36 protein-coding genes and 1 pseudogene (2 of these 37 running past the window's edge) are annotated in these 57,671 nt (G+C 62.3%); 25 read left to right on the top strand and 12 right to left on the bottom strand.

Going from position 1 to position 57,671, the window contains the following annotated elements:
• The 3 genes from YUO_RS0108725 to YUO_RS47120 all read right to left on the bottom strand — a co-directional run.
• On the bottom strand, positions 1–2,303 hold the 5' portion of the coding sequence (locus YUO_RS0108725; protein ID WP_210163978.1) for an ATP-binding protein. Its footprint begins 112 nt before the window's first position; 2,303 of the gene's 2,415 nt are visible here — the first part of the coding sequence; its start codon is at positions 2,301–2,303; the stop codon falls past the left edge of the window.
• Positions 2,304–2,663: 360 nt separating this feature from the next.
• Positions 2,664–2,918 carry a hypothetical protein gene (locus YUO_RS40280; protein WP_063830282.1) on the bottom strand — a complete coding sequence of 85 codons (255 nt, stop codon included), beginning with the start codon at positions 2,916–2,918 and terminating at the stop codon, positions 2,664–2,666.
• A 66-nt stretch (positions 2,919–2,984) separates the two neighbouring features.
• On the bottom strand, positions 2,985–4,313 hold the full coding sequence (locus YUO_RS47120; RefSeq protein ID WP_198028013.1) for an exonuclease domain-containing protein: 1,329 nt from the start codon (positions 4,311–4,313) through the stop codon (positions 2,985–2,987).
• A gap of 327 nt (positions 4,314–4,640) precedes the next feature.
• Here YUO_RS47120 and YUO_RS47115 point away from each other — a divergent pair, with 327 nt between their 5' ends.
• Entirely contained in the window at positions 4,641–5,183 is a 543-nt protein-coding gene (locus tag YUO_RS47115; protein ID WP_198028012.1) for a hypothetical protein, read from the top strand.
• On the opposite strand, the gene YUO_RS0108710 is transcribed toward YUO_RS47115, so the two are convergent.
• Both YUO_RS0108710 and YUO_RS48465 read right to left on the bottom strand, forming a co-directional pair.
• Entirely contained in the window at positions 5,111–5,485 is a 375-nt protein-coding gene (locus YUO_RS0108710; protein WP_028346894.1) for a response regulator transcription factor, read from the bottom strand. The genes YUO_RS47115 and YUO_RS0108710 overlap by 73 nt on opposite strands.
• A 208-nt stretch (positions 5,486–5,693) precedes the next feature.
• The gene (locus YUO_RS48465) at positions 5,694–5,828 is read right to left on the bottom strand and encodes a hypothetical protein (RefSeq protein ID WP_283806404.1); all 135 of its coding nucleotides are present in this window, start codon (positions 5,826–5,828) and stop codon (positions 5,694–5,696) included.
• Between the two features lie 879 nt (positions 5,829–6,707).
• On the opposite strand from YUO_RS48465, the gene YUO_RS40270 reads away from it, so the two are divergent.
• From YUO_RS40270 to YUO_RS40250, 10 genes are all read left to right on the top strand, one after another.
• Positions 6,708–7,154: a DinB family protein gene (locus tag YUO_RS40270; RefSeq protein WP_083754549.1), complete on the top strand. Its 447-nt coding sequence runs from the start codon at positions 6,708–6,710 to the stop codon at positions 7,152–7,154.
• 149 nt (positions 7,155–7,303) lie between these two features.
• Positions 7,304–7,513: a hypothetical protein gene (locus YUO_RS48900; protein WP_028346893.1), complete on the top strand. Its 210-nt coding sequence runs from the start codon at positions 7,304–7,306 to the stop codon at positions 7,511–7,513.
• Positions 7,514–7,580: 67 nt separating this feature from the next.
• Entirely contained in the window at positions 7,581–7,802 is a 222-nt protein-coding gene (locus YUO_RS48895; protein ID WP_028346892.1) for a hypothetical protein, read from the top strand.
• Positions 7,720–8,352, top strand: coding sequence for a transposase (locus YUO_RS48890; protein WP_430649531.1), 633 nt, complete (start codon positions 7,720–7,722; stop codon positions 8,350–8,352). The genes YUO_RS48895 and YUO_RS48890 overlap by 83 nt, the downstream gene beginning before the upstream one ends.
• A 916-nt stretch (positions 8,353–9,268) precedes the next feature.
• On the top strand, positions 9,269–10,483 hold the full coding sequence (locus tag YUO_RS0108665; RefSeq protein ID WP_198028011.1) for an acetamidase/formamidase family protein: 1,215 nt from the start codon (positions 9,269–9,271) through the stop codon (positions 10,481–10,483).
• 91 nt (positions 10,484–10,574) lie between these two features.
• A complete protein-coding gene (locus tag YUO_RS0108660; RefSeq protein ID WP_028346889.1) occupies positions 10,575–11,138 on the top strand; it encodes a type 2 periplasmic-binding domain-containing protein in 564 nt (187 codons plus the stop codon).
• Between the two features lie 547 nt (positions 11,139–11,685).
• Positions 11,686–12,426, top strand: coding sequence for an alpha/beta hydrolase (locus YUO_RS44640; RefSeq protein WP_235782662.1), 741 nt, complete (start codon positions 11,686–11,688; stop codon positions 12,424–12,426).
• The gene (locus YUO_RS47670) at positions 12,423–12,617 is read left to right on the top strand and encodes a hypothetical protein (protein ID WP_051379331.1); all 195 of its coding nucleotides are present in this window, start codon (positions 12,423–12,425) and stop codon (positions 12,615–12,617) included. The genes YUO_RS44640 and YUO_RS47670 overlap by 4 nt, the downstream gene beginning before the upstream one ends.
• 388 nt (positions 12,618–13,005) lie before the next feature.
• Positions 13,006–13,254: a hypothetical protein gene (locus YUO_RS47110; RefSeq protein ID WP_198028022.1), complete on the top strand. Its 249-nt coding sequence runs from the start codon at positions 13,006–13,008 to the stop codon at positions 13,252–13,254.
• Entirely contained in the window at positions 13,142–13,945 is an 804-nt protein-coding gene (locus YUO_RS40250; RefSeq protein ID WP_083754532.1) for an MT-A70 family methyltransferase, read from the top strand. The genes YUO_RS47110 and YUO_RS40250 overlap by 113 nt, the downstream gene beginning before the upstream one ends.
• A 66-nt stretch (positions 13,946–14,011) precedes the next feature.
• Here the strand turns inward: YUO_RS40250 and YUO_RS46100 are convergent, their stop codons facing one another.
• The 4 genes from YUO_RS46100 to YUO_RS0108630 all read right to left on the bottom strand — a co-directional run bounded on the left by YUO_RS46100 (position 14,012) and on the right by YUO_RS0108630 (position 17,435).
• The gene (locus YUO_RS46100) at positions 14,012–14,185 is read right to left on the bottom strand and encodes a tRNA-binding protein (protein ID WP_035726484.1); all 174 of its coding nucleotides are present in this window, start codon (positions 14,183–14,185) and stop codon (positions 14,012–14,014) included.
• A complete protein-coding gene (locus tag YUO_RS0108640; protein ID WP_035726317.1) occupies positions 14,182–15,045 on the bottom strand; it encodes an aldo/keto reductase in 864 nt (287 codons plus the stop codon). The genes YUO_RS46100 and YUO_RS0108640 overlap by 4 nt, the downstream gene beginning before the upstream one ends.
• 390 nt (positions 15,046–15,435) lie before the next feature.
• The gene (locus tag YUO_RS0108635) at positions 15,436–16,194 is read right to left on the bottom strand and encodes a haloacid dehalogenase type II (protein WP_051379330.1); all 759 of its coding nucleotides are present in this window, start codon (positions 16,192–16,194) and stop codon (positions 15,436–15,438) included.
• A 968-nt stretch (positions 16,195–17,162) separates the two neighbouring features.
• Positions 17,163–17,435 (bottom strand): hypothetical protein, encoded by a 273-nt coding sequence (locus YUO_RS0108630; RefSeq protein ID WP_028346886.1) that lies wholly within the window; start codon positions 17,433–17,435, stop codon positions 17,163–17,165.
• A gap of 1,650 nt (positions 17,436–19,085) precedes the next feature.
• Here YUO_RS0108630 and YUO_RS47105 point away from each other — a divergent pair.
• The gene (locus YUO_RS47105) at positions 19,086–19,469 is read left to right on the top strand and encodes a hypothetical protein (protein WP_198028010.1); all 384 of its coding nucleotides are present in this window, start codon (positions 19,086–19,088) and stop codon (positions 19,467–19,469) included.
• Positions 19,470–20,130: 661 nt separating this feature from the next.
• Positions 20,131–20,448 carry a hypothetical protein gene (locus YUO_RS0108615; protein ID WP_156908551.1) on the top strand — a complete coding sequence of 106 codons (318 nt, stop codon included), beginning with the start codon at positions 20,131–20,133 and terminating at the stop codon, positions 20,446–20,448.
• 379 nt (positions 20,449–20,827) lie between these two features.
• On the opposite strand, the gene YUO_RS0108610 is transcribed toward YUO_RS0108615, so the two are convergent.
• Together YUO_RS0108610 and YUO_RS0108605 are read right to left on the bottom strand one after the other, a co-directional pair.
• A complete protein-coding gene (locus YUO_RS0108610) occupies positions 20,828–21,667 on the bottom strand; it encodes a substrate-binding periplasmic protein (RefSeq protein WP_028346882.1) in 840 nt (279 codons plus the stop codon).
• A 383-nt stretch (positions 21,668–22,050) separates the two neighbouring features.
• Positions 22,051–22,299 (bottom strand): annotated as a pseudogene (locus YUO_RS0108605) (transposase); the annotation flags it as partial.
• A gap of 92 nt (positions 22,300–22,391) precedes the next feature.
• Between YUO_RS0108605 and YUO_RS0108600 the strand changes: the two are divergent.
• The 3 genes from YUO_RS0108600 (at position 22,392) to YUO_RS0108590 (ending at position 25,141) form a co-directional block, all read left to right on the top strand.
• A complete protein-coding gene (locus tag YUO_RS0108600) occupies positions 22,392–22,742 on the top strand; it encodes a hypothetical protein (protein WP_028346880.1) in 351 nt (116 codons plus the stop codon).
• Positions 22,743–22,958: 216 nt separating this feature from the next.
• Positions 22,959–23,504, top strand: a complete 546-nt coding sequence (gene msrA / locus YUO_RS0108595; RefSeq protein WP_028346879.1) for a peptide-methionine (S)-S-oxide reductase MsrA — start codon at positions 22,959–22,961, stop codon at positions 23,502–23,504.
• On the top strand, positions 23,501–25,141 hold the full coding sequence (locus YUO_RS0108590) for an acetolactate synthase large subunit (RefSeq protein ID WP_028346878.1): 1,641 nt from the start codon (positions 23,501–23,503) through the stop codon (positions 25,139–25,141). The genes msrA and YUO_RS0108590 overlap by 4 nt, the downstream gene beginning before the upstream one ends.
• 17 nt (positions 25,142–25,158) lie before the next feature.
• Here YUO_RS0108590 and YUO_RS46085 read toward each other — a convergent pair whose 3' ends face one another.
• Positions 25,159–25,389, bottom strand: a complete 231-nt coding sequence (locus YUO_RS46085) for a hypothetical protein (RefSeq protein ID WP_156908549.1) — start codon at positions 25,387–25,389, stop codon at positions 25,159–25,161.
• A 50-nt stretch (positions 25,390–25,439) separates the two neighbouring features.
• On the opposite strand from YUO_RS46085, the gene YUO_RS0108580 reads away from it, so the two are divergent.
• From YUO_RS0108580 to YUO_RS0108540, 9 genes are all read left to right on the top strand, one after another.
• Positions 25,440–25,751 carry a hypothetical protein gene (locus YUO_RS0108580; protein ID WP_156908548.1) on the top strand — a complete coding sequence of 104 codons (312 nt, stop codon included), beginning with the start codon at positions 25,440–25,442 and terminating at the stop codon, positions 25,749–25,751.
• 26 nt (positions 25,752–25,777) lie between these two features.
• Entirely contained in the window at positions 25,778–26,137 is a 360-nt protein-coding gene (locus YUO_RS0108575; RefSeq protein ID WP_156908579.1) for a M20/M25/M40 family metallo-hydrolase, read from the top strand.
• Positions 26,138–26,442: 305 nt separating this feature from the next.
• Positions 26,443–28,800, top strand: coding sequence for a TonB-dependent receptor (locus tag YUO_RS0108570; protein WP_235782660.1), 2,358 nt, complete (start codon positions 26,443–26,445; stop codon positions 28,798–28,800).
• A 394-nt stretch (positions 28,801–29,194) separates the two neighbouring features.
• Positions 29,195–29,422, top strand: a complete 228-nt coding sequence (locus tag YUO_RS0108565; RefSeq protein ID WP_028346874.1) for an MbtH family protein — start codon at positions 29,195–29,197, stop codon at positions 29,420–29,422.
• A gap of 20 nt (positions 29,423–29,442) precedes the next feature.
• Positions 29,443–30,198 carry a thioesterase II family protein gene (locus tag YUO_RS40240; RefSeq protein ID WP_083754529.1) on the top strand — a complete coding sequence of 252 codons (756 nt, stop codon included), beginning with the start codon at positions 29,443–29,445 and terminating at the stop codon, positions 30,196–30,198.
• Positions 30,167–31,135: a TauD/TfdA family dioxygenase gene (locus tag YUO_RS0108555; RefSeq protein ID WP_028346873.1), complete on the top strand. Its 969-nt coding sequence runs from the start codon at positions 30,167–30,169 to the stop codon at positions 31,133–31,135. Before YUO_RS40240 ends, YUO_RS0108555 begins: the two co-directional genes overlap by 32 nt.
• 52 nt (positions 31,136–31,187) lie before the next feature.
• On the top strand, positions 31,188–40,928 hold the full coding sequence (locus tag YUO_RS0108550) for a non-ribosomal peptide synthetase (protein WP_028346872.1): 9,741 nt from the start codon (positions 31,188–31,190) through the stop codon (positions 40,926–40,928).
• Positions 40,929–40,930: 2 nt separating this feature from the next.
• Complete coding sequence (locus YUO_RS0108545; RefSeq protein ID WP_028346871.1) at positions 40,931–47,512, top strand: non-ribosomal peptide synthetase; 6,582 nt, start codon at positions 40,931–40,933, stop codon at positions 47,510–47,512.
• On the top strand, positions 47,505–57,671 hold the 5' portion of the coding sequence (locus tag YUO_RS0108540) for a non-ribosomal peptide synthase/polyketide synthase (protein WP_028346870.1). 6,267 nt of this gene lie beyond the right edge of the window; 10,167 of the gene's 16,434 nt are visible here — the first part of the coding sequence; its start codon is at positions 47,505–47,507; the stop codon falls past the right edge of the window. The genes YUO_RS0108545 and YUO_RS0108540 overlap by 8 nt, the downstream gene beginning before the upstream one ends.

Here is a 57,671-nt window from a genome sequence, read left to right as displayed (position 1 = left end):
GTGCCCCCGAAGCGCTCAAGGATATGCAAGCTGATCGGCAGCCCGAGACCGGTGCCCTGCGGCTTGCCGATCAATGTGTCGCCCGCCTGGCGGAAGCGCTCGAAAATCTTCTTGTGATCCTCCTTGGCGATGCCGACACCATTGTCACGCACGCTGACCAGGACGGACCCCGCTTCTGCTCGCCCCACAATGGTTATCAAACCATTGTCCTTGTCGCAGAACTTGACCGCGTTGGAAATCAAATTGACCAGCACTTGCGTGATCCGGTCGGCGTCAACGAGAACCCTCGGAAGATCCTCGGCCACGCGACACTCAAGCTTGATTCGAGGGTTCTTGGCAAAGAGGCCGGCCGTTGCGGCGAGCGCGTTGTCGATCACCTTCCTTGGCTCGATCCTGGCCAGTTGCCAATCCGTCTGGCCGGCTTCCATCTTGGCGAGGTCGAGGATGTCGTTGACAAGCCTGGTCAGGCGCTCGGTTTCCTGAACGATAGTACCAAGGAACATCTTGCGCTGCTCGACGGGAATGTCCGGATTGTCGTGCACGATCTCGCTGAAGGAGCGGATCGAGGTGAGCGGTGTCCTGAACTCATGGCTGATCGTCGAGACAAAGTCGTCCTTCATCTTGTCGAGCTCCTTGAGCCGCTCGTTGGCCGCCCTGAGCTCCGCCGTCGCAGCCTCGAGCTGCTGCGACTTCTCCTCCAGCTGACGGCTATAGACAACGAGTTGAGAAGCCTCGTCGAGAATCTGCATGACCTCGTCGATGTCGTGCATCTCCTCCCGCAATACTGACGCAATCATGATCCGCGCAGAGGCCGCGCCAATGGCACCAGCGAGTTGCCGCTCGGCGTAATGCACGACGTCTGCGTCCGCCGCATGCGCATCGTCGAGCCGGCGCCCTCGGTCGCGCTCGAAGCGCTGGAAGGCCTGGTCCGTCAGGGTCTCACCGATGAAGCGGTTCGAGAGGCGACGGAGGTCGCCAATAGTGGCCCTGCCACGCCAAATGCGCGCGCCCTCGGATGGCTGCTTGAAGATGTCTACGAACTGTACCGCTTGGCTGCGTTCTATCATGGTCTGCGTCGTCATGAGCGATACAGCAATATACAAGCCGATATTGATCACCAAAGTCCAGAACAGGGCGTGCGCGATGGGATCGAGGCCGGAAAGCCCGAGCAACGCGTACGGCCTCAACAGCGCAAGTTCCCACGGGCCGTCCTGCAGGAAGCTCTCTGAGATCCACCCGGATCGTGCGAACGAAGGCAGTAGCAGGGTGTAGATCCACACCAGGAACCCGGTGCTCAACCCAGCCAGTGCGCCGAGTCGGGTCGCTCCCTTCCACAGGATGCCGCCGAGGATGGCAGGTGCGAATTGTGCAGCGGCGACGAATGACATCAGCCCGATGGAGACGAGCGCGTAGGATTCGCCGATCAGCCGGACATACGCGTAGCCGAGCAGGATCACGAAGATGATGGCGCTGCGGCGGATGGCAAGCATTAGGCCAGACAGATCCTTTCGCTCCGAGAGATGCAGGCGGCCGAAGCGCAACAGGAGGGGCATGACGAGATCGTTCGACACCATGGTGGCCAGGGCAATGGTTTCGACAATGATCATGCCCGTTGCCGCGGAGAGGCCGCCGATGAATGCGAACAGCGCGATGGTCCAAAAATGCTCAGCCATCGGCACAGTCAACACGAAGGTGTCGGTATCGACGGTATTTCCGGGAAAGTGGAGGAGCCCACCAAAAGCGATCGGCAAGACGAAAATGTTGATGAGCAGCAGGTAGAGCGGGAACAGCCAGATCGCCTTCTTGATGTGGCGCTCATCCACATTCTCGACCACCAGCACCTGAAACTGGCGCGGCAGCAAGACAATGGCTGCCATCGAGACCAGCGTCAGCGAAATCCAGCTCGTGTACCCGCCGGCTGCCTCGAGCGTAAAGAGACGCGCGAGGGCTGGATCGGTGGCCGCGCGCGAGAACACTTCGCCGAAGCCGCCATAGATGCCGAAGGTGACGAACAGCCCAACCGCCAGGAAAGCGAACAGCTTGACTACCGACTCGAAGGCAATCGCCGCCACCATGCCCTCATGACGCTCGCTGGCATCGATGTGCCGCGTGCCAAACAAGATGGCAAATGCGGCCATGATCACCGCGACGTAGAGCGCCGTGTCCTGCAGAACCGGTGTCGAGCCAAGCTTGGCCGGCATCACGATGTCCGGGTAGTGCCGGAGCACGGCGAAGCTCGTCGAGATCGCCTTCAGCTGCAGTGAGATGTACGGCATGATGCCGACGACCGCGATGATGGTCACCAACCCGCCCAGGAAGGAACTCTTGCCATAGCGCGAGGCAACGAAGTCGGCAATCGAGGTAATGCGATTGACCTTGCTGATGCGGATGATCTTGCGGATCAGAAACCAGCCAAGGATGAACGTCAGCGTCGGGCCGAGATAAATGGGCATGAAACTGACGCCCGAAGACGCGGCTCGTCCGACGCTACCGTAGAAGGTCCAGGCTGTAGCGTACACGGCGATGGACAGCGCAAAGATGTAGGGGCTCGCGATAATGCTCCGACCCTGATCCGCGCGGCGGTCACCATAGTAGGCGATGGCGAACAGGATCGAGAGATAGAGGAAGGATACCGTAACTATGACGTACCCGCCCGGCATGGCTCAGACTCGCGGTGCGCGGTTGGTGCCATGGTCGGGATCGGCGCCAGGCTCGCTTTCGGCAATCTCCTCGTCGGGGTCCGGCCGCTCGACGATCAACGCCGTGAGGGCGATCAGCAACACCCAGGAGAAAAATAAATAGAGGTAAAGCGGCGGTACCCCGCCCACTAAGGTGGCCTTGTCGAAGGTGCCGATCAGCGGCGGTGTGAGCAGAAGCAAACCGAACAGGAACAAGCCGATCAAGCGCTCGCCGATCAATCCTCGCCTTGGCATGGTATCACCTCGATGTGTGCTTCGCTGCGTCCCTGCCGCGACAGCGCGAGATCACATAAGTTGTGCCTGCTGACGACGCTGCTCCATCATCCGCCTTGAGATCCTGGCGGCTTGACCGAGCGTCTCGATTCCGCGGGCTTTCAACAGATCCAGGAGCTTCACGAAGATCGCAGCCGTGGTCATGGCGTCGCCGATTGCGGTGTGCCTGCGAATGACCTCGACACCCAGTCGTTCTGCTGTGGCGGTCAGCGAAAAATCGGACACATCCGGCTGCAGATACACGGACAGAAGCAGGGCATCGAGCACCGGGTTGTCGAATTTAACGCCTGCCGGCTCGGCTCCGTTCTCAAGGAATTTCATGTCGAACGCGGCATTATAGGCGACGAGCACGGAGTCACCGATGAAGGACCTGAACTGTGGCAAGATGACATGGGCAGGGGGCTTGTCGCGCACCATTTCGGTGGTGATGCCGTGAATTCGCGTGGAGCTGGCCGGGATAACGCGGCCCGGATTAATCAGCCGCTCGAACGTCTCGCCCGTCAGAATGCGGCCATTAACCACACGAACCGCTCCGATCGAGATGAGCTCATCGCCCTCGTTGGGCCTGAAGCCGGTGGTCTCGGTGTCGAATACGACCAGGTCGAGCTTGCGCAACGGCGTGTCCCTGATTGCCTCAGTCGGAAGAGCAAACAGGTCGAAGTCGTATAGCTCCGGCATCGGCACAACGCGGTCCGGGCGTTCCCGGGCGGGCGGCTCTTCGGTCTTCCTCAGCGGCAATCTGAGGCACGTGCGCCCCTCTGACAGCGCCTGGCTCCATAGCTCGCTGCCATGCTGCTCCACGATCTGGCGGACTGTGCGGTTGCCGATCGTTCCCTTCAGCGGCTCGGACAGCCAGGCTTCGATGATCGCCGAGACGAGCGGCGCGCCGTCCCAAACCACCTCGACGTAGACGTATTTGTCTTGCACCACGGCACCGATATCGAAGGCGGCTTTCGCCGTGTGCCTGGCAACGGCGCGGATGAGATGCTCGAGCGCCAGCACCAGCGAGTGGCTGTCGGCATGAATCCAGACCGGCACGCCCACGGGCGTGACCTGGATGCCATCGGCGTCTGCCAAATGCCTGCTGACGGCGCGGAACAGATCCAGCGAGTAAATGTCGGCCAACGGCCACTGACCCGTCGCAAGGCGTTCGTAACGCTGCGCAACGTCGGTAAAGCTCCGATTGAGCGCTTCGACCTCCTTGCCAACGACGTCTTGAAAGACGCGGCGCTCGCTCGCTTCGAGCTCCCCCGCCAGCATCTCGGTCGCGGCGCGCAAGCTTGCAAGTGGCCGTCGCCATTCCATGGCGACTTCACGCAAAACCGCATCGCGCTGGGCCACGTTTTCGAGTTCGGCGCCGACATCGGCAAAGGTCAACACGTAACCTGAGGCGCGGCCCGAAGGTTCGCGCACCAGGCTGAGCCTCGCCTGCAGCAAAGTCGCAAGGTCGACCGACGCACAGACGAAGCGGCGCGTCGTGGAATCGAGCGTCGATTCTCCGGTGGACTGGGCTTCATCGCCGGCTGCGTCCTCTGACCGTTGCAGGAGCAGATCAAGCATCAATAGCACGGGCTCTCGCGTGAGCACGCCAAACAATGAGCGGGCAAGCCCAAGCGTATCGCGCGCGTTGAGTATCCGGGCGGCGGCTTGGTTGTAGAGGAGTATGCGGTGCTCGAGATTGCAGACGATCACACCTTCGGAGAGATCGAGCAGGATGGCCTCGAGCCGGCTCTTCTGTTCCTCCGCACGCCGCGTGGCAGCATCCACGGCCTCCTGTGTCCCGCCACGCGCGGCTCGGAGCGCGCCGAGTATTTTGTCGACCGCCGTTGGGAGCCCATTGAGCAAGTGGCCGCGATCGACCGCGAGCGGTCGATCGACGCGTATCTGCGACTGCATCAGCAGCTCCTGCTTCAGGGCGGCCAGGGGCTTGAGAAGCTTGACGTGCAGCAGAGCCCACGCCAGCCCAACCAAAGCGGCGACGACGGCAAACGCGATGGACATGTAAACGCCGACCGCTCCACCACTTTGCACCGCCAGCCACAGCGCAACGCCGGCGACAGCGAAGGCGGCGAACGCCAATGCTGCGAGGAGGATTGGTATCGCAACGGCAGCCTGCATCGCACGCCCTTGTTGCCCGGTTACTTGGCCGGCCCGATCCAAGCGGTGACCCGTTCAACGACCTCGCGCGTCGAGAACGGTTTGGTGATGTAGTCGTCGGCGCCCAGCGCCAAGCCCTTTTCGCGTTCGATGTCGCGGCCCTTGGCTGTTAGCAGGATGACACGCACCGCCCGCCACTCAGGATTGGCCCGGATGGCCTCGCACACGTCGAAACCGTTGCGCTTCGGCATCATGACATCGAGGAGCACGAGATCCGGTCGCGCCTTGCCCATCTCCGCGAGCGCCTCCTCGCCATCGCGGGCGAGGCGAACTTCGTAGCCAGCCTTCTTCATCAGGAATTCGAGAGACAGCAGGATGTTGGCCTCGTCATCGACCACGAGCACGCTTTGCGGCATTGCATCCTCCAGGGGTCGCCTTGCCCGACCGCGCGAGAGCGCGGCAAGCGAAAAGCGCGCTCCGCCTAACTTCGCGCCACGTAGCTAGAGCATGATCCGGAAGAGTTTGCCCTCGACGTGATCGGGGACGGGTACCAGTTTTCCGAAAAGATCATGCTCCATCAAAAACCTGGAGCGCGATCGCGAGTCGATCTAATCCCGTCGCGCTCTAGCGCAGCAGGTACATGGCGACGACAGCCACGGCTGCCCCGATCGCAGCCCATGTGAACTTGGCACCGAGACCTTCGATGGGGTTCCACTCGAAGTAGCGCTCTTTGTTTTCTTGCCAGATATCCTTTTTCATCGGTTCCTCCGTTTTCGCTCTCGCCCTCCCAAACCTCAGCCGAGCCCGCCCGATGACACAGCGACCCGCCGATTCGCGCAGCAAGTCAAACTGCTGGCATCCAGGGTCGCGCGGACTGACCTTACATCCTCTGCCCCTGTTTGTCCCTTGCCCACCTTTTCCGTACCTGGGTGTCCGGTAGGAATGCTGCGGTGCCGTGCGTGCGAGGCAGCATAGGTTCGACCTTCGTGGGGTCGGACAAGTCGCAGGTTGCAGGAACGCTGGTTTTCCGCCGGTTGCTGCACCGCGAGAACGCCTGCGCCTTTGAAAGCGCCGGCCAGCTGCGGTTCAGCTTTGGCAGCGAGCGGCTTCGACACCAGTCGCCCGATGGTTAGGGCCGGCGGCCTACGAACACCGTCATGGAGCGAGGAGAAAAATGGCGCGCCCGGAGAGATTTGAACTCCTGACCCTCGTTTCGCAGTCTAATGGTGAAAGGGGCGTAGCTGGCGTAGCAATCTGGTTGAGCAGCTGCGGTCGTTGGTTAGTACCAGCTCTCCGGAAAGCCGTGGCAGAGCAAAACAAGAGGGCCCTGGCCCTGCTCGACGATATTCAGGCTGATGCTGTTGGTCTTGACGATCCGCTCGATCGGTTTGCTCATGATCCTCGTCCCACCAAGGCGTGACCGCAGCTCGCTTGCCTATTCACCGAGACTACATGGGCGAACAGGGAGCTGCGCGTGAGCTGCAGGGTATGTACGTCAGCGGGTATTAGCAACTGTCGCATCCTTGCGTATTAGGCGCATTTGAATAGAGGCAGTGTCATCCTTGCCCCTGAAAGCGGACCAACGCACATTTATGAGTGCACGCCCTAATGCTAATTGTGAGCATCGAGGCTTCACCCATGACTTCAGAGCAGTTTCGGCAACTTGCAAAGTATAACCGCTGGGCCAATGCTCGACTGTATGCGGCTGCTCTCGATCTATCGGAGATCTCATATCGACGCCACATTGGAGTCTTCTTTGGCAATCTGCACGGAACTCTGAACCATCTGCTACTCACCGACCGCCTTTGGCTGAAGCGGCTGACTGGGGAAGGGGACCATCCAACGCAGCTTAATGCTATTTTGTATGAGGATCGTGCTGAACTTACTCGAGCCCGAACTGCAGAAGATGAACGCCTGATCGAGGTGGTCGAAAAACTTGATGATACTACCTTAAAGGGCCTTCACAGTTATCGGACCACATCCGGAATGCCGAAATCCCAAGTTCTCTCCGATATTCTAATGCACATCTTCAATCACCAGACTCACCGCCGGGGACAGGCACGCTCTACGTATCCCCCACGATGAGGGTCACTGCTAATATAGTTTTATTTGGCCGTGTACTCATAAATTGATCTTGTCCGCTTAGCCCCGAAAAGCGGCGCAAAAGCAGACATGCCAATATCGACGCGATGTGCCGATGCTGTCGAAAAAGGGCTTGAGGAGCCGAGCGAACAATGATTCCTGCTCAGGAGGCGGCAGGAGAGTCGGCGATGATGGGGCGGCAGGACCGAGATCAGCGGCAGCTCTTTTATGAGTTTAGCCTCGACGAGATGATCCCGACTGATCACCTGTTGCGACGGATCTATGTGTTTGCGACGACGGCTCTGGCCGATTTGCACCACCAGCTAAAGGCGTTTTACAGCGACATCGGCCGGCCTCGGTAGATCCCGAGCTGATAATCCGGATGCTCCTGGTCGGTTACTGCTATGGCATTCGTCATAGCCGCCGAAGGTGATCTCGCCTTCCGATCCGTCGTCGGCCTGGACGGCGAAGGCCAACAAACGCGTGCAGTTCGGATACGGACTCAACTATCTCATCGACGTCGAGCACGCAGTCATCGTCGACGTAGAACCAATGCCCGCGCGCACCTATGACGAGGTCGAGTCCACAAAGGCGATGCTCGATCGAACCGAACGTCGCTTTAGGTTTGAAGCCGAAGCGGCTTGCTGCTGACACCGCTTATGGAACCGGCCGTTTCCTCGGCTGGCTGGTTGGCCGCGGGATTGCCCCACATATTCCAGTTCGCGATGCAAGCGAGCGTGATGACGGCACCTTTTCGCGCAGTGAGGTCCGCTGGGACAAACGGCGCGGCGTCACATTGTCCAAACAACAAAGTACTGCACACCACCGGCACCGTGCACGATGGCAACATGCTCCGCTACCGCGCCTCCAAATTCGACTGCGATGTGTGTGCGCTGAAGAGCTATGCTGTCCCAATATGGCTGCCCGACAGGTACCCCGTGATGTTCACGAAGATGCCCGCGACATGGCGCGACGGCTCATGGGGACAAAGCGCTTCCTCAAATCGCGGGATGAGCGCAAGCGCGTCGAGATGCGCTTTGCCCATCTCAAGACCCACCACGGTTTCGAACGCATGCGGCTCCGAGGTCTCTCCGGCGCCCGCGACGAGTTTCACCTTGCCGCCATCGTGCAGAACCTCAAGACGATGGCGCTCCGTCTGCTCGGCCCGCCAACAGGTCAGGTGTGCGCGTCGATTGCGTAAGTGGAACGGCAATCCGGGGCAAGGCGTTCGCCGACCAGGCCGTGATGCCCCGCCAGGAGTAAGTGAAAACGCCCCCACAGCAAGCGATCTGCGGCGGGGCGTTTCAACAGCATCGACCAGAAGCGGACGTCGCTATGAGTTGGCGCCGGTGGCTTCATGCGTTCACACTCGACCAGAGGCGCCGGGCGCCCCCGCCCTCGAACTGCTGAGCCGCGGTCTTCTGGCGGCCATCGGCGCATGGCTGCTCTTTCGCGCAATCCGCGGTGAGGCGCACCGTCACGATGCTTGTCCGTGGGACTTGTGGCGGGTCTCGTACCGTGCCCGCCTCACGTTGTTCGCGATGGTCTACGCCCTGGCAAACGGTGTCCCACCGGCCGGCGTTGCCTCGCCGCCGCGATGCTGCTGGGCGTCGCCCTGACGCCCTGCGTCGTTGCGTCGTTGCGTTGCTGACAATCTTCGCACGCGAATGGCGCGTGCGCAGCTGGACCCGGCATGGCGCAACCCTAGCCCATCTGTCCCGTCTCCTTGAAGGTGCCACGGGCGTCGCCCTGTTGCTGATCGGTCTCGCGCCGTTCGTTTCGGTGATCTGACCGCGAAGGATATGTCCGTCGTATCAGCGCCGACACTGAAAACGCTGCACTTTGAGGACAAGGAAATGCTGGACCGACAAGAACGCCATGGCCGTGAAGAGGCCGTTGTTTTTCGCCCTTTCGACCCATGGTGGTTGGCACTTACCCCAAAGGGGAGTAGCTTCGCCGGACGGTCGTCAGGACGAGATCTTGATCTCCTCATCGTGCCGCCGGGCGCCCAGGGCGTTGCCGATCGTCGTCCCGACCAGAATAGGGTCACGATTCTGCTGAGGGAGGAGCAAATGATGCAATCCGGGCAATCCTGGATCATCACTGCGGCCGCGACATTGCTGCTCACCGCAACCGCAGCGCATGCGGATACGACGTCCGTTAAGGCGTGGCAGGTTGTGCGCGTTGCGAAGACCGGCGCGCACTGCGTCGACGACAAGAACTGCATGAACCGCATGCACCCGGCCATCAAGCCGGTGAGTCGCGCCAACCCCGGTCAGCATATCGTCTTTGAGACGCGCGACGCCTTCGACTCCGACTTCAACCTCGGCTCCAAGCCCGAGGATGTGTCGGCGGCCGATCTCAATCTCGTCCATCCGCTGACCGGCCCGGTCTTCATCGAGGGTGCCCAGCGCGGCGACGTACTGGCGGTCACACTCCTCGACGTACAGCCGGACGACTACGGTTACACCGTGATCGTCCCGGGCTTCGGTTTCCTGCGCGATCGCTTCACCAACCCGTTCATCGCCAATTGGAAACTCAACCGCAAGGAGGCGGTCTCCGACCAGATCCCGGGCGTCGTCATCCCCTTTAACGGATTTATGGGCACGGTCGGGGTGCTGCCGGGCCAGCCCGAGGTGGCCACGATCCTCACGCGCGAGGCGGCGCTGCAGAGCGCGGGCGGCGTCGTGCTGACTCCGCAGCCGCTCGGTGCGCTGCCGAGCGATGTCTGCGGCCAGAACGGAAGCAGCAAGAATGAGTGTCTGCGCACCATTCCGCCGCGCGAGAACGGTGGCAACATGGACATCAAGCAGATGGTGGTGGGCACGACGCTGCTGCTGCCCTGCTTCGTGGACGGGTGCGGGCTGTTCGTCGGCGACGTCCATTTCGCGCAAGGCGATGGCGAGGTCTCCGGCACGGCGATCGAGATGGGGGCGACGGTCACGCTGGTCACCGAGATCCGCAAGGCGCAAGCCGCGAAAGTCAAAGTCCCGCACTTCGAAGGCGGCGATCAGCTCATCCGGTTGGCTCCGACCGAGTTCTACGCCACCACCGGCTTCCCACTGAAAGCCAAGGGCCAGATCCCGCCTTACCATACCTACCTCGACAGCCAGAAAATCGGCCCGCTCGAGAACCTCTCGGAGGATCTGATGCTGGCGGCGCGCAACGCCCTGATCGAGCTGATCGACTGGATGGTTGGCGAGAAGGGCCTTACGCCGGAGCAGGCATATGTCGTGGCGAGCGTGGCCGCCGACCTGCGTATCGGCAATGTCGTCGACGTGCCGAACTACGCAGTCTCCGCCATCCTGCCGACCACCATATTCCGCAAGTAGTGGCGTGTGGCATAAGACCGAAGGTCCTGAGGTTGGCGGGAGGCCGAGCCGCCGGGAATTCCTCCGAACGGCGGGGGCCGGCGCCGCAACCATGTTCCTTTGTGGCCACGCACCCTATGGCCAGTGGGGCGTCTACCGCCGGCGTCACCTGCTGATCCTGACTTCGCGCGCCGATCCTCCCTCGTTCGAGCTCGGCAAGCGGGTAGCTGAGGTCCTCGCGGATCGCTTGCCGAGCAGCAAGGCTCAGGTGAGCAGGGCGCCGCACAAGGAGCGCATCGCCAGTCTGATCAGCTCGCAGCAGTTGGACGTCGCGCTGATGCGGCGCGACGATGCGGCAGCCCTTCGACAAGGGAGGCCCCCCTTCGCCGAGCACGGACCAGTCAAGCTGTTCACCGTCGTCGGCATCGGAGAGTATTTGTTCGTCTGCCGCGACGACTTTGCAGCACGCCATGCCTGGTTGATCGCCGAAGCGTTGGACAAGAGCCGCAGCGCCCTTCCCGAATTGCTGCTGCCGAGCGGTTCGTCCTCCGAGCCACCCGACTCGCGCATCCCGCTGCATCCTGGCGCTCTAGGTTATTTCACGGGCGCGCCCATGCCGGGCCTCGAGCCACATGCCCATGAAGATCACACCCACGAGGTTGATGTCCCGCAATGAGCCGCGGCCCCCAAGCTGGAGGCCGCCCAGACCTCTGCTTCTTCATCAATTGCGAGCCTCGTCGCGCCCTCGCAGCACTTCGGAAAGGGTCAAACTGAGAAGGACTGAGTGCGAGCAACTGTTTTCCGCTTTGCCCTCGAACTCGGACATTGCCCGATGAAGTCGGCACTTCGCATTAGGGCCAAGAGCCGACCTAGCGCTGTTTGCTGCCGGTCGATGAAATGCCATCGCGAGAATTGGGGCAGACATACTGCCTTGTAACGGACCCAAACCTGACGGAGGGTTAATCGGTTCCCGATATGACTCGACGGTCTGCGCGTGATCGCGCGGCAGAGTGAAAGTAAATCGCCTGCACCTGCTGCCATATGGGCCGCGACTTCGCGAACGGACATCGATCGCCAAACTTCACCGTTGTCGGAGGTTCAGAACGATGTCTTACAGAGCACAATTTGTCACGTTGCTGACGGCCGCGGCTTTGGCGACGTTCGCAGTGTTCTCATCCGGCAGAGCGGCCGACCAGACTCCCAAACTCTTGACCGAGCACTTCATGATCGACGCTGTCGATCCTGGGACGAAGCTGTACATCAGAAACAAGCGCCCGGAGGACATGACGCAGTTTGCGGCACAGAAAACGCTGCTGTTTGTCCATGGTGCGACCTTGCCAGGCGAGGTGACATTCGATTTTCCGCTCGAAGGACTATCCTGGATGGACTACATCGCCCAGCGCGGCTGGGATGTGTATCTGGTGGATGTGCGCGGCTACGGTCGATCGACGCGGCCGCCGGAAATGGATCAGCCAGCAGCCAGTAACCCTCCCATCGCCACGACCGATGTCGCGGTGAGGGATGTCGGCTCCGCTATCGATTTCATCCTTCAGCGGCGAGGCGTCTCCAAGCTCAGTCTCCTGGGCTGGTCATGGGGCGCGGTCATCACCGGCGCCTACACCGGCGACCACAACGAGAAGGTCGATAACCTGGTGTTCTTTGCGCCCGGCTGGCTGCGAACCCCGCCGCCCTCGCAAACTGCGCCCCCTCCGTTGGGCGCCTACGTTGCAGCCCCGCCCACGCGGGAGCGCCTGCAGGTCGGCGCACCCGATGATCGAAAGCGCGACTTGATGCCGGGGTTCGAGGCGTGGGCCGCGGCCGCCATCGCCTCCGATCCCGTTGGCTCGAAACAGGAGCCCCCGGTGCTGCGCAGCCCGGCGGGGTATTTCAGGACAACAGGAATTTCTGGCAGGCAGGCAAGCCATATTATGATCCAGCGCAGATCAAGGTCCCCACGCTGGTGATCGTCGCGGAGTGGGATGGGCTCGCCCCTCCCGAGGGCGCGCAGGCGATTTTCCGCAAGCTGCCGAGCGGCCCCAACAAGCGGCTTGTCATGCTTGGCGAGGGGACCCATTTCCTCATGCTGGAGAAGAATCGGATCCAGCTTTTCCACGAGGTGCAACTCTTCCTCGATAGGGCGCGCCTGACAAACTGACAGCTCTTCGCCCTTCTTCGCGGAGCAGTGTCGCCATTTCGATCACGACGGTTGCGTGCGTCGTTGGGGTGCCGGCTACTTGGCAATGCGCCTCTAAGAAGCTGCGCTGACAAACGCCGAGAGTCCGGTTTGGGTCAAAAGGCGAAATTCCCACTATGCGGCGATAACTTCCGGCCTACCCCGATAAGCAGACAATCAGAGAGCCAGTTGGCACTTCGCAAACGTGCCACAAGCGGTCATTCGATCACCTCGTCGGCGATGGCGAGGAGTGCCCGCGGCATTTCAATCCCGAGCGCCTTGGCCGTCTTCAGATTGACGACGAACTCGAATTGGTGCCGATGCGCGGCAACATGGTGTCGCCGCCGTCTGGACCCAAGAGATCGCGGCCGTGTTCAAGGAACGCGATGTCATTTACCTTGCGGACAACGACAAGCCGGGCGCGACAAAGCTGCCAGGGTGGGACAGGCGCTCACAGGCGTTGCCAGGAGCATTCGCATTGCGAGCTGCCGGTCTCCGGCCGAGCGATGTGGCCAGCGTGGATATTTCGTTGGGGCAGGATCGTGAGGTGTACCGTGTCGATCATTCCTTGGTTTTTCGAGCCGTTGTTGCCGCGTTCATTCCGGCTCGTGCTGATTGATCCGCCGTGGGAATTTCAAACCTACTCGCGTGCCGGACAAGGCAAGTCGGCTCAGGCACATTACACCGTGATGCCGCTCGACGCGATCAAGGCGCTTCCTGTCCGCGATCTCTGCCAGGATGACGCCATCGTGATGTGTTGGGCCACCATACCTATGCTGCCGGACGCGCTCGCCTGCCTTGAAGCGTGGCGTGTCAGGTATAAAAGTAACATCGTCTGGCGCAAGGTCACGAGGCGCGGGAAGCTGCGTATGGGTTGCGGATTTTGGACGCGATCAATGCACGAGCAGGTCTTGATCGGCACCATCGGAAAGCCGCCACTGATCACGTTTCCATCGATCTTTGACGGCATCGCGCGCCAGCACAGCCGCAAGCCGGATGAGCTTTACCAGATGATCGCGGATCGCACGGCGGGTTGGCGGCGCGCCGACATCTTCTCGCGTGAGACGCGCCACGGCTGGCACGCGTGGGGCAGCGAGGCTGGCAAATACGATGATGAGGTGCGCGGCGCCCCAATCCGTCAGGCCGGCATCAAGCAGCGCCAGGCGCAAAAGGAAACGATAGGCGAAAGCGATGCCCCAAAGCTGGATTGTGTTCCGGCTCCGAACATTGACGCCTTTCGGCGTCCAACCTTGACCCCGGTCGCGGCAATCTTTTTCGGGCGCGGCCGCAGTCAGTTAATCGATCCATAGTGGGGTCAATATTGGACGCCAAAAGGGGGCAAACCAGACGCCGATCTACACCTTTGGGTATGGCCGCTACTTTTTCATGCCGACGAGAATCGAGCGCGCGTGGTCGCCGAAATCGACACGCAGCCGTACGAGCCTCTCCGAATGTGCCACGTCCTCGACAGCGAGAATGGTCCCGACGCGGACGTCGATCTTGTCGAGGTCAGAGATGGAGATGAGGGGTTTGATGTGCGCCGGATTCATGTTCCACTCGTTGCTGAGGCTCGGTCGATCGCGTCGAATTCGGTCTCACTCAAGCGCCAACCGAGTGCATCGAGATTGGTCCTGGCGTGATGAGGCTTGGTCGCGCCGGGGATGGGAATCACGTGACTGTCGCGCGCCAACAGCCAGTTCAGGGCGACCTGGCCGATGCTGGCGTCGTGCGCGCGGGCAATATCGGCGAGACACGTCAGCAGCGCTTTCGTGCCCATGCTGTCCGACGGCTGCGTGAGGCGGCCGGACGCAAGGGGAAAATACGCTACCAGTGCCACATCGAACTCACGGCAGGCTTCGAGCACGCCATTCGTTTCCGCTGCTCGTCGGAGCAGGCTGTAGTTGACCTGATTGGCGGCGAGCGGAACGCCTGCCCTTGCGAGGTGATCGGCGATGCGGCGCATCTGGTCCGCATTGAAATTTGCCACGCCGACCGCGCGTGCCTTGCCGGACTTCACCGCTTCGACGAGGCCTTCGGCGAACACTCCCACGTCGATGAAGGGCAGCGGATAATGGACATAGTAGAGATCGATTGTCTTGAGGCCCAAGCGCGCGAGCGAACCGTCAAGCGCGCTCATCAGGCGTCGCGGAGAGGTTCGGCCCGGAAAGGGAAGGAACTTTGATGCTATCACCGCGCGGGTGGGACCGGCGCGCAAGCAGTCACCCACGACGCGCTCCGAGAAATAGATCTCAGCCGTGTCGATCATGCACGGGCCGGCATCATGAATGGTCCTGTAGGTTTCCAACACGGCCCCACGATCGGCACGCCGCCACTTGTTCGTGCCGATGCCCAAGGGCAGCACATCGATGCCGGTTCGACCCAGAGGGCGCGTATCATGATCTGCGGGCATCGCTGGACCTCTCACAAGGCGAAAGCGCCGTTGGCTGGTCGGTGTGATGACGCTGGCGTTTCAATGTTACGCCATAGCGACTACGGCCGCATCATCTTCTGCGGTTACGTCCGTATCAGGACGACGCCAAGGATCAGGAAGGTTGCACCGGCAAGTCGGATCGGGCTCGCGGGGTGAACGGGAATGCCGAGCAGACCGAGGCGGTCAGATGAGGCAGAATTGATGTCCGCTTGTCCCCCCAATAGCGGAGCGGAGCAAAAACGGACATGCCCGTGGGTCCGGGTTGGGCCAAACCCGGGCATTCGGCACTCTCCGTTAGCACGGCCGATCTCTAGAACCGCTCGTTGAGTACAGGCCCTATAGTCCTCTTGAGCGATGGCCTACCGGTGCTCAACCGCGCAGCAGCGGCGCGAGATCGGTGATCGCCTTGACGATTGTATCAACCTGGAATCCCAATTCCTCGGGAACCTCGACGGTACTGCGCTGAATCCAAATTGGCCGCAGTCCGGCCGACGCGGCGGCGACAGCGTCCCAGTTATTCGCCGAGACGAAGCCGAGCTCGGGGTTGCTTACCTTCATGCGCTCGGGCGCGAGGTTGTAGACGCGCGGGCTGACCTTGAAGATCTTCACCTCCTCGACGCTGATGATTTCGTCGAGCAGATCGCGGATGCCTGCGCTTTTCGCGGCCGCCTCGAGCATTCTGGGCTCACCGTTGGACAGGATCGCAAGCTTGATCCCCTGTTTCTTCAGTGCATCGAGGCCCGGCTTCACGTCCGGGAAGGCCGCGAGGCTCAAATAAGCATCCATCAGCTGTTTCTTCTTGTCGGCCGTCAGGTCGAGCTGGAGATTCTTGCTCGCCCAGACCAACCCGTCCTCGGTCAGGCCCCAGAAGTCGCGATGGCGGCCCATGAGGCTGCGCATCAGGCTGTATTGCAACTGCTTGAACCGCCAGATTTGCGCCAGCTGGTTGCCCTTGCCAGGGAACAACTGCTCGCACAACGCCGTAACTGAGAAGACGTCGAACAGTGTGCCGTAGGCGTCAAATGCCAACGCCTTGATAGACTTGAACTGCCCGCTCATCTGGGCGGCGGCCGGTGTCGCAGCCCATGCCGTGCCCACCACTGCCGCCGTGGCACCGGCGAGTTTCATGAACTCTCTACGATCTCTCGACATTTTCGCCTCCTTGTGGATTGCCGTTACTCATTCTCTCAGAGGAAGGTCGATAGTCGTTGGCGGTGACGTAGCCAATCTTCCGAGTGAGCCGAACGCCGAGCGTGAGAGTCTGCCTGCTTGGCTCTCGGCGCAAGGCCGATCGGCAGCGATCCATTCGGTGGCGCGCTCAACCCAGCTAAATGTTTGATCCGAGTCAACGAGTCCTTTTGGCCACGAGACTTCCGTTGTGGGTCAAAAGCGGCGTCTTGCCTTTCGGCAACAGATTGGTGTTTGTCTCAAACAGCCCAAGAGCGGACCGGATTCTACATCCTCGAAACTCGCAAGATGGCAATCCTCAGCAATATGAGGAGAGTAGCCGAAAGACTTTGCAACATCTGCGCCGAATGCTACGGGACGTGCCCCCTGGAATAAAGGCAAGCTGATCGGAGCCAAGCCTCCACTACGGCCCAAGCACGTTTGGTCGATCCGAACCAAGCTCCAGGTTGGCGGCCGGATCGGTGACCCTGCCCTGATGGACGCCGCACGACCTAGTTAGTCCTCCTTTTGTCGCCGCGCCTTCCCTTCGGCTTTGGCGTACTGCTCGGCAAGTTCGATCACTTCGTTCGGGCGGCTGCGCTTTTGATTTTCATGAATGCCATTAGGAGCCGGAGCGATTGATCAATTTCGTCCGTATCGCTGTTTGTTTCGGTCCCGCTGGCGGTGATTGCGGTCCATCCCTTGAATGGCTTTGCACGCGTCCGCTACGCGCGGACTGACGCTCGGACGCGCGCTGTTTCTGTCCTGTCACGCCAATGCTTCACGTTATCAAGGAGGTTCGTCTTATCCATAGCGTTCCCCGTTCTGCAAACTGTCGAGTGAGAGCCTGTTGGCTTGGCGGCCGCAGCCCGGGATGCCTTTACAGTTCAATCGGGTTCGCCAACACGTCATCGTGGTCGGGTCTCCTTTCAATGGGATTGCGGTTGGTCAGGACTGTGCACGCTTCCATGCATTGCCTCGAACTCTCCAGCGTGGTCTCCGGTGAAGGTTATCAAGACGACCGCACCATGCCGGCAACCGCTCTTGCGATGGGCGAAGCGGATCGCCTCGCTGCGATTGGGGAAGGTGGCTTCGACAACGCCGCCGATCGCGCGGACGACCCAACTGCCGTCACGGCTGCGACCGATGTTGAAATTGCGGCGCATGTTGGCAACGTGCGAGGGGCTGAATTCACGGGCCATGATTGTCTCCCCGGGCTAAGAATCACACCATCATCGAGCGGCCCCAACCGGTGGCCGTCTTTCGCTTGGGCAAATGCTTCCCCCTGACGCGCAGGCGCCTCAGCTCGCCATGGGTGAGCGCGCCTTGCCAGGCACAGCAGGAAATCTGGAGGAAGGCTGGTGTTGGAAACAGCCTTCGATATTGTGTCGGGCGCACGTTCTCCACGCCCTTGTGGCTCTCACATCACTCTTGAACTTGAAGAGCCGTGATGCGCCGCGTCCGTGTCAGGAAGCTTGATGTGATAGTTCTTGCTTGACCATGCCGAAGACCTCCCGTTCGCACATTCTGGCTGCGTGCACAGCATCTTTGCGCTGAATCGTTATTGTTGTTTGGTTTTGCGAGAGAAACTTATCCACCGATGCAAGGCGGATACAAGCGGAAATTCATACTAACTGCTCTATTGACCAACGACATATAGCCCGCATGAAGCGTGGCGCGAATGTGCCATTTCAGCGTTGGAAGCATGACTGACCGGCACGATCGTCGGGCATCCCGGGTGTCATGAGAAGCTGTTCGCACCAAGTTTCCTACAGGGCAATGCGCTCCAAAGCGGCGTTCGGGCGCGGTGTCGATGAGCGTGTGGCGACCACCGCGGTCAGCCCTTGTCGCCCAACCTTCGCAGTCGCCTGACGTGAAGCTCACCACCGATGGAGAACGCTTCGGCCCTGCCTTCTGCAGTTTCGGCTCGAGCAGGAGCATGAATTCAAGCTGGAAACGCATTGCGCCAGGCTGCTTAGCCTTCGGACTGCGGAGCGCCGAGCACACGGAAGACCCGCCGCTCGGATAACTACATCACTGATCGCTCGTGATCGATACGTCACGGCGGCGCGCGGGGCTGTTTCCCCTGGCTGCCCTCGCAAAGGGCATCTCGTCGAGCGTCAGGTCGACCTCGCATGGCCGTTCTTGCCGACGGTGATGTGATCGTGCACGGCAACGTGGCGATGTTGACGATCGCCTTAGTCATCCGCACGTCCGCGGCGTCGGGGTCGTCGGAAGGGCGGTTGTGCACCCAGACTACTTGTCGCACAATATTAACTGGTGCGCCTGACGACGTCGCCACGGACTCCGGGGGCCGGCGTACGAAAAGCTCCAAGGGAGGAAACCGCGATTGGGCGGACTGCGGCGGGGCCGCAGGCGCTATGGGGATTTGACTGGGCCCGCAAGGCCGGTTGCGCGCAGCGCGACCGACGGCGACGATTGCGGAGGTTGGCGGGCACAGGTGATTGCTGTTTGTGGGGCCCAGCTGGGTAAATGGTCGAAGATCGTTGATCACGAACTGATTTGCACGAACTGACATGGAAACGATGTCGTGGCGAGAACTATCGCGGCCGGTCGAGAACCGGCCAAGAAAGCGAGCGGCTTTCCGGCGAGGTGGCTCGGGCGTTGCGGTCATGAGGTTCGATACTGACCGCGGCCGAGGGCGCCTTCGGATGATAGCGCGTACCCCTCAGGAAAGCTCATGGCGTGAGGACAACCGCGGGGTTCCAATGGCGATTAGATGAGCCGGATTGCAGAACTGGTGTTGAAGCACGGGAAATCAGTAGACTTCGCCGGCTATTGGCAGCGGCACGTACCGCAGTAGGGTTGCAACCCTAATGAGGGCCAAGGCTATGAAATTAACCTATACGGATTCGCGTGATGGAATGGTGCTTATCGGGTTCACCGACGAGCGCGGAGAACATGAAATCGCCCTAAGCACAATAGAGACGGCCGACCTTATCGGCGCGTTGAGAACCTCGCTAGAAGAGGCGATTGGAAGTCCGGCCGCAAACAGCATGAGCCTTCCTCGCATGGAGCGAGTGCAGATCGTTGAGACCACTGAAGAAGTATTTTTCCGCGTTTATATGAATGATCGCATTTCCCATGATTATCCGGTTCCGAAAGGAACTGTTCTTGCGGATGAGCTTCGGGTGATGGCCGACCGGATGGAGGCGCGCAATTCGGCAAAGGCCACACGTCCGTCACCCGATATCCAGAAGGGCAAGCTGAATTAGCTGACACATGATGTCTCCGGAGCTGACGCATATCCCGACGTGGACGAGGACATTCCCGCCGCGGCTGGAAAGACCCTGTTCGTCGCCGATGAGCGGTTAGAGGAGCCTCGCGCCTATGAGATCACCAAGCCGATCCTCGAACACACCCCGAGCTCACCGCCGCGAAAGAGATCACCCCGACGAATGCCGTTCTTGGATCTTCTATCCCATTCCATCCGGGCGCGCTGCGCTACTACAAAAGGGCATAGCGGTGCCCCAACTTGCATTGAGGCCGGACAGCGCGGCGGGAAGGTCCGCTCAGGGTCATTCGCGTCATTCTGAACGCCGGCGGATCACTTCCGGTCTGCCGTGGTAAACAGACATTCTGGTCGTCCATCGGCATGTCTCAAAGGTGCCAATAGGCGACATTTGAAGGCTTGGCTTGGAGATCGCTAAGGGGCCCTCAATCTTAATGCCCTGTGGTGTGGTCCCGCTGTCCCCAGCTTCGCCTCAGTTTACCGGACCCGCTAGTTACTAGTTCACGCAGAACTCGCAGCTTAAGCAATCGAGCGTGCATTAAGCCATCGCAAGGAAGTACCTTTTGAAGATATCAAACGGAACGAGGAAACGTTCGGAAGTTCGCGCGTTACTGGGCCGGACCAACGCGCAATGGAGGAGACGTATGCGAACCGCAACTCTCGCGATGATTGTCGTTGCCGGAAGCGCGATTGCCTTCCCAGCAACGGCGCAGCAGCAACCGGCCGCGCCTAGTGAGCAAACCAAGGAAGAGATGCACCGTGATGTAGACAAAGGGTCCAAGACTAGCGAGCCCAACGAGCAGATGCAGCGTGATGCAGACAAAGGGGCCAAGACCCGCCAGTCCGGTGAGTCAGGTTATGTCGGCATGCAGGAAAAGCCGGGCGCGTCCGCCCATCCTCCGGGCCAACCGGGAGGTGAGCAGACCACGGGTTCGGGTAGCCAGACCGGCGCTCCGAAATAGAGCCTTTAGCGGATCGCTTAGATCGGCGCAGAGCTACGTTAGGGGCAGCCTGACCAGTGCGGCGCCCAAAGGGGCCGCCCCGATACTTCGCGTTTGGGCCTTGCTTGGCCAAGCAAACTAGCCGCCGACCAAATGTCCGTTGGGGGTCATTCGCGTCACTTTGACCGTGCACCGGTCCCTCCAGGTCTTCCGCAACAAGCGGACAACACAGGAGCCGGTCGGCATGTCTCAGAGGGGCCATAAGCGGAAGAACTGTTCAGTAGCACAGTGCGACTTCCTGTCCGTGAGCAGACGCCTTAACATTCATGCATCTAGCCTTGCTTGCACCGTGAGGATAGAGCAGTGAGCGTAGTGGCAGTCGCACCAGGCTTTGCATCCCTTACTGGAGACCTGCGCCGGAAGGGGGTAGATAAGTAATGCCATACTTCGCGTAGATCTGCGGTGGTATCCGCTGCTCGACAACTCGTGACACCGCAGCATCCACGGCTCCAAGCAGCGCATCGTCCGCTCGGCGAAGCCCGACTGAAACACTCCAGCGCAGTGCCGGTTCTGGCTCGTATCCGTCGGGTATCCTTACTGCCGTGCTGGGGTGTTCGTGCCGATACCAGCCGACAATCACGGGGTTGGTGGCGCCGACTTCGATTTCGCCTGTCTCGATCGCGGCAATTATGTCTTCTTGAGAGGCGAAGACCGAAACGCGGAAGCCGTTTTTGGCCAGCCACTCGTGCTCGATGGTGCCAACCATGACGCCAATCTTCTGACCGTGCAAATCCTCAAGCCGACGAACCGAAGATCGAGATGAAATGACGAGGACAACACCGCTGTCTGCGTAAGGTCTCGAAAAGCGAAGAGGTAGATGCGTTGTCAGCGGCCCGGTAAGTCCCTCCCGATCGTAGCTTGCTGCGGAGGCGACGACGCCCATCAAGACATCGCAATCCGAGTTCTTAATATCACCGGCATTTCGAACCCAGGTCACACCGAGCTCAAATCCCATCTCGTGCGCCAACACTTCCGCGAGTTCGACTTTGAACCCGGCAAGACCGCCTCTATCGGTGAGGTTCGAATAAGGGAGTGCGGATGGGTTGGCGCAAAGGCGTAGGATACCATTCTGCCGCACCTCTGCTAGTGATGCAGCGTCCGCACGGTGTGTTGTGCCTTGGGCGATGAGCGTCGCGAGTATGGCGATAGCAGCACTGCCAGGGATCAGACCATGATACATCAACGAGGCTCCAAAGCCGCGCGCCGAGGCAAGTATTCACCCACCTTAAATAGTAGCGGTGTCGTCAGGCGACAACCCGAGTACTGCCGCCTGCCGGGAGCGCGCTGCCTAGGTCGCCTTAGGGTCAATTTGCGTCATTCTGACCGACGGCGGATCACTTCCGGTCTACCCCGATAAACAGACATTCTGGTCGTTCGTCGGCATGTCTCAAAGGTGCCATTTTCGGAAGTCGACGCCCGCATCGACGAGGGCTGCTTTGCCCCTATAAACAGACTTCGTCAGTCCGGCCTGTCAGGTCCGAAAAGTGCCGATTCCGTTGAAAAAGGTCGTAAGTAATCGGATGTATTGGCGCAACCATTGAAGCGGCAGAACGCTGTCGTCCGCTATGCGGGCTTGGGGATTTGCATCGGGATTAGCTTGGCCATCTTGCGAAGGTTCTGGGCGGTGGCTGCGAGAATGAACTCGTCGTGCGCGCCGTTTGGGCCTCGTAAACGTAAACGGTCGAGCTTGAGGATGCGCTTGAGGTGCGCGAACAGCATCTCGATCTTCTTGCGGAGCCGGCGCGAGGTGCGTCCTTCCGACGATCTTGCGATCTGGCGGGCCATGTCGCGAGCACCCTCATAGATCGAGCGCAACGGCAGAGGCCAATGCACTAGCCGGCTCGGACAATAAGTTCTCCTCGAAAATCCTGGTCGACGGTGAAAGCGATAAACCTGCCATCCAGATGCTGATGAACACCGAGCAGTTGGCGGAAAATTACCGGCACGTTTCCGCTTATACGCTGATCAACGCATTGGCCTTCCCGATCGAAAATGTCAAAGGCGGTTTCATCATCGTCAAACCGTTTCGTGCGATCGCGCGACCAATCGCAGGCTGGCTGCTCAACATTATTTTCGACCAGGGCGAAAAGCTGCACCGGCGTTTCCTCGGCAATCGCGGCGAAGATCAACCAACCACCTTCGCCACTTGCGGACGAGGAACAAACCGACGCGCCGCGTGCCTCAAGGACGTCGGAAGGCGGGGACGTCCAAGCTCGGGGCTCCGATCGAACCATCGGCAACCAGCCGCGGAATGATGCGCGAATTGATCGAATACAGTCGAGAGCAGCGCATCATTGATCACCGCCAGCGCCAAACCGAATTCGGTTAGACGCCGCTGAGGAGAGGCGCTTCCGCAATGGGTCAAAGCAGACGTTCTGGATCATTGCGCTTCTTCATCGTTCGGCCTCATTATGCGTCCTTGATAGAGTTCGGGAGCGACGCCCGCAGCGTATCATCCAGGGAGGACGGACATGACAGTTTCGACGGAACGCGCCGTCCTGGCTGGCGGCTGCTTCTGGGGGGTGCAGGATCTGCTACGCCGCTATCCCGGCGTGATTTCAACCAGGGTCGGCTATACCGGCGGCGAGGTGCCAAACGCGACCTATCGCAAGCACGGCAATCACGCCGAAGCGATTGAGATCACCTTCGATCCGCAGACCATCAGCTATCGCAAGCTGCTGGAGTTCTTTTTTCAGATCCATGATCCGTCGACGCTGAACCGCCAGGGTAATGACCGGGGCGCGAGCTACCGGTCGGCCATCTTCTATACCAGCGACGCGCAGAAGCGGATCGCGGAAGACACCATCGCCGATGTCGATGCTTCCGGCCTTTGGCCGGGCAAGGTTGTCACCGAGGTGGCTCCTGCCGGACCTTTCTGGGAGGCCGAGCCTGAGCATCAGGATTATTTGGAAAAATATCCTGACGGCTACACCTGTCACTTCGTTCGGTTGGAATGGACACTGCCGCGTCGGGCGGAGAAAGCTGCAACAGGAGCGAGCGGAGTTTCGGCCGCGTGACAAAAGCCTCCGATCTGCTGGTGGCCGCCCTTGAGAGCGAGGGCGTCGGCTACATCTTCGCCATTCCCGGCGAGGAGAATCTCGACGTGCTGGAGTCGCTGCGGCGCTCGAAGATCAAGCTGGTATTGACACGGCACGAACAGGCTGCCGGTTTCATGGCGGCCACCTACGGGCGCCTCACCGGGCGCGCGGGCGTCTGCCTGACGACGCTGGGTCCCGGTGCGCTCAATTTGACGACGGCTGCGGCCTACGCGCATTTGGGCGCGATGCCGATGGTCATGATTACAGGACAGAAGGCGATCCGAAGCAGCCGCCAGGCGCGCTTCCAAATCGTCGACATCGTTGCGACCATGCGGCCGCTCACCAAGATGGCGACGCAGATCGTCTCCGCGCAGAGTATTCCGACCCTGGTTCGCGACGCCTTCCGGGTCGCGCAGCAGGAGCGGCCGGGCCCCGTGCATCTCGAACTACCCGAGGATATCGCGGCCGACGAAGCCGCGGCCGACATCATTCCCCCGCATGTCGTCGAGCTTCCGGTCGCGCCTACAGCGGCCATCGAGCGCGCCGCAGCCATGATCATGGGCGCCAGCAGGCCGCTCGTCATGCTGGGCGCCGCGGCGAGCCGCCCGCATCTCGCCGAGCCGCTGTCGGCGTTCGTGCGACGATGCAGGATTCCATTCTTCAACACCCAGATGGGGAAGGGCGCGGTCAATGCCGGCTCCAATCTCTATATTGGCACGGCTGCGCTGTCGGAGCGGGATTGGGTTCACGAGGCCATCGACCAGGCCGATCTGATTATTTCGATTGGCCACGACACCGTCGAGAAGCCGCCTTTCCTGATGGGTCATGATGGACCGCAGGTTATCCATGTCGGCGCCACGCCGGCGACGGTGGAACAGGTATACTTCCCGCAGGCGGAGGTCGTCGGCGACGTCGGCGCGAGCCTAGCAAGCCTGGCCGATCGCCTCGAAGGCAAGCTCCCCAATGGTCAGGCATTGCTGGGTTTGCGGGAGGGGATCCTTGCCCACCTCGCCGAGCGGTCGACGGAGGATCGGTTTCCTCTGACGCCGCAGCGCATCGTGCACGACGTCCGTCAAATCATCCCGCCGGACGGCATCGTTGCCCTCGACAACGGCATGTACAAGATCTGGTTCGCCCGCAACTATCGCACCAGCGTCGCCAACACGCTGCTGCTCGACAACGCGCTCGCGACCATGGGGGCGGGTCTTCCTTCGGCGATCGCAGCGTCGCTGATCTATCCGGACAGGCGCGTGCTCGCCGTCTGCGGTGATGGCGGCTTCATGATGAATTCGCAGGAGCTTGAGACGGCCGTGCGGCTCAAATTGAATCTCGTCGTGCTCGTGCTCGAGGATCGTGCCTACGGTATGATCCGATGGAAGCAGGAAGTCGACGGATTTTCCGACTTCAGTCTCGACTTCGGTAATCCTGATTTTGTGGCTTATGCGAAGTCATATGGCGCCAAGGGCTCCCGCGTCGGCAAAGTCTCGGAACTCGCGACGACGCTGGGAGCGGCTTTCGCGGAAGGCGGCGTCCATCTCGTCGTAGTGCCCGTGGACTACAGCGAGAACATGCGCGTGCTCGTCAATGAGCTGCACTCGATAGCCCAGACCGGGTGACATTTTAAATCACCGCGTCAGGGCAAAATGCCACAGGCTATCCTCGGTGCTGCCATTTCCGGCACAGGGAAAGCAATGAGCAATGACGTCATCGCCAATGGCTCCTTATCAGAAGACCTGAAGGCAATATTCGTGAAGACGATTTCCGCTTTGTAGAGAGAGCCCGATACCGACACCCGATCAGGGGTGGATTTTTGACAAAGCGCATTATCCGCATTGCCAATGCTCGCTTCGCCGCCAAACCTCACTTCGTATCTTTGGAGATTGATGGAAGTTGAACTCCCCGGAGGCGACCAAGATGAGAACAACTGAATCGCAGAATGCTGCCAGGCATCTGAGGTCTTGGGCTCCGACCTTGTTCGTCGCCGTTCTTCTGTTCGGTTTTGCGTTCATCGCACTGAAAGTGACCGAAGGAGAGCCTATCGCGTTCGACCGTTGGTTGATGGTCGTCTTTCGCCACGCGTCCGACTTGTCGCGGCCAATCGGACCGCCATGGTTGCTTGACGTTGTGCGAGACATCACCGCACTGGGCAGTACCGCGGTACTTGCACTGCTGGTCACGGTTGTGACCACGTTGGTATCTCGCCGGGTCATGCCGAGCTTTGGTTGACGCTGAGAACGCTGACGGATGCCAAGATGGAAAGCATCCGCATGCAAGCTGAGAATCTGGTTCGGCGCGTTGCGGAAGACGAGCGGCTGAAAGTGGAGATCGCCTATCGCGACGTCTTCGCTCACTGCATGAACGCGCCGGAGGCCGTCATTCATCTGAAGAACGCGCTTGACGCCGAAGGCATCGCGCACTCCGCGCGGGGGCTGCCGCTGCGCGGCTCTGAGGATTTCGGCCTGTTCAACCGAAAAGCGAAGTCCGCGATGTTTTTCCTGGGTGCAGGCGTGGATCATGCCGGCCTGCATGCGCCGGACTATGATTTTCCGGACGAGTTGATCGAAGTCGGCTCGCGCGTCTTCATCCGCGCGTTGCGCAATCTGCTGGGCTGATGTGGCGCGAATCAATTTGCAGATTTCGCTGCACAACAAAGCGTCACGACTCGGTCGATCGCTTCATTCGACTTCGCGTTCAGCTCACAAAAATTAGAACGCTTAAAAATTCCATGCGGCTTAGAACGCTTCGAAATGTGTGAGGTGTTGCCTCATCGCCACTAACGCGATCCGTTATGTGCACGCTTCGTTACCTTAGATGGCTTCTACTCGCCGTTTCCACCTCAGAAGTTAGAACGAGCCGGAACCTGCTTTTGGGCTTTTGGGGTGGAAGTATGACGCATCGTGTCGCTGCCAGAAATGTTATGCGCGCTGTTTCGCTGGGAGCGGTGAGCTATCTTGCGCTCTCTCTGGATTTTGCCGGCGGCTCGAGCGCCTTCGCGCAGAACTTGCCGCCCGTCACCGTCGATGCTCCGAGCCAGCAACGCGCGCGGCCCGCCCCCGCACGGAGAACGCAAACGTCGACGTCGCGCGTGCAACGGCGCGTCGCTGCGCCGGCGCCGCGTCGGGTGGAGCCGGTCCCGTATGCGACGCCTTCGACTGGAACTATCGGCGCACTGCCCGCGCCCTATGCTGGTGGACAGGTGGCGACGGGCGGGGGCCTGGGCCTTCTAGGCAATCGCGGTGTAATGGATACGCCGTTCAACCAGACGAGCTACACGGCGGAGCTGATTGCAAACCAGCAGGCTCGCACGATACGTGACGTGCTCGCGAATGATCCCTCGGTTCGCGTGGTTCAGGCAGCCGGTGGCGGCGCCGACACTCTGTTCATTCGCGGCTTCTATCTCGATAGCGGCGACTATCTCCTGAACGGCCTTGCAGGGATCGCGCCGTACTATTCCACGGGCGCAAACTTCATCGAGCGGGTTGAAGTTCTCAAAGGTCCTAGTGCTCTGCTCAATGGCATGACGGTAGGCGGTCAGGGCGTCACCAGCGGCGGCGCAGTCGGCGGCACCGTGAATCTCATCACCAAGCACGCGCCCGATGTGGATATCACCCGCATCACCGGAACCTATGTGTCGAAGTCGCAGTTCGGCGAGCATATCGACGTCAGCCGACGTTATGGCGAGCACAAGGAGTGGGGTGTCAGACTCAACAGCACCTATTCAAACGGCAATACGCCATGGAATCGTCAGACCGACGAATTCGGCAACGTCCACTTGGGACTAGACTATCGCGGCGAGAACGCGCGCATGGAGGTTGATGTCGGTTATCAGGCCGACAACCTCAATCCGCCGTTGCGGTTCTTTACCGTCCCTGCCACCACAACTATCATTCCTCCGCCGCCGAAAGCCGGGCATAATTTCCAGGTTCCTTGGGCCTATTATGCGCCAACGGACTTCTTCTCGACTGTAAGAGGCGAAGTTGATGTCACCGACTGGATGACTGCCTACGCGGCCTTTGGTTATCACGACAGCAATATCAACTATGCCTATCCTTCGCCCAACATCTCCAATGCTGTGCCGGGTCTCCTGGCGCCTAATCCAGCGATACCAGCGACATTCCAGTTGGGAGGCCTGTGGTCGCGACCGCTTACCGGCAAGGAGACGTTCGAGACGCTCGCAGGTGTGGCGGGCCTTCGTGCAACGGTAGACACGGGCCCCGTCAATCACGCGCTGAACGTCAACTACGCCATCAACGACCGAACCTATAATCAGCAGGTCCGGACGCGTTCGAATAACCCTCTCGCCGACGTGATATTCTGGAATCTCTATAACGAGCCGACCAATATTCCCAAGCCCAACTTCACGACGTTGTCTGCCAGTCAGACGACCAATGTCCAACTGAAGAGCGTCGGCGTTTCCGACACCATGTCAATCCTGAACAACCGCGTCCAGTTGACGGTCGGTGTTCGCCGCCAGACGGCCGGAAGCGAGTTGACGAACTTTCTCCCGACGCCGGCGAATCCGAGCCGGCCTTACGAGGAAACATCCTTGTGGACCCCGGCTTACGCCCTTTTGGTCAAGCCGGTCGAGAATATCTCGCTTTACGCAAACTATATTGAAGGACTTCAGACGCCGGTGGTGGTGACGGGCACCTTCCAAAACGCCGGCACGGTGTTTCCGCCCAGCAAGACCACTCAGGTTGAAACCGGAGTGAAGATCGACACGGGTCGCTTTACCACGACCCTGAGCTGGTTCGACATCACGCAGCCGAGCGTTATCACGGTGCCAGGCTTCCCTCTGCCTTCCCGCGAACTCAACGGCAGGCAACGCAACCGCGGTGCGGAAATAAATGTGTTCGGCGAGATTACGCCCGACATCCGGTTGCTCGGTGGCGCTGCTTTGATCGATGGTGTGCAGGAAAAGACCGAAAACGGGACCAACGATGGTAAAAAGGCGATCGGCGTTCCGGCGGTCACCGCCAACATCGGCGCGGAGTGGGATACCCCGTTCGTCAGCGGGCTTACTCTTACGGGAAGGGTCATCTATACCGCCCCGCAGTATGTCAACGTAACAAACACTCTCTCGATACCGGAGTGGACCCGCGTCGATCTCGGCGCCAGGTATACGTTCACGTCGCCATGGAACGGCAAGCCGATCGTGATACGCGCCGGCGTCGAGAACGTCTTCAACAAGGCGTATTGGGCTTCGGCCTACAGCGGCGTGATCACGCTTGCTGCCCCGCGCACTTATCTGGTGTCGACGGAGTTCAACTTCTGAACGCTACGCCGTTCGCATCACCTGCAATTCGTGCCGCCGCGGATCTCATCCGCGGCGGCATTTCTTTGATCGGATGGTGTCGCAAAACTGACTCATCGAAATTGATGACAATGCGATGAAAATCGTCAGACGTTGGATGCGCGATTTCGGGTGCGCGATTTCGAAAATCAAAAAGGTTCCCGCCTGGCGAGTTAGAATTGCAAGAAACTGCGTATCGTTTTGCCAATCAGTCACTTTTCATGCGCGCCAGCTCGCAAGCGCGGAGGTTGCATCGTGTCACGCTATCGCCAACTTGGAGCTATTAAAAACTTCGGCGACGATATTGCTTTGACCATCATTTGCTTCTGACCTAGTCAACACGCCATTGCTTTCGTTTCTTAGAAGGGACCGAACCATGATGGTGTTCGACAGAGACGACGTCACCTTCACCGTCGTCATCAATCACGAAGAGCTATTCTCCATCTGGCCGACGTTCAAGGCAATTCCGAACGGCTGGAAAGCGGTGGGCAAGACGGGCAGCAAGAAGGAATGCCTTGAACACATCGAGCAGGTGTGGACCGACATGCGCCCGCTAACGCTCCGAAAATTCATGGACGAGACGGCACCGCAGAAGTCGGCCTAACAACGGAGCCTTGTCTTCCGATGCGGCTTCTTTGTCTGCCTTATTCCGGCGGCAGCGCCATGCTCTATGCACGGTGGCGCAGGCTGTTGCCGTCATGGATCGATGTCCGGCCGGTGGAGTGGCCCGGGCGCGGCGCACGCATGGACGAACCGCTGGCGACCGACCCGCACGCGCTGGCGTGGCAGCTCGCTGCAGAACTTCACGCGCAGCTTGATGCGCCATATGCGCTGTTTGGACATAGCCTCGGCGCATTGATTGCATTCGAGCTCGCGCATTTCCTGCGTGATCGCGGCGCGCCCGCGCCGGCGATTCTCTTTGCCTCCGGCGCCGAGGCGCCGGCCGTTCGAGACGGCAGCAAGTGGCGCCTGCCATTGAGCGACGAGGCGTTGCTGCGGGAGCTGCGCGATCTGCAGGGCACGCCGGATGAGGCGTTGTCGAATGCCGAGCTGATGCGGTCGGCATTGCCGGTGCTCCGCGCCGATTTTTTGATGTGCGGCGCCTATGTCTATCGGCGGCGGCATCCGTTGTCGTGTCCCATGCACGTCTTCGGCGGCGCCGACGACGAGACCAGCCGTGAATCGCTACAGGCCTGGCGGCAGGAAACGTCGGCGGAATTCACGCTCGACATGCTGCCGGGCCATCACTTCTTCATTCACACGCAGCAAGCCGAACTGCTCGACCTGATCGCATCGGCCCTGGCCCGACGGTCGGGGCGATCGATTGGTTCGCATCGGAGCGAGGATCATGAGCGTATTCTCCGTCCAGCCACTCATTGAAGGCAAAACTCTTCCATTGCTGCTGAAGGCCGACAAGGCCGGGCAGCCGCTCGGCGCAGCGCTTCCTATGCTGCGCGACACCATCGACCGGCATTTGACGGATTGCGGCGGCATCGTGTTTCGCGATTTCTCGCTCGACGGCCCTGACGCGTTCCGGGCGTTCGCGGCCGATTTCGGTCACCCGCTGCTCACTTACGAGTTCGGATCGACGCCGCGCTCGCAGGTTACCTCCGGCGTCTACACCTCCACGGAATACCCGCCGCACCAGCACATCCCGCTGCACAACGAGCAGGCCTATACGCGCGATTGGCCGATGAAGATCTGGTTCTATTGCATGCAGCCGGCGCAGGAGGGCGGCGAGACGCCGATCGCTGACAGCCGCGCGATCTATCGCGACATGCCACAGGCCGTTCGGGAGCGTTTCGCCGAGAAGGGCGTGATGTATGTGCGAAACTACGGCAATGGGCTCGACGTCGACTGGCAGCAGGTGTTCGGCACCGAGTCCAGGTCGGAGGTCGAGGCCTACTGCGCCGGGCACGACATCGAATGCGAATGGAAGGATGACGGCGAGCTTCGCACGCGCCAGATATGTCAGGGGACGGCACAGCATCCGGTGACGGGAGAGTGGGTCTGGTTCAATCAGGCCCATTTGTTTCACGTCTCCAACCTCGAGCCGGAGGTGCGCGAGAGCTTGCTCGACGTGGTCGGCGACGAGACTGAATTGCCGCGCAACGTCTTCTACGGCGACGGTTCGCCGATCGACGACGAGACGCTCGCCACCGTGCGCAACGTTCTCGAAACCCACAAGATCAGCTTTCCCTGGCAGGCCGGCGATGTGGTGATGCTTGACAACATGCTCACCGCGCATGCGCGCGCGCCGTTCAAGGGGCCGCGCAAGGTGATCGTTGCGATGGCGGAAGCGCATCGGCAGGGCTGATCGGCATTTTCGGGCGGTGGGAATAGGTCGAGCGCGGACTGGATTCGAAAAGATGTACAAAGACAACCTCGTCGAACGACTACGGTGCCACGCCGCGTTACGTCCGGACGCGATCGCGTTGCGCTTCCTGGAGGGAGACGGCGTCGCCGACGAGTTGACCTTTGCCGGTCTCGACGCCCGGATTCGATCCGTCGCAGCCCGGTTGCAGCAGTTGGGCGACGCGGGTGAGCGCGCGGTGATCCTGCTGCCCAGCGGTCTCGACTATGCCGTGGCATTCTATGCGTGCCTGTATTCGGGTGTGATCGCCGTCCCGGCCTATCCGCCGGAGGGCGGCACTGAGCGCTATGCAGGACGCCTCAACGGCATTCTGCGTGATGCTGCGCCTCGCTTCATACTGACCGAAACCGCGCTGGTTGGTGCGGTGGAAACGGCACTTCCCGAGCTGGCGAACCTAGAGATCGTTGCGGTGGATGCGATACCGGCGGCATTCGCGGCAGAGTGGCGCGAGACGAGGCCGGAGGCAGATGCGATTGCGTTCCTGCAGTACACGTCCGGATCGACCTCGCACCCGAAAGGCGTCTGCGTCTCGCACGCGAACCTGACGGCCAATGAGAAGGCCATCGAGGCCGTGGCCGCGGGAACACTCGACGACGTCTTCGTGAGTTGGCTGCCGCTCTATCACGACATGGGATTGATCGGCGGGTTGTTGAATCCGCTGTTTACCGGCTTTACCGCCGTCCTGATGTCGCCACGCAATTTTCTCAAGCGGCCGCGACGCTGGCTTGAAGCCATCGATCGTCACGGCGGCACGATGAGCGGTGGACCCGACTTTGCCTTCGCGCTGTGTGCCGACCGCATTTCCGACGAAACGATCGACCGGCTCGACCTCAGCCGCTGGAAGTTTGCATTCTCCGGCTCGGAATTTGTGCGCCAAACCACACTGCGCAGGTTCGGAGATAGATTCGAGCGGGCGGGGTTCAATCGATGTGCGTTGACCGCCTGTTACGGTCTGGCCGAGGCGACGCTGCTGGTGACGGCCGGTGAGCTCACCACCGAGACGGTCAGCCATACGCTCGATACGGCGGCGCTTGCGGCAGGGCGCGTCGCAACCGCCGACCAAGGCAGCGAGCTCGTGGCGTGCGGCGGGACGGTCGCGGGTCACGTCACGCGCATCATGCGCATCGATGGGTCGGCTGCGGCGCAGGTCGACGAAGTCGGCGAGATCTGGGTCGCCGGCCCGAGTGTCGCGCTCGGATACTGGAACAATCCCGAAGCCACGCAAAAAGCCTTCGTCGAGCGCGATGGCATGCGCTGGCTGCGTACCGGAGATCTCGGTTTCGTCAAGGACGGCACGCTGATCGTGACGGGCCGGCTCAAGGACCTGCTGATCGTTCGCGGCCAGAATGTATATCCGACTGACGTCGAGCAGGCGGTCGAAGCCGAAGTCGAATCCGTCCGTAGCGGACGGGTTGCCGCGTTTGCGGTCGAGATCGATGGGCGGGAAAGCATCGGCGTCGCGGCAGAGTTCAGCCGTACCGTTCTCAAGCGCGAGCGTCCCGAGGCTCTCGCCCAGGGAATCGGCGAGGCCGTGCTACGGCAGGCGCAGGAATATCCGGCTGTGATCGTCCTGTTGAATCCGCAAGCGATGCCGCTGACGACGAGCGGAAAACTGCAGCGCTCCGCCTGTGCCGCCGGCTGGGCCAACAACACGCTCGACAGTTTTATGGTGTTTGAGCGAGGGCGACGCCGCGATGGCGCGATGCTGAACGCGCCCGCGACCGACACCGAGCGCGCGTTGGCGTCGATCTGGTGCGAGGCGCTTGCCGTCCAGGCGGTGCATCGCGAGGACGATTTCTTCGTGCTGGGCGGAAACTCGATCGCGGCGGGGCAGATCGCTGCGGCGCTGCGCGAACGCTTCGGCGTCGAGCTGGAACTGCGCAGCTTTTTCGACGCGCCGAAGCTTGCCGCATTCGCAGACCATATCGACGCCATGTTGCGCGACGGCGCGAAGAGGGCGCTTCCTCCGATCCAGCGGGCAGCGCCGGCCGACCGCGCGACCCTGTCGCATGCGCAAGAGCGGCTGTGGTTTCTCTGGAATCTGGACCCTAATGGTACGGCCTATACGGTCGCGAGCACGATCCGGCTCAAGGGAAAGCTCGACCATACCGCCTTGTCGCAGGCGATTGCGGAAATCGTTCAACGTCATGAGGTGCTGCGCACCACATTCGTCGCAACGGATGGTCGCGCAAGGCAGGTTATCCACGACGTCCTCGGCGTCGGTATCAGGCACCAGGATCTCCGGGGGCTTTCCGCCGAGCATGCGGCGGAGGTCAGGCGGTCCGAACTCGGAAAACCGTTCGACCTTGTCAATGGGCCGCTATTGCGGGCGGTGTTGCTTCAGTTCGCAGATGATGCGCACGAATTGCTGCTGCTTGCTCATCACATCGTCGTCGATGGATGGTCGCTCGACGTGATGCTCGAAGAGCTGGCGGGACTCTACCGCAACGTTACCGGGCAGGACGCAGGCCGGCCGCCGGTGCCGATGATGCAATATGCGGATTTCGCAGTCTGGCAACGAAACTGGCTCGCTTGTGGCGAGGGAGATCGGCAGCTCGCCTATTGGCGTGCGAAGCTGGGTGACGCGCACCCCGTGCTGGCTCTGCCCCATGATCGGCCGCGTCTGGCAACGCAAAGCCATGCCGGCGATACGGTCGGTCTTGCCATCGACGGCGCGCTGGCCGCTCGATTGCGGGAGATCGCCGCAAAATATCGCGTCAGCGTCTTCATGCTGCTGCTCGGTGCATATCAGGCGCTGTTGTATCGCTATACGGGGCAGAGCGATTTGCGCGTCGGCGTGCCGGTCGCGGGGCGTCGTCACGCCCAGCTCGAGCGGCTGATTGGCTGCTTCGTCAACACGCTGGTGCTGCGGGCCGAGATTGCCGATGGCGCAAGCTTCCCGAACCTGCTGCAGCAGGTCAAGGACGCGGTGATCGAGGCGCTGTCGCATCAGGATCTGCCGTTCGAATTGCTGGTCGACGGGCTGCGCCCTGAACGAAGCGGTGGGCACAATCCGCTGTTCCAGGCCAAGTTCAACTACATGACGGCGCCGCGCGGGTTCGACGGCGTCGCAGGGCTCACCGCCGAGATCGACATCATGGACCTCGCGGGTTCGCATTTCGATCTCGCGCTTGATGTCGTCGATGGCGCCAGCGGCATGAAGGCGACATTCAACTACTCCACCGATCTGTTCGATTCCCCGACGATCGCGCGACTGGCTACACAATTCGGGTCGATGCTGCGCCAGATCGCGGAAAACGCGGAACGGCGGATTTCCGACTTTGTCATCGACGATGCGAACCGGCAGGTGGTGCCGAGCGAGGCCACCGTGTTCGGATTCACCGATGTGGTCGGTCTTCATCGCGCGTCGACCGCCGATCGCCATGCCGCGATTGCCATCCGGTGCGACAGCGAGACGCTGACATTCGCTGAGCTGGAGCGGAAATCGAACCGCATCGCTCACATGCTCGCCAGCAAGGGCGTGACGCGCGAGGTGCCGGTTGCGCTGTGGATTGAGCGCTCGCCGGCCTTTGTTGTCGCCCTCCTTGGTGTGCTGAAGGCTGGTGGCGCCTATGTGCCGCTCGATCCGAAATGGCCGCTGGAGCGTATCAGGCGCATCCTGAAGGATGGCGGCATCGAAATCGTGCTGGCTGCCGGAGAGAAGCTGGCGGAAGCGCTTGCACTTGATTGTACGGTGCTCGATGGCGACACCGAAGCTGCGCGCGGGGATACTTCGGGCGTACCGCTCGACAATGTGATTCACCCGGCGCAGACCGCTTACGTCATCTATACCTCCGGATCGACCGGGACGCCGAAGGGCGTCGCCGTCTCGCACGGCGCGTTGGCCAACTACGTGCAGGCCCTGCTAGAGCGCCTGCAGCCACAGCCGATGGCGAACATGGCGATGGTCTCGACGGTGGCGGCGGATCTCGGTCACACCGTCCTGTTCGGCGCGCTCGCTTCCGGCGCGACGCTGCATCTGCTGCCGCCCGAAGTGGTGTTCGATGCGGATGCGTTCGCGAAAGCCATGCGGGACGGCGACGTCGGAGTTCTCAAGATCGTGCCCAGCCATCTGCGGGGGCTGCTGAAGGCGTCACGCTCGGCCGATCTCCTGCCGAGCGATACGCTGATCCTCGGTGGCGAGGCCAGCGATCCCGCGCTGCTGAACGAGATCCGGCAGTTGCGGCCGCAATGCCGAATTCTGAATCACTACGGGCCGACGGAAACGACAGTTGGCGCGGTTACGCATGAATGTGAGCCTGAAGGCGAGACGGGTTCGGTTCCCATTGGCTTGCCGCTTGCCAATCTGCGCGCGCACGTTCTGGATGATGCGCTGAACGAAGTGCCGATCGGCGTATCCGGCGAACTCTATATTGGCGGCGCCGGCGTCGCGCGGGGCTATCGTGGCGGGGCTGGCTTGACCGCCGAGCGCTTCATTCCGGACCCGTTTGGGCCGGCCGGAGAGCGGCTATATCGCACCGGCGATCGCGTTCGCTGCGATCGGGCAGGCCGGCTGATATTCCTCGGCCGTGGCGATGATCAGATCAAGCTACGCGGCTATCGCATCGAGCTTGGCGAAGTCGGGCGCGCGATCAAGGCGCTGCAGGGGATCAACGACGCGGTTGTTGTCGCACGCGCCATCGGCGACAGCGCCGAACGCCAGGAACTCGTTGCCTACTGTGTGCCAGCGATGGACGCCACGCCGGAGCCGGATGTGATCAAGCAGCAATTGGCCGCGGTGGTTCCGGAATACATGGTGCCGTCGCACATCATTGTTCTGCAGCGGCTGCGGCTGACGCCAAACGGCAAGGTCGACCGCAAGGCGCTGCCGGAGCCGGTGGGAGACGCGGTCGCCACGAACTATTCCGCGCCGCTGGGAGACACCGAAGAACAGATTGCGGCGGTGTGGCGTGAGGTGCTCGGTCGCGAGCGCATCGGCCGCAACGACAATTTTTTCGAGCTTGGCGGCGATTCCATTCTCAGCCTGCAGATCATCGCCCGCTTGCGCAAGCGCGGCATTCGCCTGACGCCGAAGCAGGTGTTCGGGCAGCAGACCGTGGCGGGTTTGGCTACAGCACCTGCGGCAAGAAAGGAGAGTTCAGCCGCAAAGGTATCGACCGCTGCGGCAACCGGCATGCGTCATTTGCTGCCGATTCAGGCGCGCTTTTTCGGCGAAGACATCGGCAACCGGAACCATTGGAATCAGGCGGTATTGCTGGTCCCGCAAACGCGGATGGACTGGGAGACGCTGCGGCGTGCGCTGACGACGATCGTCGATCATCACGAAGCGTTGCGCCTGCAGTTCGCGCAGGTGGACGGCGCGTGGCGCGCGGTGCAGGGCACGCCGCCATCGCCGTCGGAGTTGCTGTGGATCCACACCGATGTCGGAGATGCGACACAGATCACCGCGCTCGCATCGGCCGCACAGGAAAGCCTGTCGCTGTCCTCGGGCCCGTTGCTGCGTGCGGTGGCGATGGACCTTGCGGACGGCAGCCAGCGGCTGCTGATCGTGATCCATCATCTGGTTGTCGACGGCGTATCCTGGCGGGTCCTGCTCGAAGACCTGGCCTCGGCGTACGACCAGTTGAAGAGAGACGCCGCCGTGACGCTGCCGCCGAAGAGCGAGCCCTATGCGTCCTGGGGCGAGCGGTTGCGTTCCTACGCGACGACCGGGGAGCTTGCTGACGAACTGCCGTTCTGGCTCGATTGTGCGGCGGGCCCAAGCCTGCCAAGCGACGATGATCATGGCGGCGTCGATCGGGTCGGTGACGGCGAAGAGGTGTCGCTGGTGTTCGATACCGAAGTGACGTCAAACCTGCTGCAGGATGCGCCCTCCGCCTATCGGACGCAGGTCAACGATCTGATACTGGCGAGCCTGGCGCGTGCCGTGTCGCGCTGGAGCCAACGCGACGATGTGACGGTCGAGCTCGAGGGCCACGGCCGCGAAGACATTTTTCCCGGCGCGGATGTTTTCCGGACGGTCGGCTGGTTCACGACGGCCTTCCCGGTGCGGCTGCAAGGTGGGTCGAACGACGACGCCTCCCTGATCAAGACCATCAAGGAGAAACTTCGCGCGGTTCCGAACCGCGGGCTTGGTTATGGCGTGTTGCGCTATCTCGGCTCCGAGGATCAGCGCAACGCCCTGGCGCAACTGGCGGAACCGCAGATCGTCTTCAACTATCTCGGCCGGTTCGACGGCAGCGTGGGGGCTTCCTCGCTGTTCGGATTTGCGCCTGAGAGCGCGGGTGCGTCTCGCAGCGCGACTGCTCCCTTGCGGGGATGGCTGAACATCATCGGGTTGGTGCGCGAGGGGCATCTGCACTTGTCCTTCGGGTATGGACGCAAGCGCTATCGGCGAGAGACGGTCGAGCGGCTGGCGAAGTTTTATGAAACGGCCCTGCGGGAGCTGGTGGCGCATTGCTGCAGTGGAGCCGTTGGTCTCACGCCTTCGGACTTCGCGTTGTCCGGGCTCGACCAGGCCGATCTTGATCGGTTGGCGACGATTTTCGATCTTCGCGGCATCGAGGACATTTATCCGCTTTCGCCGATGCAGCATGGCATGCTGTTCCACGCGGTCCGGGATGGCGACAAGGATGCCTATGTGAACCAGATTGGGCTCGAGCTGTTCGGCTTCGAGGCCGACAAGCTTCGAGCCGCGTGGCAAGCGGTGAGTGACCGGCACGCCGCCTTGCGGACTGGCTTTGTCTGGCAACACGTGTCAGGCGCGGCCCAGCAGGTTGTGCACCGTCACGTGACGGTGCCGTTCGTCGAAGAGGATTGGCGCAGCCACGCGGCAGCGCTGGAACGCAATGGTGGCGGACACGCTGAACTGGATGCCGCGCTGGCGGAAGTATCTCGGCGGGAGCGCGAGAACGGCTTTGACGTCTCTCAGCCGCCGTTGCAGCGGGTGCGGTTGATCCGGCTCGACGACAAGCGTCACTGGCTGATCTGGACCCACCACCACATCTTTGTCGACGGCTGGAGCTCGGCGCGGCTGGTTGCGGAAGTGTTTCGGCATGCGAGCGGGGGCACACTGCCAGCCGTACAGGGCAGCTATCGCGACTACATCGCATGGCTGCAGGGCCGCGATCACGCAGGCGCCGAAAAATTCTGGCGCGACGCTTTGGCAGGGCTCGAAGCGCCGACCTTGCTGGCGAATGCGCCGGCCACGAACAACAAGCCATCGGAGGAAGAAGGACACGCCAGCATTGCACTCGCTTTGAATGCGGAGTTGACCGAACGGCTGAAGGCATTTGCGAAACGCGAGCGGGTGACGCTCAATACGCTCGTTCAGGCGGCGTGGGCGCAGTTGCTGCGACGGCATTCGGGGCAGGCCGCAGTCTGTTTCGGGGTGACCGTGTCGGGCCGTCCGGCAGACCTGCCGGGCTCCGAGGAGATGGTGGGCCTCTTCATCAACACGTTGTCGATTGTCGACGCACCGAGCCCGCAAGCGCGAGTTGGTGAGTGGCTGCGTCAGTTGCAGGAGCAGAACCTGGCCTTGCGCGAGCATGGCTGGACGCCGCTCTACGAAATCCAGCGCCTCGCCGGCCAGGCTGGACAGACGCTGTTCGACAGCATTCTGGTGTTCGAAAACTATCCGATCGATGAGGCGCTGCGGCGAACGGGGGAGAGCGGCCCACGCCTGGGGCGAGTGCAACATGTGACGCCGACAAATTATGCGCTGGCCGTTGCCGTGTTTGCCGGAAGCAAACGGCTCGATCTCGAGTTCAATTACGACCGCGCCCGCTTTGATGAGGTTGCCATCCGGCGCCTCCGGGACATCCTGCATGGATTGCTGGAGCGGATCGCCGCCAATGCGGAGCGACCGATCGGCGAGCTCGGACTATCCGCCGGTGATGAGGCCCGGCGAATTGTGGAATGGAGCAATGCCGGCCGTTTGGCGACAGGTACTTCATATGTCGGCGTCGTCGCGCATATCGAGGCGCAAGCCGCGCGGGCGCCTTCTGCCCTTGCGATTGCGTGGGGCGACCAGCGCCTGAGCTATGGCGAGTTGAACGCCCGGGCCAACCAGCTCGCGCGGCGGCTTCGTCACTGGGGCGCAGGTCCGGATCGCCTTACCGGCATCGCCTTGACGCGCAGCCCGGAAATGATGGTCGCGCTGCTGGCCGTTCTGAAAGCAGGCGGCGCCTTTCTCCCCCTCGATCCGGACTACCCGGCCGAGCGGCTCGCCTACATGCTGCGCGACAGCGCGGCGACACTGGTATTGACGCAAAGCGCGCTGCTCGAACCTCTCGCGCCGGTGCTGCGCGAGACCGGTGTCGAGGCCTGGTGCATCGACGAGCCGCAACTGCCCGTCGGCGAAGATAGAGCCAATCTGAACGTCGAGATTCATCCGGATAGTCTGGCCTACGTCATCTACACGTCGGGTTCGACCGGAACGCCGAAGGGCGTGGCTGTGACGCATGGTCCGCTGGCCATGCATTGCGAAGCAGTCGGCCGGTTGTACCGCATGACTCCGCGCGACCGGGAATTCCAGTCGGCCTCGATCAATTTCGACATTGCCCACGAGCGCTGGCTGGTGCCGCTGATGACAGGTGGCTCGCTCGTGCTGCCGTCCAGGCCAGGTCTATTGATCGACGACCTCGTCGAAGAGATTGCGAGAAACTCGGTCTCCACGATCTTTCTGCCGCCGGCCTATGCGGACCAATTGAGCGCCGCGTTGCGGCAGAGCGGGCGCCGGCTTGCGATCAGGGCCTGCATTGTCGGCGGCGAGGCCTGGTCGGATAATGGAATCAAAGCGCTCCGCCAGGCCGCCGACATAGATCTTCTGGTCAACGCCTACGGCCCGACCGAAACGGTGATTGCGCCAACAGCGTGGCCCGTCGACGCCGCCGCGTTGACGCCGGGCCAGCCGGCGCCGATCGGACGGCCCGTTGGCATCAGGTCCGCCCATATCCTCGACGCCGATCTCAACATCGTGCCCGTTGGCGTTACCGGCGAGCTGTTCATCGGCGGTGTTGGATTGGCGCGAGGCTATCTGAACCGGGGCGCGCTGACGGCGGAACGGTTTATCCCGGATCCGTTCGGTGGCGACGGCGCGCGTCTCTACCGGACCGGCGATCTTGCGCGGTGGCGGGCGGACGGCGTGATCGACTATGTCGGCCGCGCGGACCAGCAAGTGAAGATCCGCGGCTTCCGGATCGAATTGGGAGAGATCGAGGCGCGCCTGCTCGAACAGCGCGGCGTGCGCGCCGCCGCCGTGGTGACGCGCGAAAGCCGAACCGGCCGTCAGTTGATCGCCTATGCCAGCGGCGAGCCGACGCTTGACGGCGGCGGCTTGCGCGATGCGGTGTCGGCTATTCTGCCTGATTACATGGTGCCATCGACGATCGTGGTGCTCGAGCAGTTGCCGCTGACATCAAATGGCAAGATCGACCGTCGCGCCTTGCCGCCGCCGCATGAGGATGGTCAGGCACGCCGCTTCTATGAGGCGCCCGAGGACGAAATCGAGATCGCGCTGGCGAAGATCTGGGCCGAACTGCTCGGCGTCGAGCAGATCGGACGCAACGATCACTTCTTCGAGCTCGGGGGACACTCACTGCTGGCGGTGCGGGTGCTCAGCCGGGTGTCGCAGGAGATCGGCGTGTCGATCCCGGTTTCGGATCTGTTCGTTCATCCCGACCTCGCGTCATTCGCGCGCGTCGTGTCGATCAGGCTGATCGAGCAGGAGTTCGATGCCGATGAGCTCCAGGATCTGATCGCGGCGGGGCAGTGAACATGGCTGAACCATCAAAGCCAGGTTTGCGTGATCTGGATTCCGCGCAGGTGAAAAAGCTCCTGTCGCTGGCGAGAGAGCGCGGCCGAAATGCCAGCAAGGCTGGAATCGCCTCGATTCCGGCGGTGCCGCGCGGCGGGCCGCTGGATTTGTCTTTTGCCCAGCAGCGGCTTTGGTTGCTGGCGCAGGTCGATGGCGCCAACGCCAACTATCACATTCGCGGCGCCTTGCAGCTTTCGGGTGATCTCGACATCGATGCATGGCGTCGCAGCCTTGATCGGTTGTTTGCGCGTCACGAAGCGCTGCGCAGTGTCTTCCGCGTGGTCGATGGAACGCCTTGCGTTGAATTGCTGCCGGCCGATGAACACCTGCCGGTGCTCGAACATGATTTGCGGCGACGCCTGGATGCCGAGAAGGAACTCGCGCGCTTGTGCCGCGAGGAGGCCGACACGCCGTTCGATCTCGCCGCCGGACCATTGATCCGCGGACGCCTGATCCGGACGGCGGAAAAGAAGTATCTGTTCCTGCTCACCCAGCATCACATCATATCCGACGGCTGGTCGATGGGCGTGCTCGTACGTGAGCTGGGCGCGCTTTACCGAGCCTTCACGGCAGGCCAACACGATCCGTTGCCGCCGCTGGCAATTCAGTACCCGGACTACGCTGCCTGGCAACGGCAATGGCTGGCGGGCGAGCGGTTGCAGCGGCAGGTCGACTATTGGCGGCAGGCGCTCGCGGGCGCGCCCGCGGTGCTCGAACTGCCGACAGACCGGCCGCGGCCACCGGCCAGGTCTCTCGCCGGCGCGTCATTGCCGATCGAGATCGACGCCGAGCTTGCGCATCGTATCAGGCTATTCAGCCAGTCGCACCGCGTGACGGCATTCATGACAGTGCTGGCGGCCTGGGCGGCGGTGCTGTCAAAGCTTTCCGGGCAGACTGATCTCGTGATCGGCACGCCGACGGCAAACCGCAACAGGCGCGAAATCGAGGGCCTGGTTGGCTTCTTCGTCAACATGCTGGCGCTCCGCGTCGATTTATCGGGAGAGCCTGATGTGGCTGAGTTGCTCAGCCGCGTGCGCGCTGCGGCGCTCGAAGCTCAGGATCATCAGGATCTGCCGTTCGAGCAACTCGTCGAGATCATTCAGCCGCCGCGGCGGCTGGCGCATACGCCGGTCTTTCAGGTCGTGTTTGCCTGGCAGAACAACGAGGCGGCGGTACTCGAGCTGCCCGGCCTCCAGGCTGAGATAGCCGATATCCCGCTGCAGCAGGTCAGGTTCGATCTCGAGCTCAATCTGGGCGAGGCGGACGGCCGCATCGTCGGCGCCTTGAACCATGCGACGGCACTGTTCGACGAAGCGACGATCAAGCGTCACCGGGACTATCTGCTGGCGTTGCTGCGCGCCATGGTCGTCGACGCGGATCAAATTGTCGACCGGATCGATATTGTCGGCCAAGAGGAACGCAAGCTCGTTCTGGACACATGGAACGAAACGGCTGCGCCGTTCCCATCGGAGCGCTGCATCCACGAACTGTTCGCAGAGCAAGTCCGAACCGCGCCCGAAGCCACGGCGCTGGTTCACGAGAACATTCGCCTGAGCTATGGCGAACTTGATGCGAACGCCAATCAGCTCGCACGGCACCTGATCGCTTTGGGTGTAGGCCCGGATCAGCCGGTCGCGATCTGCCTGGAACGCGGCATCGCCATGATCGTCAGCCTGCTGGCCGTGCTGAAGGCGGGCGGCGCTTATCTGCCGCTGGATCCGGCCTATCCGGCGGAGCGGCTGCGTCAGATCGTCGAGGACGCAAGCCCGGGATTGTTGATCGTTGACGATGCCGGACGCGCAATCTTCGCGGATGCGGCGTGCAAGGTTGTCGATCTGGAGGCGAGCGCAGCCACCGTCGCCAATCTGGCAGCATCGGATCCACGTGACCTTGTCACGGGACTTGCATCACGGCATCTCGCCTACATCATCTACACGTCCGGCTCCACCGGGCGGCCAAAAGGGGTGATGGTCGAGCATCGCGGCCTGGTAAATCTGGCGCTGGCACAGCGAGCGCTGTTTGACGTTTCCCAACGCAGCCGCATCGTGCAGTTCGCCTCGTTCAGCTTCGACGCCAGCACTTGGGAAATTGTCATGGCGCTGTGCTCGGGGGCCGAGCTGTTTCTCGTCGGTCCGCGACAGCACCGCAATACGTCGGAACTGCTCGATTTTCTCGCGGACAACGCCATCACGCATGCGACCTTGCCGCCGGCCATGCTGCAGGGGCGGGATGATCTCGACAGGCTGGCGTCGCTGCGGGTGCTCGTCCTCGCCGGTGAATTGCCCAAGGCGGAATTGATCAAGGATCTGCCGCCTAGCGTCGCCGTCTTCAATGGCTACGGGCCGACGGAAACGACCGTCTGCGCTACCAGTTGGCTGCGGCCGGCGGGATTTAATGGCGACATCGTCCCGATCGGTCGTCCGCTTCCCAATACGCGAATCTATCTGCTTGATAGCTTCGGCGCGCCCGTTCCGCTCCGGGCGACCGGCGAAATCTACATCGGCGGCGCAGGGATCGCTCGCGGCTATCTCAATCGCGCCGACCTGACAGCGGAGCGCTTTGTGCGCGATCCCTTCAGTGGCGACGCTAACGCGCGAATGTATCGCAGCGGCGATCTCGGCCGTTACCTGCCGGATGGCAATATCGCGTTCCTCGGCCGCAACGATCATCAGGTCAAGATCCGCGGCTTCCGCATCGAATTGGGCGAGATCGAATTTCGTCTCAATGAGCATGCCGACGTCGCCGATGCGGTGGTGCTGGTCCGCCAGGATCACAGCGGTGACCCGCGGCTGGTCGCCTATGTGGCCGCGAAGGACGACGGCGCGCGGCTTGATGCCGGTGATTTTGCGGCTGTGATGCGCAATCATCTCCGTGAACGTTTGCCGGATTACATGGTGCCATCGGCGTTCGTGCGCCTGGATGCACTGCCGCTGACGCCGAACGGCAAGGTCGATCGCAAGGCGCTGCCAGCGCCGGAGGATGATGCCTTTGCAAGGAGCAGTTTCGGGCCGCCGCAAGGGGAGACCGAGGAGGTCGTCGCAAAGATCTGGACCGAGCTGCTCGGCGTCGATCGTATCGGACGCAACGATCACTTCTTTGAACTGGGCGGCCACTCGCTGCTCGCGGTCCGCATGCTAGAACGCTTGCAGCGCCATTCGCTCCGCGCCGATGTGCGCATGCTGTTCGCCAATCCCGTGCTCGCCGATTTCGCCGCCAGCCTCAATGGCGGCGTCGGCGCGGCTGTTCCGGCCAATCTGATCACGCCGCAGATGACGGCGATTACGCCTGAGCTGTTGCCGTTGATCGCATTGAAGCAGTCCGACATCGACAGCATCGTGGCCAACGTGCCCGGCGGCATCGCCAACATCCAGGACATCTACGGGCTATCGCCGCTTCAGGATGGCATTCTGTTTCATCATCTGCTGTCGTCACAGGGCGATCCATATTTGCTGGTCGGCCAGATGGCGTTTGCCAGCCGTGACCTGCTCGACCGCTATCTCGCTGCCGTCCAGCAGGTCATCGATCGTCACGACATTCTGCGCACGTCCATCGCGTGGGACGGGCTGTCCGCTGCGGCGCAAGTGGTTTGGCGGCGGGCTTCTGTAGTTATCACCGAGGTCGTGCTGGACCGCGAGAGCCCGGCGCATGAGCAGCTTGCGCGGCGTTTCGACCCGCGCCGCACCCGGATCGATCTCGGTCAGGCGCCGCTGTTGCGGTTTGCAATCGCGCGCGATCCCGGCAAGGAGCGCTGGCTGCTGCTGGTGTTAATGCATCATTTGATCGGCGATCACTCCACCCTGGAGGTGATGCACGACGAAGTGCAGAAAATATTGTCCGGACGCGGCCATGAGCTTCCGGCTCCGTATCCATTCCGGAATCTGGTGGCGCAGTCGCGTGGATCGGCAGCTATTGCGGAGCACGAGCGCTTCTTCCGCAGCATGTTGTCTGACATCGATGAGCCGACCACGCCCTTTGGGCTGGATCGCGTGCATGGCGATGGTGGCGGCGTGGCGGAAGCGCGGCGAATGCTGCCGGAACAGCTCAATGCACAGCTCCGCGTTCTGGCGCGGCGGCTGGGGGTAAGCCTTGCCAGCCTCTGCCATCTAGCATGGGGTCAGGTAGTGGCGCGAAGCAGCGGGCGTGAGCACGTCGTGTTCGGCACGGTTCTGTTCGGCCGCATGCATGCGGGCGCCGGCGGCGATCGCACCATGGGGTTGTTCATCAATACATTGCCGCTGCGGCTCGATCTCGATGACACCGCGGTTGAAGACAGCGTTCGTGATGCGCACACCCGGCTGGCCGAGCTGATGGCGCATGAACATGCGTCGCTGGCGCTCGCGCAGCGATGCAGCGGTGTCGCCGCGCCGGCGCCCTTGTTCAGCTCGATCCTCAACTACCGGCACAATGCGATGCCGGCGGCTTCGTCCACGGGGCAGGGCGGCGCAGGCCTACACGGCGTCGAGTGGCTCGGCGGCGAAGAGCGTACCAACTATCCCTTGATGATGGCAGTCGAGGATTATGGCCAAGCGCTCGGCTTGACCGCCCAGGTCGTCCATCCACTCTCGGCCGATCGCATCTGCGCCTTGATGCAGCAGGCGCTCGATCAATTGGCGGAGGTGTTGGGGCGCGCGCCTCGCTCTCCGGTGCGGCAACTGGATGTTCTGCCTGACGAAGAGCGTCAGCTTTTGCTGGAGAGGTGGAATCGGACGCAGACTCGGTATCCACGAGACCGCTCATTCATCGAGCAGTTCGAAGAACAGGTCGGGCAATCTCCTGATGCTGTGGCGCTGGTGTTTGGCGATGAGGAGCTGAGTTATCGCGCGTTGAACGCGCGCGCCAATCGGCTGGCACGGCGATTGCACGATCGAGGCGTCGGAACCGACACAGTGGTGGGGCTGGCGCTGGAGCGCGGCGTCGAGATGATGGTCGCGCTGCTCGCGGTACTGAAGGCGGGCGGGGCTTATCTGCCGCTCGATCCGGATTACCCGGCGGAGCGGCTGGCGCACATGCTGCGCGACAGCGGCGCGGCGCTGGTGCTGACGCAACGGACGCTGCTGGATCAGTTTGCCCCAGTGCTGGAGGAGACCGGCGCCGAGGTATGGATGCTCGACGAGGAGGACAGCGGCGAGAGCGGTGATGCGGCCAATCTCGGCGTCGCCGTTCACCCCGAGAGCCTGGCTTATGTGATCTACACCTCGGGCTCGACCGGCCTGCCCAAGGGCGTGATGGTCCGCCATGACGCGGTGACGAACTTTCTGGCGACCATGGCGGAGCGGCCGGGCATGACGGCCAAGGACCGCGTGCTCGGCTTGACCTCGCTGTCGTTCGACATCGCGGTGCTGGAATTGTGGCTGCCGTTCACGCTCGGGGCATGCGTGGTGCTGGCCGATCGCGCGGCTGCGCATGATCCGGCGAGGCTCAAGGCGATAGTGGCCGCGCAGGGTGTGACCCTGATCCAGGCGACGCCCTCGACCTGGCGGATGCTGCTTGATCATGACGGCCCGTCGCTTCCTGCAAGCTGCCGCGTGCTGTGCGGCGGCGAGGCCTTGCCGCCGGACCTGGCGCGGCGGCTGGTGGCGCAGGCCGGCGAGGTCTGGAATCTGTACGGCCCGACCGAGACCACGGTGTGGTCAGCCCGCCATCGCCTGGATGTCGAGGACGACCGTCCGCTTCTGGGCGGCCCGATCGGCAACACCACGTTGCATATCCTCGACAACGACCTCAATCTCGCGCCGGTTGGCGTTGCGGGCGAGCTCTATATCGGCGGCGCAGGACTTGCGCGCGGCTACTGGCGACGCGGCGCGCTGACCGCGGAGCGCTTCATCCCCGATCCGTTTGGTACTCCCGGCGCGCGGCTTTACCGCACCGGTGACATAGCGCGGTGGCGCGCCGATGGCGTGATCGAATATATCGGCCGCGCCGACCACCAGGTGAAGATCCGCGGTTTTCGGATCGAGCTCGGCGAGATCGAGGCGCGGCTTCTCCAACAGGATGGTGTACGGTCGGCAGTGCTGGTGGCGCGCGAGATTGGCGTTGCCTGTCAACTCGTCGGCTATGTCAACGGCGCGGCGTCGCTGGACGCGACGACGCTCAAGGCGGCGCTGTCGTCGGCGCTGCCGGACTACATGGTGCCGGCACGGATCGTGGTGCTGGACCGGCTGCCGCTGACACCGAACGGCAAGATCGACCGCAAGGCGCTGCCGGCTCCGGACCAGCTTGCAGCCTTGGCCGAGCATGTGGCGCCGCGCACGCCGGCCGAAGCGGCGCTCGCCGCGATCTGGGCCGACCTGCTGCGCCAGCCCAACATCGGCGTCACCGACAACTTCTTCGAGCTCGGCGGCGACTCTCTCACCGCCGTCCAGCTCGTTGGCCGCATCAAGCGCGATCTCGGCCACGACCTGCCGCTGAACCGCCTGTTTGAAATGACGACCATCGAGACGATGGCCGCTGCGCTTGCCCCGGAGATCCAGGTCGACAAGCGCAGCGACGACATCGCCGTGATGCTCGACATGTTGAAGGAAGTCGAACTTTCCGATGAATGATATCGCCGCCACGCAGAAGCAGCAGCTTCGCGACATCTCACGACGCTTGATGCGTCTTGATGCCAGCAAGCAACAAGCGTTCCTGACGCAGCTCGCGGCGAAGGGCGTCAATCTCGCCATGCTGCCGATTGCGCACCAGGAAAAAACGCGGGCACCGCTTTCCTTTGCGCAGTCGCGCCTCTGGTTCTTGTGGCGGATGGATCCGGACAGCGCCGCCTACAACATCTCGGCGACGGTACGGGTGCGAGGCAAGCTTCAATTGCACGCCCTGCAGCAGGCCCTCGATGCGCTGGTCGCCCGTCACAGCGCGCTTCGCACGGTGTTTCGGCAGGAGGGCAAGGAAGCCGAGCAGGTCGTGCTCGACCCGCAACCGTTCACGTTGCGGCATGTAGCGCTTGATGGCGATGACCGCGAGCAGCACGCATATCTGCTGACGCGGCAGGAAGCATCGCTGCCGTTCGATCTCGAAGCCGGCCCGCTCATGCGTGCCGCGTTGCTGCGGCTTGAGGAGGACGACCATTTCCTCGCCGTCAGCCTGCATCACATCGTGGCCGACGGCTGGTCGATGGGCGTGCTGGTCGACGAGTTCTGGCGCTTGTACGCGGCACTCGCAGGCGGCGAGACGCCGGTTTTGCCGGAGCCCTATATTGAATATGCCGACTATGCCTGTTGGCAGCGGCTCTGGATGAGCGCTGTCGATGGCGAGCGCCAGGTCAATTATTGGACGGCGCGCTTAAAGGATCCAGCGGCGCTGCAGCTTCCAGTCGATCGGGCGCGGCCGGCGGTTCCTGATCTCGCCGGCGCCGCGCTCCGGATGACCCTCGATCCGGCGCTCGCCGAGGGCTTGCGCGCGCTGGCGCGCCGGCATCAGACCACGTTGTTCGTCGTCCTGCTGGCGAGCTTCAAGCTGCTGCTCTATCGCTACACCGGTCAGTCCGACATCAGTGTCGGCGTCCCGGTCGCCAATCGCCACCGGGACGAGACGCGCGGCGTGATCGGTCTGTTCGTCAACACCCAGGTGCTACGCACGCAGTTCGATGGTCGCGCGACGATCGCGGACTTTATCGCATCCGTTCATTCGGCCACGATCGAAGCCCAGGAGAACCAGGACCTTCCGTTCGAGCGGTTGCTGGAAATCCTGCAGCCCAAGCGCAGCCTGAGCCAGAATCCGCTCTTTCAGGTGCTCTACAACCATCAGCGCCGGCGCCAGTCGGGCAATCCGCCCGACGGCACCGACCTGCAGATCGAGAAGCTCGACGCCGAAGTCGACACGGTCAAGTTCGACCTGGCGCTCGACAGCGAAGAGGGACCGGTAGGGGAGATCCGCGCGATCTTTACCTATGCGACCGCGCTGTTCGAGCCGGCGACGATCGAACGCATGGCGTCGCATTGGATCACGATCCTAAACACGATGGTTGAGGACGGCGCGCAGTCGGTCGCCGGCATGGCGCTGCTTTCCGCGCAGGAAGTGGCCACGCTGCGCGAGTGGAACGGCGGGGGTGCCGGAATGGCCGCGCCGTTTACGCCGGTGCACCAAACGGTCGCGCGGCTGGCTGCGGAAACGCCTGACGCGCCCGCGCTCATCTTTGGCGACGACGTGATCTCTTATGCCGAGCTTGACCGTCGCGCCAATCGGCTGGCACATCGCCTGATCCGCTTGGGCGTCGGTCTTGCCGATCTGGTCGGCATCTCGGCACGGCGGTCGCCGTCGCTGGTTGCAGCCTTGCTGGCAATATTGAAGACCGGCGCGGCCTATCTGCCGCTCGATCCCGAGCATCCGGCAAAACGGCAGGTCGGAACCATGCACGACGCCGGCGTGCGCTTCGTGCTGGTTGATGCCGAAGGTTCGGCACTCACGACGCTTCCGTCAGGAATCGCGGCTGTCCCGCTCGACGCGAGCGATCTCGGCCAAGAGCCGGAGAGCGATCCCGGCATTGCCGTCGGAGCAACAAGCCTTGCCTATGTGATCTACACCTCCGGCTCCACCGGCATCCCGAAGGGAGTCGCGATCGAGCATAGGCCGTTTGCGATGCATTGCGAGGTGACCGCCGGGCTCTACGACATGGACCGGCACTCGCGCGAACTGCACTTCCTGTCTTTTACCTTCGACGGCGCCCATGAGCGGCTCTGGACGGCGCTGACCTGTGGCGCAGCGCTCGTGATGCGCGACGAGAGCCTGTGGTCGGCCGAACAGACGCTCGACGTGCTACGCCAGCAGCGCGTCACCAACGCCGGCTTTCCGCCGGCCTATTTGCAGCAGCTCGCCGACTTTGCGGCATGGCGTGGCGATCCGCCGCCGGTCGGGCTTTACTCGTTCGGCGGCGAGGCCATGCCGAAGGCAGGCTTCGACAAGGTCAAGCGCGCGCTCAAGCCGCGGACATTGATCAACGGCTACGGCCCGACCGAAACCGTCGTGACGCCGCTGGTCTGGAAGGTCGATGCCAGCGAGGAGATCGAAGGCAACTATGCGCCGATCGGCCGCCCGGTGGGACGCCGCTCGGCCTATATTCTGGATGGTGACCTGAACATCGTGCCGGTTGGCGTAACCGGCGAATTGTTCGTCGGCGGCGAGGGACTGGCGCGCGGCTATTGGCGCCGCGCCGAACTGACGGCCGAGAGATTCATCCCCGATCCCTTTGGTGCGCCCGGCGCGCGGCTATATCGCACCGGCGATTTGGCGAGATGGCGCCCCGATGGCGTGATCGAGTATGTCGGGCGCTCCGATCATCAGGTGAAAATCCGCGGCTTCCGGATCGAACTCGGCGAGATCGAGGCGTGGCTGATGCGCCAACCGGGCGTTCGATCAGCGGTGGTCGTTGCGCGCGAAGCTGGCGTAACCAGCCAACTGGTCGGCTATGTCGCCGGCGAGGGCGCGTTCGATGAAGCGGCAATGCGCGCGGCCCTTTCGAACGAACTGCCCGATTACATGGTGCCGGCTCGTATCGTGAAGCTTGAGCGGCTGCCGCTCACCGCGCACGGCAAGGTGGACCGCGAAGCGCTACCGGCGCCCGATGTGCAAGCTACTGCGGCCGCACATGTCGCGCCGCGCAGCGCGACCGAGGCGACGCTTGCCGCGATCTGGGCTGAGTTGCTTGGCCAGCCGCTCATTGGCGTTGACGACAATTTCTTCGAGCTCGGCGGCGATTCGATCATCTCGCTGCAACTGGTCGGCCGCGCCCGGCAGGCGGGCCTCGTGATCGAACCGCGTGACGTTTTCCGGCACCAGACCTTGCAGGAGTTGGCGCGGGCCGCGCGCATCGAACGGATCGATGAAGCTGTCGCTCCCGAGAAAGAGGTAGAAGGCAGCGAACATCCGCTGTTGCCGATCCAGGCGCGATTCTTCAGCGAGGATGCCGGCGAGCGCCATCACTGGAATCAGGCCGTCGTGTTGATACCGAAGGCGCGGCTGGATTGGGCGACCGTGGAGCGCGCGGTCGCCGCCGTTGTCGCGCATCACGATGCCTTGCGTCTTAGCTTCAAGGAAGTCGATGGCGCTTGGCGCGCAACCTATGGCGCCGCGCCGGCAGCTTCGGAGTTGTTGTGGATTCGGAGCGGCATCCGCAATGCAGCCGAGGTAACGGCCGTCGCTTCCGCCGCCCAGGCCAGCCTGTCGCTGGCAGGACCGCTGCTCCGCGTGGTCGGCATGGATCTCGCCGACGGCAGCCAGCGGCTTCTCATCGTGGTGCACCATCTCATCATCGACGGCGTGTCGTGGCGCGTGCTGCTCGCAGATTTTGCTGCGGCTTACGGGCAGTTTCAGCAAGGCGCAGCGTCGATCGCGCTGGCGAGGAGCCAATCCTATGCATCTTGGAGCGCGCGGTTGCAGGCATATAGCGGCACCGAAGAGCTGTCTGCCGAGTTGCCCTATTGGCTCGAACGAGGATCGCGCGTCGATCTGCCCTGCGACGACGATTATGATGGCATCGACCGGGTGGCCGAGGGCGAGGAAATCCTGCTGGCATTCGATGCTGGGCTGACGACGCGGCTGCTCAAGGAAGCGCCGTCCGCCTACCGGACCCAGGTCAACGATCTGCTGCTGGCGGCATTGGCGCGGGCGGTATCGCGCTGGAGCGGAATTGAGGACGTTGTCGTCGAGCTCGAAGGACACGGCCGCGAGGACATTTTTGCCGAGGTAGACATTTCCCGCACGGTCGGTTGGTTCACCACCGCTTTCCCGGTGCGCTTGCCGGGCGGCTCCGGCGATGATGCTTCCCTGATCAAATCCGTTAAAGAAGAGCTTCGGGCGATTCCCGCCCGCGGGTTAGGCTTCGGCGTATTGCGCCATCTCGGCACCGAGGCGCAGCGCCACGCGCTTGCCGCGCTGCCCGAGCCGCGCATCGTTTTCAACTATCTCGGCCAGTTCGATAGCAGCGTGGGTGAGGGCGCGCCGTTCCGGCTTGCGCCAGAGAGCGCCGGGCCGTCGCGCAGCGACAGCGCGCCGCTTGGCCGCTGGCTGAGCATCAACGGCCAGGTGCGGGAAGGCCAGCTACGGCTGTCGTTCAGCTACGGCCGCAGGCGTTACCGGCGAGCCACGATCCAACGCCTCGCAGAGCATTATGCCGCGGCGCTGAGAGAACTCGTCGAGCATTGCACAAGCGGCGCCCGCGGCATCACGCCGTCGGATTTCGCATTGTCGAATTTGAGCCAAGCCGATCTCGATCTCCTGGGCGCGACGATCGATTGCCGCGACATCGAAGACATCTATCCGCTGTCGCCGATGCAGCAGGGCATGCTGTTCCATGCGCTGCGCGACGGAGAAAGCGGCAATTACGTCAACCAGGTCGGTCTCGAAGTGCGAGGTCTCGATGCCGGCCGGTTGCGCGCAGCCTGGCACGAGGTGAGCGCGCGTCATGCGGTGCTGCGGACCGGCTTTGCCTGGCGCGAGTTGTCAGGCGCGGCACAGCAAGTGGTATATCGCCATGTGACGCTGCCATTCGTGGAAGAAGACTGGCGCGAGCGGGCCGCAGCCATGGACCGCGGCGAACGCGAAGTGGCGCTAGCGAAGGCGTCGCAGGCGGAGCGCGCCAAAGGCTTCGACCTGTCGCAGGCGCCGTTGCAGCGCGTGCGCCTGATCCGGCTTGACGAAAACCGTCACTGGTTGATCTGGACGCATCATCATATTCTGCTGGACGGCTGGAGTTCGGCGCGGCTGGTGGCCGAGATACTGCAACACGAACGCGGCCATCGTTTGCCCGCCGTGCAGGGCCGCTACCGCGACTACATCGCCTGGCTGCAACGGCAGGACCGCGACGCGTCCGGGACGTTCTGGCGGTCGGCATTGTCGGAGCTCGATGAGCCGGGTTTCCTGGCGGATACGCTGGGAGGACCTGCGGCCTCCGGTGCATCCGGCCATGGTTCGCTCGACCTGCTTCTCACTGCCGATCTGACTGCAAAGCTGCAAGCATTTACAAGGCGCGAGCGCGTCACGCTGAACACCCTGTTGCAGGGCGCATGGGGACAATTGTTGCGTCGTCACACCGGCCGGCGCGTGGTCTGCTTCGGCGCGACGGTATCGGGCAGACCGGCAGAGATCGGCGGGTCCGAGGAAATGGTGGGCCTGTTCATCAACACCCTGCCGGTTGTGGATCGGGCAAGCCCGCAGACCGATGTTGGTGTATGGCTGCGGGACCTGCAGGAACGCAACATCGATTTGCGCGATCACGGCTGGATGCCGCTCTACGAGATCCAGCGCCTCGCCGGACGATCTGGCCGGCCGCTGTTCGACAATATCCTGGTGTTCGAAAACTATCCGATCGATCAGGCGTTGCGCGGCGAGAACGAAAGCGGTCGCCGCTTCGGGCGGGTCGAGCAGGTCTCGATCACCAACTATGCGCTGACGGTAGCGGTATTCGCCAAGGCCGACGGCATCAATCTCGGCTTCCGCTACGACCGCAGCCGCTTCGATGAAGGCCAGATCAGGTATCTGCAGCTCACGCTGTCGCGGCTCCTTGCCGAGATCGTCGCGGACGCTTCCCGACCGCTGGGTGAGCTCAGCGGGCTCGATGCCGATGAGACACGGAAGGTGCTCGGCTGGAGCGGCGGCTTTGCCAAGGCCCCGAATGTCGGCAATAGTATCGTGGCTCAGATCGAGGCTTGCGTCGCTGCTTCGCCATCCGCGATTGCGTTGGTGTTTGGTGACCAGCAGGTCAGCTATGAGGAGCTGAATGCTCGCGCCAATCGTCTGGCGCGACGGTTGCAAGCCCACGGCATCGGCCGCGACCGGTTGGTCGGGCTCGCACTGGAGCGCAGCATCGAGTTGATCGTCGGCGTTCTCGCCGTGCTGAAAGCCGGTGGAGCCTATCTGCCGCTCGATCCCGATTATCCGCCCGACCGCCTTCTGCATATGCTGCGCGATAGCGGAGCTGCGCTGGTCTTGACGCAAGGCCGGTTAGTAGAGCGCCTAGCGCCGGTGATCGCGGACGATGCCGTCGAGGCCTGGCCCATCGATGAAGCGACTAGGGCACCGACCGGAGAGCCCGTCCGCAATCTCGACGTAGCGCTCCATGCCGACAGCCTGGCCTATGTGATGTACACGTCGGGATCGACGGGCATGCCCAAGGGCGTGGACTGCTCGCACGGTGCGCTGGCCGCGCGGCTTGGCTGGATGCAGGCGGAGTATCGCCTCGATGCCGGCGAGACCTTGCTGCAGAAAACGCCGTTCAGCTTCGACGTTTCGGTCTGGGAGATCCTTTGGCCGCTCGCGACCGGCGCACGGCTTGCGATCGCAGCGCCGGGCGCGCATCGCGAGCCGCGGCTGCTGGCCGATGCCATCATCGCCCACGACGTGACGACACTGCATTTCGTGCCGCAGATGCTCGAGCATTTTGTTACCGAGCCCGAAGCGAAACGCTGCATCACCCTCAAGCGCCTGTTTGCCGGCGGCGAAGCCTTATCGTCAGAGTTGAAGGCGCGTGTGCTCGCGGCCTTCCCCAATGTGCGTTTCGATAATCGCTACGGTCCGACCGAAGCCTTGATCAACGCTACGTTCTGGAATTGTCGCGACGATGGCGCGGTGCGGGTGCCGATCGGGCGGCCGATCCCGGGTACGGTCATTCGGATCCTCGATACCAACCTGAACATGGTCCCGGCCGGCGTGACCGGTGAATTGTTCATTGGTGGAGCAGGGCTGGCGCGGGGCTACTGGCGACGTCAGGCGCTGACGGCGGAACGCTTCCTTCCCGATCCCTTCGGCGGCCCTGGCGCGCGGCTATATCGAACGGGTGATTTGGCGCGTTGGCGCGCCGATGGCGCGATCGAATATGTTGGGCGGTCCGATCACCAGATCAAGATCCGCGGATTCCGCATCGAGCTTGGAGAGATCGAGGCACGGCTGCTCGAGCAGCCCGGTGTCCGCGCTGCGGTGGTGGTGGCGCGCGAGGCTGGATTGGGCCGCCAGCTCGTGGGTTACGTCAGTGGCGCGGCTGAACTGGAGGAACGGGTTTTGCGGTCGGCGCTGTCGGCCGTTCTGCCTGATTACATGGTGCCGTCGCGGATCGCAGTGCTGCGGCGGCTGCCGCTGGCGCCGAACGGCAAGATCGACCGCCAAGCGCTCCCGGCGCTCGACGCCGTGTCCACGGGTGCGCAGTACGAGGCGCCGCGCACGCCGGCCGAACTGGTGCTGGCGGCGATCTGGGCCGAACTGCTCGGCCGTCCTGCCGTTGGTCTCGCCGACAACTTCTTCGAGCTCGGCGGCGATTCGATCATCTCGCTGCAGATGGTAAGCCGGGCCCGCCGCGCCGGTTACCTGATCGAACCGCGCGATGTGTTTCAGCATCAGACGCTCGAAGCGCTGGCGCTCGCCGCACGTGCCGAGCAGCGCAGCGAAGCGCTCGCCGATCAGGGGCAGGTCACCGGCCCGCATTCGTTGCTGCCGATCCAGGCACGATTCTTTGCAGAGGACGCAGGAAAGCGCGATCACTGGAATCAGGCCGTGCTGCTGCGGCCGAGGGATCCTCTCGATTGGGAAATGATGCGGCGCGCGCTAGCGGCTGTGGTCGATCATCACGACGCACTGCGGCTTCGCTTCGAGGAAGCCGAAGGAAGGTGGCGCGCGGAGCATGGTGCCGCACCCGCCGCCGGCGATTTACTTTGGATACGAAGCGCGCCCGACGGGCAAGCCGTGACGGCGTTGGCAGCATCAGTGCAGGCAAGTCTTTCGATATCGAGGGGACCGCTGCTGCGGGCGGTCGGGATCGACGTCGCCGATGGCACTCAGCGTCTCCTGATCGTGATCCATCATCTGGTGGTCGACGGCGTGTCGTGGCGGATTTTGCTGGAAGACGTCGCCGCCGCCTATGCACAGCTAGTGAACGGCAACGCGGCTGCGCTTCCGGCGAAGAGCCACGCCTATGCCGCGTGGGGCAAGCGGCTGCAAGATTGTGCAGGGTCGCTCGAACTGGCGACTGAATTGTCCTATTGGATCGATCGCCGTGCGAATGCGGATATTCCTTGCGACGACGACCATGGCGGCAGCGACTATGTCGCCGATGCCGATGAAGTCTTGCTCACATTCGAACCGGAATTGACGCAGCGCCTGCTGACGGACGCGCCGGCCGCCTATCGCACGCAGATCAACGATCTTCTTCTCGCCGGCCTTGCACGCGCCGTCTGGCAATGGAGCGGACAGGACGACGTACTGGTCGAGCTGGAAGGCCACGGCCGCGAGGACCTGTTCGGCGATCTCGACATTTCGCGCACCGTCGGCTGGTTCACCACCGCCTTTCCCATGCGGCTGGCTGGTGGGTCGCAGGACCCCTCGTTACTCGTCAAGACCGTGAAGGAGGAACTGCGCGGCATTCCCGGCCGGGGACTCGGTTATGGCGTATTGCGCTATCTCGGCTCCGAAGAGCAGCGCGCGGCGCTGACTGACATTGCCGAGCCGAAGATTGCCTTCAACTATCTCGGCCAGATCGACGGCGGCGTCGACGACGCGGCATTGTTCGCCATGGCATCGGAAAGCGCGGGCCCCTCGCGTGACGCATCGAGCCCGTTGCGGCGCTGGCTCAGCGTGAATGGCACCGTGCGCGACGGCCAGTTGCGGCTCTCGTTCGGCTTCGGTCGCAAGCGCTATCGGCGGGAAACGGTCGAGCGACTGGCTGGATTGTACGACGTGGCGCTGCGCGAACTGGTCGATCACTGCACCAGCGGCGCCTGCGGCGTGACTCCGTCGGATGTAGCATTGTCGGGCCTTGGCCAAGCCGATCTCGACGGGCTGGAGTTGGATTGGCGAGAGATCGAGGACATCTATCCGTTGTCGCCGATGCAGCAGGGCATGCTGTTCCATGCGATGCACGACGGCGAGAGTGGGCTTTACGTCAACCAAGTCGCCGCGGAGGTACGCGGCCTCGATGCCGGAAAGCTCCATCGCGCGTGGCAGGCGGTCAGCGATCGCCATGCGGTGCTGAGAACTGGTTTCGTCTGGCGCGATCTTTCCGGCTCGCCGCAACAGATCGTCTATCGTCGTGCTGAGGTGCCGTTCGTCGAGGAAGACTGGCGCGCGCGGGCCGCGGCGTCCGAGCCGCCCCAGTTGGAGGCTGCTCTGGGCGAAGTTTCGCTGCGCGAACGGGTCGAAGGATTTGACCTGTCGAAGCCGCCCCTGCAGCGAGTGCGGCTGATCCGGCTCGGAGAAGATCGTCATTGGCTGATCTGGACCCATCATCACATCCTTCTCGACGGATGGAGTTCGGCGCGGCTGATCGCCGAGGTGATGCAGCACAATGGCGACGGCCGGTTGCCTGCATTGCAGCGCCGTTATCGCGACTACATCGGTTGGCTGCACAGCCGGAACAGCGACGCATCGGCGGCGTTCTGGCGCAATGCGATGGCAAAGCTGGAAGAGCCGAGCCTCCTGGCAGGCGGTTCGACCGAACATGCAGACGAGGAGGCGCCCGGTCACGGCATGCTCGCGCTGGAGCTGGATATTGCCGCGACCGAACGCCTGCAGCAATTTGCTGCGCGCGAGCGTGTGACGCTGAACACGCTGGTGCAGGCGGCTTGGGCGCAACTGCTAAGGCAACATACCGGGCAGGGAACGGTTTGCTTCGGCGTCACCGTATCAGGCAGGCCGCCGGAATTGGCCGGCGCCGAGGATATGGTTGGCCTGTTCATCAACACCTTGCCTGTTATCGACGATGTCGGTCCGCAGCAGAAAGTCGGCGCA

This window comes from Bradyrhizobium murdochi, assembly GCF_000472965.1.
Lineage (GTDB): Bacteria > Pseudomonadota > Alphaproteobacteria > Rhizobiales > Xanthobacteraceae > Bradyrhizobium > Bradyrhizobium murdochi.
The sequence above is the reverse complement of the archived record's forward strand: the minus strand, read 5'-3'. Positions and strand labels throughout refer to the sequence as shown.

Bases quoted from the DNA above. Each gene is read 5' to 3' on its own strand.
- YUO_RS0108555 (WP_028346873.1), top strand. From the start codon at position 30,167: ATGAGCGTATTCTCCGTCCAGCCACTCATTGAAGGCAAAACTCTTCCA.
- YUO_RS48465 (WP_283806404.1), bottom strand. From the start codon at position 5,828: ATGAAAAAGGATATCTGGCAAGAAAACAAAGAGCGCTACTTCGAGTGG.
- YUO_RS0108570 (WP_235782660.1), top strand. From the start codon at position 26,443: ATGCGCGCTGTTTCGCTGGGAGCGGTGAGCTATCTTGCGCTCTCTCTG.
- YUO_RS0108545 (WP_028346871.1), top strand. From the start codon at position 40,931: ATGGCTGAACCATCAAAGCCAGGTTTGCGTGATCTGGATTCCGCGCAG.
- YUO_RS0108660 (WP_028346889.1), top strand. From the start codon at position 10,575: ATGTTCCTTTGTGGCCACGCACCCTATGGCCAGTGGGGCGTCTACCGC.
- YUO_RS0108630 (WP_028346886.1), bottom strand. From the start codon at position 17,435: ATGGCCCGTGAATTCAGCCCCTCGCACGTTGCCAACATGCGCCGCAAT.
- YUO_RS0108550 (WP_028346872.1), top strand. From the start codon at position 31,188: ATGTACAAAGACAACCTCGTCGAACGACTACGGTGCCACGCCGCGTTA.
- YUO_RS0108615 (WP_156908551.1), top strand. From the start codon at position 20,131: ATGCGAACCGCAACTCTCGCGATGATTGTCGTTGCCGGAAGCGCGATT.
- YUO_RS44640 (WP_235782662.1), top strand. From the start codon at position 11,686: ATGATCGACGCTGTCGATCCTGGGACGAAGCTGTACATCAGAAACAAG.
- YUO_RS40250 (WP_083754532.1), top strand. From the start codon at position 13,142: ATGTGGCCAGCGTGGATATTTCGTTGGGGCAGGATCGTGAGGTGTACC.
- YUO_RS48900 (WP_028346893.1), top strand. From the start codon at position 7,304: ATGATTCCTGCTCAGGAGGCGGCAGGAGAGTCGGCGATGATGGGGCGG.
- YUO_RS40270 (WP_083754549.1), top strand. From the start codon at position 6,708: ATGACTTCAGAGCAGTTTCGGCAACTTGCAAAGTATAACCGCTGGGCC.
- YUO_RS0108580 (WP_156908548.1), top strand. From the start codon at position 25,440: ATGAGAACAACTGAATCGCAGAATGCTGCCAGGCATCTGAGGTCTTGG.
- YUO_RS47105 (WP_198028010.1), top strand. From the start codon at position 19,086: ATGAAATTAACCTATACGGATTCGCGTGATGGAATGGTGCTTATCGGG.
- YUO_RS0108635 (WP_051379330.1), bottom strand. From the start codon at position 16,194: ATGAAACTCGCCGGTGCCACGGCGGCAGTGGTGGGCACGGCATGGGCT.
- YUO_RS0108600 (WP_028346880.1), top strand. From the start codon at position 22,392: ATGCTGATGAACACCGAGCAGTTGGCGGAAAATTACCGGCACGTTTCC.
- YUO_RS48890 (WP_430649531.1), top strand. From the start codon at position 7,720: ATGACGAGGTCGAGTCCACAAAGGCGATGCTCGATCGAACCGAACGTC.
- YUO_RS0108610 (WP_028346882.1), bottom strand. From the start codon at position 21,667: ATGTATCATGGTCTGATCCCTGGCAGTGCTGCTATCGCCATACTCGCG.
- YUO_RS40240 (WP_083754529.1), top strand. From the start codon at position 29,443: ATGCGGCTTCTTTGTCTGCCTTATTCCGGCGGCAGCGCCATGCTCTAT.
- YUO_RS0108710 (WP_028346894.1), bottom strand. From the start codon at position 5,485: ATGCCGCAAAGCGTGCTCGTGGTCGATGACGAGGCCAACATCCTGCTG.
- msrA (WP_028346879.1), top strand. From the start codon at position 22,959: ATGACAGTTTCGACGGAACGCGCCGTCCTGGCTGGCGGCTGCTTCTGG.
- YUO_RS0108575 (WP_156908579.1), top strand. From the start codon at position 25,778: ATGGAAAGCATCCGCATGCAAGCTGAGAATCTGGTTCGGCGCGTTGCG.
- YUO_RS0108640 (WP_035726317.1), bottom strand. From the start codon at position 15,045: ATGCCCGCAGATCATGATACGCGCCCTCTGGGTCGAACCGGCATCGAT.
- YUO_RS0108565 (WP_028346874.1), top strand. From the start codon at position 29,195: ATGATGGTGTTCGACAGAGACGACGTCACCTTCACCGTCGTCATCAAT.
- YUO_RS46100 (WP_035726484.1), bottom strand. From the start codon at position 14,185: ATGAATCCGGCGCACATCAAACCCCTCATCTCCATCTCTGACCTCGAC.